At 41.4% G+C, this 57,383-nt stretch carries 58 protein-coding genes and 1 tRNA gene (2 of these 59 only partly in view); 20 read left to right on the plus strand and 39 right to left on the minus strand.

Going from position 1 to position 57,383, the window contains the following annotated elements:
- The 3 genes in view from PWQ49_RS02505 to PWQ49_RS02515 are tightly spaced (at most 46 nt apart) and all read right to left on the minus strand, a layout consistent with a single transcriptional unit that may run on beyond the window.
- Positions 1 to 300: the 5' portion of a Zn-ribbon domain-containing protein gene (locus PWQ49_RS02505; RefSeq protein ID WP_300607345.1), read on the minus strand. 126 nt of this gene lie to the left of the window's left edge; only the first 300 of its 426 coding nucleotides appear in the window; it begins with the start codon at positions 298 to 300; the stop codon falls past the left edge of the window.
- A gap of 46 nt (positions 301 to 346) precedes the next feature.
- A complete protein-coding gene (mtnP, locus tag PWQ49_RS02510; RefSeq protein WP_300607348.1) occupies positions 347 to 1,204 on the minus strand; it encodes an S-methyl-5'-thioadenosine phosphorylase in 858 nt (285 codons plus the stop codon).
- 10 nt (positions 1,205 to 1,214) lie between these two features.
- A complete protein-coding gene (locus tag PWQ49_RS02515) occupies positions 1,215 to 1,913 on the minus strand; it encodes a phosphoribosyltransferase (protein ID WP_300607351.1) in 699 nt (232 codons plus the stop codon).
- Positions 1,914 to 2,045: 132 nt separating this feature from the next.
- Here PWQ49_RS02515 and PWQ49_RS02520 point away from each other — a divergent pair.
- From PWQ49_RS02520 to PWQ49_RS02530, 3 genes are all read left to right on the plus strand, one after another.
- Positions 2,046 to 2,120: transfer RNA gene (locus PWQ49_RS02520), tRNA-Met, on the plus strand.
- 536 nt (positions 2,121 to 2,656) lie between these two features.
- The gene (locus PWQ49_RS02525) at positions 2,657 to 3,004 is read left to right on the plus strand and encodes a metalloregulator ArsR/SmtB family transcription factor (protein ID WP_300607353.1); all 348 of its coding nucleotides are present in this window, start codon (positions 2,657 to 2,659) and stop codon (positions 3,002 to 3,004) included.
- The gene (locus PWQ49_RS02530; RefSeq protein WP_300607356.1) at positions 3,001 to 4,113 is read left to right on the plus strand and encodes an SO_0444 family Cu/Zn efflux transporter; all 1,113 of its coding nucleotides are present in this window, start codon (positions 3,001 to 3,003) and stop codon (positions 4,111 to 4,113) included. Before PWQ49_RS02525 ends, PWQ49_RS02530 begins: the two co-directional genes overlap by 4 nt.
- Positions 4,114 to 4,156: 43 nt before the next feature.
- Here the strand turns inward: PWQ49_RS02530 and purF are convergent, their stop codons facing one another.
- The 3 genes from purF to PWQ49_RS02545 form a co-directional block, all read right to left on the minus strand.
- Positions 4,157 to 5,566 (minus strand): amidophosphoribosyltransferase, encoded by a 1,410-nt coding sequence (gene purF / locus PWQ49_RS02535; protein WP_300607358.1) that lies wholly within the window; start codon positions 5,564 to 5,566, stop codon positions 4,157 to 4,159.
- Positions 5,567 to 5,589: 23 nt separating this feature from the next.
- The gene (locus tag PWQ49_RS02540; protein WP_300607361.1) at positions 5,590 to 5,760 is read right to left on the minus strand and encodes a 50S ribosomal protein L37e; all 171 of its coding nucleotides are present in this window, start codon (positions 5,758 to 5,760) and stop codon (positions 5,590 to 5,592) included.
- Positions 5,761 to 5,840: 80 nt separating this feature from the next.
- Positions 5,841 to 6,059, minus strand: a complete 219-nt coding sequence (locus tag PWQ49_RS02545; protein ID WP_300607363.1) for an LSm family protein — start codon at positions 6,057 to 6,059, stop codon at positions 5,841 to 5,843.
- Between the two features lie 155 nt (positions 6,060 to 6,214).
- Here PWQ49_RS02545 and thiD point away from each other — a divergent pair, with 155 nt between their 5' ends.
- The 3 genes from thiD to PWQ49_RS02560 all read left to right on the plus strand — a co-directional run bounded on the left by thiD (position 6,215) and on the right by PWQ49_RS02560 (position 9,559).
- On the plus strand, positions 6,215 to 7,546 hold the full coding sequence (gene thiD, locus PWQ49_RS02550) for a bifunctional hydroxymethylpyrimidine kinase/phosphomethylpyrimidine kinase (RefSeq protein WP_300607366.1): 1,332 nt from the start codon (positions 6,215 to 6,217) through the stop codon (positions 7,544 to 7,546).
- A 92-nt stretch (positions 7,547 to 7,638) separates the two neighbouring features.
- A complete protein-coding gene (locus tag PWQ49_RS02555) occupies positions 7,639 to 8,871 on the plus strand; it encodes a mechanosensitive ion channel domain-containing protein (RefSeq protein ID WP_300607369.1) in 1,233 nt (410 codons plus the stop codon).
- A gap of 52 nt (positions 8,872 to 8,923) precedes the next feature.
- Entirely contained in the window at positions 8,924 to 9,559 is a 636-nt protein-coding gene (locus tag PWQ49_RS02560; protein WP_300607372.1) for a MarC family protein, read from the plus strand.
- A gap of 11 nt (positions 9,560 to 9,570) precedes the next feature.
- Here the strand turns inward: PWQ49_RS02560 and PWQ49_RS02565 are convergent, their stop codons facing one another.
- Positions 9,571 to 12,162 (minus strand): valine--tRNA ligase, encoded by a 2,592-nt coding sequence (locus PWQ49_RS02565; RefSeq protein ID WP_300607375.1) that lies wholly within the window; start codon positions 12,160 to 12,162, stop codon positions 9,571 to 9,573.
- A 518-nt stretch (positions 12,163 to 12,680) separates the two neighbouring features.
- Here PWQ49_RS02565 and iorA point away from each other — a divergent pair.
- Genes iorA through PWQ49_RS02580 form a run of 3 tightly spaced genes read left to right on the plus strand, consistent with a single transcriptional unit; the run spans position 12,681 to position 15,941 of the window.
- The gene (iorA, locus tag PWQ49_RS02570; protein WP_300607378.1) at positions 12,681 to 14,486 is read left to right on the plus strand and encodes an indolepyruvate ferredoxin oxidoreductase subunit alpha; all 1,806 of its coding nucleotides are present in this window, start codon (positions 12,681 to 12,683) and stop codon (positions 14,484 to 14,486) included.
- Positions 14,483 to 15,076 carry an indolepyruvate oxidoreductase subunit beta gene (locus PWQ49_RS02575; RefSeq protein ID WP_300607381.1) on the plus strand — a complete coding sequence of 198 codons (594 nt, stop codon included), beginning with the start codon at positions 14,483 to 14,485 and terminating at the stop codon, positions 15,074 to 15,076. The genes iorA and PWQ49_RS02575 overlap by 4 nt, the downstream gene beginning before the upstream one ends.
- 19 nt (positions 15,077 to 15,095) lie before the next feature.
- Positions 15,096 to 15,941 carry a DNA glycosylase gene (locus PWQ49_RS02580; RefSeq protein WP_300607384.1) on the plus strand — a complete coding sequence of 282 codons (846 nt, stop codon included), beginning with the start codon at positions 15,096 to 15,098 and terminating at the stop codon, positions 15,939 to 15,941.
- Positions 15,942 to 16,029: 88 nt separating this feature from the next.
- Here the strand turns inward: PWQ49_RS02580 and cca are convergent, their stop codons facing one another.
- On the minus strand, positions 16,030 to 17,292 hold the full coding sequence (gene cca, locus PWQ49_RS02585; RefSeq protein WP_300607387.1) for a CCA tRNA nucleotidyltransferase: 1,263 nt from the start codon (positions 17,290 to 17,292) through the stop codon (positions 16,030 to 16,032).
- Between the two features lie 247 nt (positions 17,293 to 17,539).
- Between cca and PWQ49_RS02590 the strand changes: the two genes are divergently transcribed.
- The 5 genes from PWQ49_RS02590 to PWQ49_RS02610 are packed head-to-tail and all read left to right on the plus strand — an operon-like array spanning position 17,540 to position 19,745.
- Positions 17,540 to 18,055: a ferritin gene (locus PWQ49_RS02590; RefSeq protein WP_300607390.1), complete on the plus strand. Its 516-nt coding sequence runs from the start codon at positions 17,540 to 17,542 to the stop codon at positions 18,053 to 18,055.
- A 16-nt stretch (positions 18,056 to 18,071) separates the two neighbouring features.
- Complete coding sequence (locus PWQ49_RS02595) at positions 18,072 to 18,419, plus strand: desulfoferrodoxin family protein (RefSeq protein ID WP_300607393.1); 348 nt, start codon at positions 18,072 to 18,074, stop codon at positions 18,417 to 18,419.
- Between the two features lie 15 nt (positions 18,420 to 18,434).
- On the plus strand, positions 18,435 to 18,794 hold the full coding sequence (locus PWQ49_RS02600) for a carboxymuconolactone decarboxylase family protein (RefSeq protein ID WP_300607396.1): 360 nt from the start codon (positions 18,435 to 18,437) through the stop codon (positions 18,792 to 18,794).
- 35 nt (positions 18,795 to 18,829) lie between these two features.
- Entirely contained in the window at positions 18,830 to 19,486 is a 657-nt protein-coding gene (locus tag PWQ49_RS02605; RefSeq protein WP_300607557.1) for a peroxiredoxin, read from the plus strand.
- Positions 19,449 to 19,745, plus strand: a complete 297-nt coding sequence (locus PWQ49_RS02610) for a DUF2892 domain-containing protein (protein WP_300607398.1) — start codon at positions 19,449 to 19,451, stop codon at positions 19,743 to 19,745. Before PWQ49_RS02605 ends, PWQ49_RS02610 begins: the two co-directional genes overlap by 38 nt.
- 331 nt (positions 19,746 to 20,076) lie before the next feature.
- Here the strand turns inward: PWQ49_RS02610 and ahbC are convergent, their stop codons facing one another.
- From ahbC to PWQ49_RS02640, 6 genes are all read right to left on the minus strand, one after another.
- Positions 20,077 to 21,270 carry a 12,18-didecarboxysiroheme deacetylase gene (gene ahbC / locus PWQ49_RS02615; RefSeq protein WP_300607401.1) on the minus strand — a complete coding sequence of 398 codons (1,194 nt, stop codon included), beginning with the start codon at positions 21,268 to 21,270 and terminating at the stop codon, positions 20,077 to 20,079.
- Between the two features lie 21 nt (positions 21,271 to 21,291).
- Positions 21,292 to 22,083: a uroporphyrinogen-III synthase gene (locus PWQ49_RS02620; protein WP_300607404.1), complete on the minus strand. Its 792-nt coding sequence runs from the start codon at positions 22,081 to 22,083 to the stop codon at positions 21,292 to 21,294.
- Between the two features lie 10 nt (positions 22,084 to 22,093).
- Positions 22,094 to 22,849, minus strand: coding sequence for a uroporphyrinogen-III C-methyltransferase (gene cobA / locus PWQ49_RS02625; protein WP_300607406.1), 756 nt, complete (start codon positions 22,847 to 22,849; stop codon positions 22,094 to 22,096).
- 105 nt (positions 22,850 to 22,954) lie between these two features.
- On the minus strand, positions 22,955 to 23,353 hold the full coding sequence (locus PWQ49_RS02630; RefSeq protein WP_300607409.1) for a DUF1699 family protein: 399 nt from the start codon (positions 23,351 to 23,353) through the stop codon (positions 22,955 to 22,957).
- 100 nt (positions 23,354 to 23,453) lie between these two features.
- Entirely contained in the window at positions 23,454 to 24,737 is a 1,284-nt protein-coding gene (gene hisD / locus PWQ49_RS02635) for a histidinol dehydrogenase (protein ID WP_300607411.1), read from the minus strand.
- Positions 24,738 to 24,762: 25 nt separating this feature from the next.
- Complete coding sequence (locus tag PWQ49_RS02640) at positions 24,763 to 26,955, minus strand: ATP-dependent DNA helicase (RefSeq protein WP_300607413.1); 2,193 nt, start codon at positions 26,953 to 26,955, stop codon at positions 24,763 to 24,765.
- A gap of 718 nt (positions 26,956 to 27,673) precedes the next feature.
- Here PWQ49_RS02640 and PWQ49_RS02645 point away from each other — a divergent pair.
- Complete coding sequence (locus PWQ49_RS02645) at positions 27,674 to 28,612, plus strand: mechanosensitive ion channel family protein (protein ID WP_300607416.1); 939 nt, start codon at positions 27,674 to 27,676, stop codon at positions 28,610 to 28,612.
- An 11-nt stretch (positions 28,613 to 28,623) separates the two neighbouring features.
- Here PWQ49_RS02645 and PWQ49_RS02650 read toward each other — a convergent pair whose 3' ends face one another.
- Positions 28,624 to 29,928: a TrpB-like pyridoxal phosphate-dependent enzyme gene (locus tag PWQ49_RS02650; protein ID WP_300607419.1), complete on the minus strand. Its 1,305-nt coding sequence runs from the start codon at positions 29,926 to 29,928 to the stop codon at positions 28,624 to 28,626.
- Positions 29,929 to 30,470: 542 nt separating this feature from the next.
- Between PWQ49_RS02650 and hmgA the strand changes: the two genes are divergently transcribed.
- Positions 30,471 to 31,715: a hydroxymethylglutaryl-CoA reductase (NADPH) gene (gene hmgA / locus PWQ49_RS02655; RefSeq protein WP_300607559.1), complete on the plus strand. Its 1,245-nt coding sequence runs from the start codon at positions 30,471 to 30,473 to the stop codon at positions 31,713 to 31,715.
- A gap of 7 nt (positions 31,716 to 31,722) precedes the next feature.
- On the opposite strand, the gene PWQ49_RS02660 is transcribed toward hmgA, so the two are convergent.
- From PWQ49_RS02660 to PWQ49_RS02675, 4 genes are all read right to left on the minus strand, one after another.
- On the minus strand, positions 31,723 to 33,408 hold the full coding sequence (locus PWQ49_RS02660; RefSeq protein WP_300607422.1) for an ATP-dependent DNA ligase: 1,686 nt from the start codon (positions 33,406 to 33,408) through the stop codon (positions 31,723 to 31,725).
- A gap of 19 nt (positions 33,409 to 33,427) precedes the next feature.
- Positions 33,428 to 34,426 carry a homoserine dehydrogenase gene (locus PWQ49_RS02665; RefSeq protein ID WP_300607425.1) on the minus strand — a complete coding sequence of 333 codons (999 nt, stop codon included), beginning with the start codon at positions 34,424 to 34,426 and terminating at the stop codon, positions 33,428 to 33,430.
- Positions 34,427 to 34,434: 8 nt separating this feature from the next.
- Positions 34,435 to 34,836: an amino acid-binding protein gene (locus tag PWQ49_RS02670; protein WP_363321795.1), complete on the minus strand. Its 402-nt coding sequence runs from the start codon at positions 34,834 to 34,836 to the stop codon at positions 34,435 to 34,437.
- A gap of 181 nt (positions 34,837 to 35,017) precedes the next feature.
- Positions 35,018 to 35,812, minus strand: coding sequence for a winged helix-turn-helix transcriptional regulator (locus PWQ49_RS02675; RefSeq protein WP_300607428.1), 795 nt, complete (start codon positions 35,810 to 35,812; stop codon positions 35,018 to 35,020).
- 196 nt (positions 35,813 to 36,008) lie between these two features.
- Between PWQ49_RS02675 and PWQ49_RS08275 the strand changes: the two genes are divergently transcribed.
- The 3 genes from PWQ49_RS08275 (at position 36,009) to PWQ49_RS02685 (ending at position 37,343) form a co-directional block, all read left to right on the plus strand.
- Positions 36,009 to 36,281: a transposase gene (locus PWQ49_RS08275; RefSeq protein WP_363321796.1), complete on the plus strand. Its 273-nt coding sequence runs from the start codon at positions 36,009 to 36,011 to the stop codon at positions 36,279 to 36,281.
- Between the two features lie 137 nt (positions 36,282 to 36,418).
- The gene (locus tag PWQ49_RS02680) at positions 36,419 to 37,159 is read left to right on the plus strand and encodes a Nif3-like dinuclear metal center hexameric protein (protein ID WP_300607431.1); all 741 of its coding nucleotides are present in this window, start codon (positions 36,419 to 36,421) and stop codon (positions 37,157 to 37,159) included.
- Between the two features lie 10 nt (positions 37,160 to 37,169).
- Positions 37,170 to 37,343 (plus strand): hypothetical protein, encoded by a 174-nt coding sequence (locus PWQ49_RS02685; protein ID WP_300607434.1) that lies wholly within the window; start codon positions 37,170 to 37,172, stop codon positions 37,341 to 37,343.
- On the opposite strand, the gene PWQ49_RS02690 is transcribed toward PWQ49_RS02685, so the two are convergent.
- The 16 genes from PWQ49_RS02690 to PWQ49_RS02765 form a co-directional block, all read right to left on the minus strand.
- Complete coding sequence (locus tag PWQ49_RS02690; RefSeq protein ID WP_300607436.1) at positions 37,340 to 37,891, minus strand: tRNA (cytidine(56)-2'-O)-methyltransferase; 552 nt, start codon at positions 37,889 to 37,891, stop codon at positions 37,340 to 37,342. The genes PWQ49_RS02685 and PWQ49_RS02690 overlap by 4 nt on opposite strands.
- Positions 37,892 to 37,901: 10 nt before the next feature.
- Entirely contained in the window at positions 37,902 to 39,422 is a 1,521-nt protein-coding gene (locus PWQ49_RS02695; RefSeq protein ID WP_300607439.1) for an AMP phosphorylase, read from the minus strand.
- 604 nt (positions 39,423 to 40,026) lie between these two features.
- Entirely contained in the window at positions 40,027 to 40,398 is a 372-nt protein-coding gene (locus PWQ49_RS02700) for a F420H2 dehydrogenase subunit FpoO (protein ID WP_300607442.1), read from the minus strand.
- 14 nt (positions 40,399 to 40,412) lie between these two features.
- Positions 40,413 to 41,861 carry a F(420)H(2) dehydrogenase subunit N gene (gene fpoN, locus PWQ49_RS02705; protein WP_300607445.1) on the minus strand — a complete coding sequence of 483 codons (1,449 nt, stop codon included), beginning with the start codon at positions 41,859 to 41,861 and terminating at the stop codon, positions 40,413 to 40,415.
- Positions 41,862 to 41,864: 3 nt separating this feature from the next.
- On the minus strand, positions 41,865 to 43,352 hold the full coding sequence (fpoM, locus tag PWQ49_RS02710) for a F(420)H(2) dehydrogenase subunit M (protein ID WP_300607448.1): 1,488 nt from the start codon (positions 43,350 to 43,352) through the stop codon (positions 41,865 to 41,867).
- Entirely contained in the window at positions 43,352 to 45,364 is a 2,013-nt protein-coding gene (fpoL, locus tag PWQ49_RS02715; RefSeq protein ID WP_300607452.1) for a F420H2 dehydrogenase subunit FpoL, read from the minus strand. Before fpoL ends, fpoM begins: the two co-directional genes overlap by 1 nt.
- A gap of 2 nt (positions 45,365 to 45,366) precedes the next feature.
- Positions 45,367 to 45,669: a F420H2 dehydrogenase subunit FpoK gene (gene fpoK, locus PWQ49_RS02720; RefSeq protein ID WP_300607455.1), complete on the minus strand. Its 303-nt coding sequence runs from the start codon at positions 45,667 to 45,669 to the stop codon at positions 45,367 to 45,369.
- The gene (gene fpoJ / locus PWQ49_RS02725) at positions 45,666 to 46,022 is read right to left on the minus strand and encodes a F420H2 dehydrogenase subunit FpoJ (protein WP_300607457.1); all 357 of its coding nucleotides are present in this window, start codon (positions 46,020 to 46,022) and stop codon (positions 45,666 to 45,668) included. Before fpoJ ends, fpoK begins: the two co-directional genes overlap by 4 nt.
- Positions 46,019 to 46,282 carry an NADH-quinone oxidoreductase subunit J gene (locus PWQ49_RS02730; RefSeq protein WP_300607459.1) on the minus strand — a complete coding sequence of 88 codons (264 nt, stop codon included), beginning with the start codon at positions 46,280 to 46,282 and terminating at the stop codon, positions 46,019 to 46,021. The genes fpoJ and PWQ49_RS02730 overlap by 4 nt, the downstream gene beginning before the upstream one ends.
- On the minus strand, positions 46,282 to 46,689 hold the full coding sequence (gene fpoI, locus PWQ49_RS02735) for a F420H2 dehydrogenase subunit FpoI (RefSeq protein WP_300607461.1): 408 nt from the start codon (positions 46,687 to 46,689) through the stop codon (positions 46,282 to 46,284). Before fpoI ends, PWQ49_RS02730 begins: the two co-directional genes overlap by 1 nt.
- A 4-nt stretch (positions 46,690 to 46,693) precedes the next feature.
- Entirely contained in the window at positions 46,694 to 47,716 is a 1,023-nt protein-coding gene (fpoH, locus tag PWQ49_RS02740) for a F420H2 dehydrogenase subunit FpoH (RefSeq protein WP_300607464.1), read from the minus strand.
- Between the two features lie 4 nt (positions 47,717 to 47,720).
- Positions 47,721 to 48,845, minus strand: a complete 1,125-nt coding sequence (gene fpoD, locus PWQ49_RS02745; RefSeq protein WP_300607467.1) for a F420H2 dehydrogenase subunit FpoD — start codon at positions 48,843 to 48,845, stop codon at positions 47,721 to 47,723.
- Between the two features lie 9 nt (positions 48,846 to 48,854).
- A complete protein-coding gene (gene fpoC, locus PWQ49_RS02750) occupies positions 48,855 to 49,331 on the minus strand; it encodes a F420H2 dehydrogenase subunit FpoC (protein WP_300607470.1) in 477 nt (158 codons plus the stop codon).
- Between the two features lie 5 nt (positions 49,332 to 49,336).
- Complete coding sequence (fpoB, locus tag PWQ49_RS02755) at positions 49,337 to 49,870, minus strand: F(420)H(2) dehydrogenase subunit B (RefSeq protein ID WP_300607565.1); 534 nt, start codon at positions 49,868 to 49,870, stop codon at positions 49,337 to 49,339.
- 53 nt (positions 49,871 to 49,923) lie between these two features.
- Complete coding sequence (fpoA, locus tag PWQ49_RS02760; protein WP_300607473.1) at positions 49,924 to 50,322, minus strand: F420H2 dehydrogenase subunit FpoA; 399 nt, start codon at positions 50,320 to 50,322, stop codon at positions 49,924 to 49,926.
- 812 nt (positions 50,323 to 51,134) lie between these two features.
- Positions 51,135 to 51,413: a hypothetical protein gene (locus tag PWQ49_RS02765; protein ID WP_300607475.1), complete on the minus strand. Its 279-nt coding sequence runs from the start codon at positions 51,411 to 51,413 to the stop codon at positions 51,135 to 51,137.
- Between the two features lie 338 nt (positions 51,414 to 51,751).
- Between PWQ49_RS02765 and PWQ49_RS02770 the strand changes: the two genes are divergently transcribed.
- A complete protein-coding gene (locus PWQ49_RS02770; protein WP_300607478.1) occupies positions 51,752 to 52,444 on the plus strand; it encodes a DUF1614 domain-containing protein in 693 nt (230 codons plus the stop codon).
- On the opposite strand, the gene PWQ49_RS02775 is transcribed toward PWQ49_RS02770, so the two are convergent.
- The 4 genes from PWQ49_RS02775 to PWQ49_RS02790 form a co-directional block, all read right to left on the minus strand.
- Entirely contained in the window at positions 52,424 to 53,338 is a 915-nt protein-coding gene (locus PWQ49_RS02775) for an ATPase domain-containing protein (RefSeq protein ID WP_300607480.1), read from the minus strand. The genes PWQ49_RS02770 and PWQ49_RS02775 overlap by 21 nt on opposite strands.
- Positions 53,339 to 53,394: 56 nt before the next feature.
- Positions 53,395 to 54,759 carry a dihydroorotase gene (locus PWQ49_RS02780; RefSeq protein ID WP_300607483.1) on the minus strand — a complete coding sequence of 455 codons (1,365 nt, stop codon included), beginning with the start codon at positions 54,757 to 54,759 and terminating at the stop codon, positions 53,395 to 53,397.
- A 217-nt stretch (positions 54,760 to 54,976) separates the two neighbouring features.
- Positions 54,977 to 56,881 carry a Glu-tRNA(Gln) amidotransferase subunit GatE gene (gatE, locus tag PWQ49_RS02785; protein WP_300607486.1) on the minus strand — a complete coding sequence of 635 codons (1,905 nt, stop codon included), beginning with the start codon at positions 56,879 to 56,881 and terminating at the stop codon, positions 54,977 to 54,979.
- Positions 56,882 to 57,193: 312 nt separating this feature from the next.
- Positions 57,194 to 57,383: the final stretch of a 4Fe-4S binding protein gene (locus tag PWQ49_RS02790; protein WP_300607489.1), read on the minus strand. Its footprint extends 1,127 nt past the window's final position; 190 of the gene's 1,317 nt are visible here — the last part of the coding sequence; its start codon lies off the right edge, out of view — the gene reads right to left on this strand; the stop codon is at positions 57,194 to 57,196.

Raw genomic sequence — 57,383 nt, forward strand, 5'->3', positions numbered from 1 at the left:
ACCGGGAGCAAGTATCCGAACAGATTCAACTCTATTCCCGTTTTCTTCTGTGACACTTCTTTCCTGACGTTCGATGCCGATTAAATCATCAATTTCTTTGATGAAATCTTCCGATGGTGCATTTTCCTTTTTTTCTTCGGAAACCTCTGGCTTCACCTGCTCTTCTGCAACTTCTTGTTTTTTCTCGTTCTCAGGCATTACATAGAGGAATTTGTTCCAGCCGCAGTTAGGGCAGCCGTTAAGAATAATTGAGGCGCCGTCTTCAAAGATAGATCCGCATCGGGTACATTTATGTGGCATCTGTTCACCGTTTCAATATGAAATTAATTTATATATCTCAGTATTTTCACCCTTTAAGATACTTTCCGATAAGAGGTTTTAACTCTTGTTTTGCATCATCCGGGATATGTTCTTCTGCTGTGGTAATCGCACCGGCAAGAGCAGTCTTGCATATACAATCGTCATTCGGTTGTAACTTTTCAAGTGTTTCCTTAATGATTTCACGTACGGTCTTTTCGTTTTTCATTACATTTTCGATAATGGACTCTATTGTGACATCTTCCTCATGCCATACGTCATAATCAGTCACAGTGGCAATGGTGGCATAACATATTTCAGCTTCCCTTGCAAGCTTGGCTTCAGGAATGGCAGTCATTCCTATGATATCAAATCCGAGATTTTGGTAGACTTTTGATTCCGCCCTTGTGGAAAATTGTGGTCCCTCAATGCAAACATAGGTGCCACCATTGTGTGTACGGTACCCTCGTGATGAAGAGATGTCATAGAGCATTCTGGACATGCTCGGGCAGAACGGATCAGCAAATCCCATATGGACCACAAAATCATCAAAAAATGTTGCAGGACGAAATTTGGTGCGATCATATATCTGATCAGGGATTACAATGTCAAGTGGCTTAAGTTCCTTTTTGAGGCTGCCAACCGCGGAAGCAGCAATAATCTGCTTCACTCCCAGTTTCTTAAGTGCGAAAATATTTGCCCGGTAATTGAGGTTGGACGGGGATATGCGATGGCCGCTTCCATGTCTTGGCAGGAAACAGACTTTTCTGTCGCCAAAATCACCAACCGTGATTAAATCGGATGGCCTTCCAAAGGGTGTATCAACATCCACCTGCTTTACATTATCAAACAGGCTCACGTCATATACTCCACTGCCTCCGATTATTGCAATATCCACATTTTCCATTATTCATCCCTCAGAGTTTTTTCCATAAGCCTTCTCCTGCATTTACTTGTTCAACTATGCCCCGCCTCTCCATCTCTTTAAGGATTTCTGCAATCCTTCCTGGCTGGATCATTTCCAAAGATATTGGCTCAATTGAATGATTCTTGTAAAGAGAATGTTTAATTGTGGGAATATCCCATACATCATGTTCAGTATCCCTCATAATCAGCCCGCTTATGATGTCCGTCATATCTTCGATGAAGTTCCATGGATAGACTATCCACGCCCATTCATATACTTTATCTCCGCAGTAGTCAGGCTCAAATATGGAATTATAGAGATATTGCAGTGTTGCCGTACGAACCTCTTTCGGGTCCTGCTGCAGGACATATTCCTTAGCGTGTTTCATGCTCTGCCCTGTGTCCGTAATATCGTCAACAAGAAGGACTTTTTTTCCGGCTGCAACCTTGTCGGCAAGTGGATACTTGATATGGGGTTCTTCACCATGTTCTGCAGCACCAATGTAGTGTTCAATTTTGAGACTGCTGAGATCATCAAGGTTCAGAAAATCACAAAGAACTCTGCCTGCAAACCATCCGCCTCTTGCAAGGGCAATTATGATATCCGGTTCATATCCGTCATCTTTAATTTGTTCAGAAACGTTCCTGCACAGGTTGTAAATGTAATCCCAGTTAGTTACAACACATTTAAAATTGTCTGGCAATGCCATTCTTTTGCCCTCCGATTCAGGATAAATTAGGATTCGGGTGTTTATATTATTTCGCATGCTGTGTACGAATCCATGCGCAAACTTTATCTGTAATGACCATGTTATTTGGGTTCCACAGCATACTACCATCCTAGCGGGGTGGGGTAGCCAGGAGATCCCGACGGGCTCATAACCCGTAGACCGATGGTTCGAATCCATCCCCCGCTATTTTTCTAAAAACTTTACTAATTTAAGTTAGAATCATTCTCCTTTTACATTAGATCAGACATCGTCTTGGAATAATGTAACCCTTAATAAATTAGCAAAGATCGATGTGAATTGGTTTATTAAATTTGATTTGATATATAGATAATAATTTAATAAAATTTTAACGGTTTTTAAATTAAATTTGGTTAAAACTAATTTCAGAATAGTCTAATAAAAAATTGACATGGTAATTTATAAAATCAATTAAAAATTCCATTCTAATTTTGGACAATTTGATATTTTATTCCATTAACTTAGCGACAGTGTCATTAAATCACCTCAATTCAGATTACTGCAATCTTTCCTGCATCAGTTATGGAGTAAACATCTTAGTCTGTTATAACCCTCCTCCATTTAAGCCCACTCAAATGCTATATGTCATCCTTTTTGTTCTTATCAAGGGTTTAAGAGACAATTGAGGAAGGATTTAAAATATAAAGATTCAACCAAACTCATACATAAAATAAATATATGAACATATGATCATACATTCATGAATGAAAAAATGTGAACGTCTTGATGAAACTCTCATAAAACAAATGATGGAGATACTCCCAGGCAATAATACAATCATCCGGATGGCTGATATTTTCCAGGCCCTTCAGTCTGAAACGCGTCTTAAACTTCTATTTTTGCTAACAAACAAGGATATGTGCGTATGTGAACTCACTTATGCACTGGATGTGACACAATCTGCCATCTCCCACAGCCTGCGAACTCTGAGGCAACTTGATCTTGTGAGGGTGAAAAAGGAAGGCAGATATACAGTGTACTATATTGCAGACGAACATGTAAGGCTGCTAATAGAAATGTGCAAACAACATGTAATTGAGGAAGGCAAATGACATTTACGATGACAGTGATTGCAGCGATTTTCGGAATTGCAACCGAAACGTGGCATCTATTTGAGGAAGCAGCACCTTACCTTTTCCTCGGTTTCGGAGTGGCTGCACTGCTGGACATGGTGGTGCCGGAAGATAAAATAGTAACTCATCTGGGAGCAAGTGCAGGAAAATTCAAGTCCGTGCTGAAAGCATCACTTGTCGGAGTGCCTATTCCCCTCTGCTCATGCGGAGTTATTCCTGCCGCCATATCCCTGAAAAAAAAGGGAGCTTCCAATGGAGCTATCCTCTCATTCCTTATTTCCACTCCTGAAACCGGAACAGATTCCATTGCAATCACGTATGCTCTACTTGACCCCATAATGACAGTATTCCGACCACTGGCAGCTTTTGTCACAGCGCTGGGAGCAGGGATTGCGAATAACCTACTGATTCGAGACGAAAAAACTTCAGCTTTAACGAATCTTATAACTCCTTCAACTTTACCCAACACTCTGACCTGCGATACATCCTGTAATTGCTGCATTGAAGAACATGATTCTGAATCTGGGAATATACAGAAAATCACCGGTGCAATCAGATACGCTTACGTGGAATTACTCGGTGATATCGTCAGATGGTTGATTGTTGGCTTTGTACTTGCAGGTATTATTTCATATATGATTCCCGAAGAGCTTATTCGCACATACCTTGGAGGAGGGGCATTCTCAATGTTCCTCATGCTTTTGATAGGATTTCCGTTATACATCTGTGCAACCGCATCAACACCTCTTGCAGCAGCGCTTCTCGCAAAGGGGATGAGTCCGGGAACCGCATTTGTATTCCTGCTTGCGGGACCTGCAACCAATACCGCCACAATCACTGTTGTGACAAGATTTCTCGGGAAAAAGGTGGCTGCTGTATACCTGATAATGATCGCAGTATTTGCTCTCCTGTTTGGTCACCTGCTGGATTTCATCTATTTCAAACTTGGAATTGATGCAAGATTTATTGTAGGTAACGCAAGTGACATCCTGCCCGATTATGTGAAAACTTTCTTTGCAATAGTCCTTACCCTCCTGATTACATATTCCTTATATAAGAGAAGAAAAGGAAATAGCTGTGGAAACTAATAGCCAGTAGCACTTTCATTAGCGATGCTAAAGAGAACACGTTTTAAAAATCGTTTATCTTAAGCTGCCTGCAGTGGCATTCTTCCCCGGGCACTTCGATTGGGTAAATACCTGTAAGGCAGGCAAGACACAGCTCTTCGCGAACAATACCTATTGATTTAACGAGACCATCAATACTCAAGTAACCAAGAGAATCTGCATTGATTGCATTTTTGACAGTTTCTATTTTTTGATATGATGCTATGAGTTCCTCGCGGGTAGCCATGTCAATACCCATATAACACGGTGCAATTATTGGAGGACTTCCAATTCTTGCATGTATCTCGGAAGCACCAGCCTTTCTGACCATGTTTATGATTTTACGTGAAGTTGTCCCCCTTACAATACTGTCGTCAATGAGGATTACTTTTTTACCTTTTATGTTATCAGCAATCGTGTTCATTTTGAGACGCACAGCGGTTTCACGCATCGCCTGTCCCGGTAGAATAAAAGTTCTCCCTATGTACCTGTTTTTCATAAGACCTTCTTCATAACGAATTCCGGATTCATATGAATACCCTATTGCTGAAGTAATGCCTGAATCCGGTACTGGTGAAACAATATCAGCATTTACCGGGTGCTCCTTTGAAAGCTCTCTACCAATTTTTTCCCTAACTTTATAGACTAGCTGGCCGTCAATAATGGAATCAGGCCTTGCAAAGTAAATATACTCAAAAACGCAATGAGATGAACGTGAATTTTTGTAAATCTGGTGGCTTTCAAAGCCATCATCCTTGAAAATTATGACTTCTCCGGGTTTTACATCACGGATAAGTTCACCGTTAAGGGTATCAATAGCCACACTTTCAGAAGCAACTGCAAGCCCTCCATCAATTTTTCCAATGCAAAGAGGCTTAAATCCAAGGGGATCTCTTACAGCTATCAGCTGATCATCAATCATAATTACCAGTGAATATGATCCAACAAGCTCCCCCATAACGATTCTTATGGCTTCAATCGGTTCATGGTGCAACAGCTCTTTTACAAGCAGGTGAGCAATAACTTCAGTATCGGAGCCTGTAATAAATATTCTTCCTTCTGCTTCGAACTTATTTCGGAGTTCAGTTCCATTCACAAGATTGCCATTATGTGCAATTGCCACAGTTCCTCTTTTGTAGTTGACAATCAGAGGCTGGCAGTTCTCGATTCTTGAATCGCCGGTTGTAGAATAGCGAACATGTCCGATGCCTACTTTTCCTTTAAGGTTGATAATGTCTTCCCGGGAATAAACTTCAGGGACAAGACCCATGCCCTTGATAGAGCGGACGCTTTCCCCATCATGAACTGTTATACCAGTAGATTCCTGCCCCCTGTGCTGCAAAGCGTAGAGGGCATAATATATCTGAAGTGCAACCGTGTCGCTCTGGGCTTCCTCGTTCATCAGAACGCCCGCGACACCGCATTCTTCTTTCATTTGCACCTCAGCAAAAAAAGATTTTAGTATTTAGACTTTAATTGCCATTTGTAGCTTCTCATTCTGGGAGTCCTTCCGAATCCACAGGATGTGCACTGTTTTGTGTGAATGTTGAGTGATACGCTTCCGCAGCGCCTGCATTTAACGTGTGTGCGCTTTTGTCTTTTTCCTCTTGATGGAGTACCTTTTGACATCTCTTAGTCACCTTTTGTATCTCAATAATTGTGATTTAGTCGTGAGGGATCAGCCTTGATGTTCCTATTATTCATATAGGTTACGGAGACACATAGACAACATTATCTCCTCTTATGACCACACTACCGATCTTACGAACGATCTCTCCTTCTTTGAGTTCCTCGGCATCATCAAGCACCAAGTTCATGTGTACGTCGTAACCCTGAAGTGTTCCGCGAAATTCCCGGGCTCCTTTGAGCCTGACGATGACGGATGCGTTCAATGCATTATTCAATATGTCCAAAGGCCTGTTTCCCATAGTATATTACTCCGAAATTATAATAGGCATAATTATTAATCATCCATAGTTCATAAAACCCATTGATGTGAATCTCTTTTGTTGCAAATACTATATATAAAACTATCGAAGATAAAGTGAATTATTCTGATTAATTTCCTTAGAGGTGAATTGTTATGAGTGGATCACAGGTTTTACTGACTATCGCAGGCTCAGATTCGGGTGGAGGTGCGGGCATTGAAGCGGATATTCGAACATTTGCAGCTTTGGGATATCACCCTTCATGCGCAATTACTTCAGTAACTTCCCAGAATACCACCGGCGTACTGGATACTTTCGATATACCGGTTTCCCACATTGTTTCACAAATAGATGCAGTATGCACTGATATGCGTGTCAGGTGGGCAAAAACGGGAATGCTTTCTAAAAACGAAATCGTAGAATCCGTTGCAGATTGCATCAGGAAACAGGGTTTGAAAGTTGTCGCTGACCCAGTAATGGTTGCTGAATCAGGAGGGCAGCTACTCGAAGAAGACGCTGTTGATATAATACGAGACGTATTGCTACCTGTATGTCTGGTTACAACTCCCAATATTATGGAAGCTGAAAAACTTTCCGGAGTTTCCATAAAATCATGGAAAGATGGTAAAAAAGCTGCCCGCAGAATTGCTGATTGTGGAATAAACAATGTAATCATAACCGGAGGACATCTTGACGCTTCTGATCTGGTCTATGAAGCCGAAAACGACCGCTTTACCACCATTCCAGGAAAGTTTGTCAGTGGAGGAACTCATGGTTCAGGTTGTACATACTCTTCAGCACTGCTTGCATACCTTGCCAAAGGTCTTGATATGGCGGAAGCTGCAAGATGTGCAAAACGTTTTGTAGAGAATGCAATCTCCGGAAGTCCGCAGGTTGGCAGCGGCCAATCTCCGGTAGATCCGCTGGCATCACTACGGACGTCTGCACATCGCTACAATGTAATAAGAGATGTTATGAAGGCTTCAGACATGCTGGTTTCAGAACCCATATTTACAAAACTGATTCCTGAGGTGGGTACAAACATAGGCATGGCTATCCCAGGAGCATCTACCATTTACGATATTGCAGGAATTACAGGACGGATAGTGCGTGCCGGTACCAGACCGGAAATGGCCGGGCATATTGATTTTGGAGCAAGCAGCCATGTGGCACGCATTATTCTTGCTGCAATGGAGCAGGATCCTCGTTTCAGGGCGGCTATGAATATCAAATATTGTAGGGAAGTTCTGACTGTATGCAGCCAGATGGGACTTGGCATATCTTCTTTTGATCGCGAAGATGAACCTGAAGATACACATACTATAGATTGGGGTGTCACCTATTCTATTGAAAGATATGGTCGTGTTCCCGATATAATATATGATGAAGGAGGTATCGGAAAAGAACCCATGATCCGTATCTTAGGCAGGGATGCAACTGCTGTGGCTTCAGTTGCGCTAGAGATTGCAGGCAGGCTTAAGGTTTAAATCCCGTTACATCTAAACTTAAATACTGTAGAAAACAACACTTTTATGGGAGAGGTATTTGCCTCTCTCAATACAAGGGGGCTTTTGCAATCGTGCAGATTGAATTATTCTATTCAAGCATTACTATTTTTCTGATTACCATCGTACTGATACTTTTACTCCAGTATTTCTTCAGGAAAATCCCAATTTTTAAGATAGACCCCCTCATAAGGAATACCTTGCTTGTGATTGTCAGTTTCATTGGTTTAATGTTGCTGATCTTTACATTACCAATATCCGGAGAATCAAAACAGGTAATTGTTAGTGCAATTGGTATTGTGGTTGGTGCCACAGTCGCCCTTTCATCCACAACGTTTGTATCCAACGGCATGTCAGGGATTATGCTCAGGATTGCTCAACCGTTCAGTATAGGTGATTACATTCGCAGTGGTGATGTGTTTGGAAGAGTCTCAAGGAAAAATCTCCTTTATACAGAAGTTCAATCAATCGATCGTGATATAATCACAATACCCAACTTGAAACTGATGTCAAATCCTCTCACAACCATATTATCCTCTGGGACGATTATTTCGACAACTGTTTCACTGGGTTATGAAAATTCTCATGATATTATAGAAAAAGCACTTCTCGATGCGGCTAAAAAGGCTGGACTTGAGAACCCATTTGTTCATATCCTCGAACTTGGTGATTTTTCTGTTACCTACAAAGTTGGGGGATTGCTGAAAGATGTGTCATCCCTTCTTACTGACAAATCAAATTTTAACAAAGCTGTCATAGACAGTCTCCATGAATCAAAAATTGAAATAGTGTCTCCTGCATTCATGAATCAAAGAGTTTTCCCGGACAATCATCTTTTTATACCTAGGGTTGTGAAGAAAGCTGATATCCACACAGCCGAAGAAGATTATATGATTAAGAAAAGTCCCGAAGATGTGATTTTTGATCTTGCAAATGAAGCCGAAGTTATAGAGAAAGCACAAGATGCAATTTCTGATTTTGAAGATCAGATTAAGGAACTTGAAAAGAATATGTCAACTCTACCGGCAGACGTTGCCTCCGAAAAAAAGCAAGTTCTTGAATCCATAAAAAACAAAGAAGTTGATCTTCAAAGGGTACTTGATGCAATTCAAAAAACTTCTGCACCGGAACATCTTAATAAACCTGAAGGCATTATTCGGTTGAAAGTTCTTGAGCACCTGAATTCACTTGTAGATACAATCAACTCTGATTTTGCTGCACTGTCTGAGGATGTAGAAAAACTCTCCTGCAACAGAGAGGAAGATGAGTTTTCTGAAAAATCCCGGAATGAAAGCAAATCTCTTTAAGATTAAACTGAAAAGTTAACTAAAATAAGCTATATTGAGTAAAGGGACAGACATGGACGTTATATCTTATTTCATATACTCTTTTATATCTCTCTTTGTTATTGTAAGTCCCATAGGAGTACTCATAACGTTCATTTCGTTAACCAGTACTATGACAGTGCAGGAAAAAAACCAGATTGCAAAAAAATCAGTTTTTTTGGCCTGTTTAATGTGTCTCTTTTTTGCCATAACTGGTGACGGAATTTTGGATTTTTTTGGAATAAATGTGGATTCTCTCCGGGTTGCCGGCGGCATCCTTCTTTTCAAAATTGCTTTTGACATGATGCTTGCGCATGTTTCCCGTGAAAGTATAACCGAGGGGGAAATCAATGAATCCATGAATCGCGAAGATATATGGATCTTTCCAATTGCAATGCCAATGATGACAGGGCCGGGTACCATTACCACTGTCATACTTCTTTCCGGGAGCTCAGAATCAGTTTTTCAGCAGCTAGCAGTGATTTTTGCAATCCTGCTGACCTTTTTAGCCTGTTTTTTAATACTGTTTTTTTCCAGAAGAGTCTATAAGTTAATTGGATATTCAGGAACACTTGTTATCAGCAGATTGCTTGGATTATTCTTGGCAGCCTTAGCTGTTGATTTCATTACAAAAGGGATCTGGAATATTTATACAGGGTTTATGAATTAAAACCCTGTGATTTACCTTACAATTACAACAAGTACTTTCCCGAATTCAAGAACATCAACCGCCCTTCCGGCAGAAGTTACTTCCCTTTCTATTTCCACGGCATCTGGTTCGATCTCGAATGTCTCTTCTCCCACTGTTACAGTAACTTTGCCGGTTTCAATCATTTTGGCAACTTCAGCAGGATCAAGTGCTTTGAGTGCTCCGATAATTGAACCTGCCTGCTTCCTGTATTTTGGCCCGATAATTCCCATGTTTGGCTTGATTTCCTTTGCCACATGTTCAAATTCAGGTTTTCCTTCCATTACTTCAACAGGTGAGTTAGTAACGCCTGCAAGATCTGCGGTATCTCCAAAACCTCCATATATCTCAATTTTTGAAAGGGGTGCATTAAGCGCAATTCCATGATCGGATTTGTAACGACGGATGCTGCTTGCAATCTCTTTAATGAGCTCTCCCTGTTTCTCCGCTTCATTGCTGATCATGGTTTCATCTACCATTGGCCAGTCCTGAACATGCACACTTCCATTTCCGATGTGTGAATAAACTTCCTCTGCAAAGAAGGGTGCAAAGGGTGCAAGCATTCTTGTGATGGCATTAAGGGTCACATATAGAGAGTATTTTGCAGCCATCTTTGCGGCTTCGTCATCCCCGTACAATCGCGGCTTTGCCAGCTCGATATAGTTGTCAGCGAGGGTTTCCCATGCAAACCCGCGTATTGCCTTATAGGCTTCATCAAACTGGTGCCTGTCCATGCTGTCTGTAACATCTGCGATCAGGCGATTCAGTTTGCTTAGTAACCATAGGTCCACGGCTCTAAGCTCAGCAGGCTTAGTAATGTTGCCAATAGAACCTTCCAGATGGTTCATTGAGAAACGGAAAATACTCCACATTTTATTAAAGAATCGTGAGCCTGATACAACGTCCTTCCACCTGAACATGACATCTGATCCAGGTGTGCCTCCAATTGCAGCCCATTGCCTGAAGGCATCGGCACTGTATTCCTTTATTACTTCTTCAGGTGAGATGATGTTTCCTCTGGATTTACTCATCTTGTGCCCGTCTTCTCCCAGGACCATTCCATTGATGAGAATTGATTCCCATGGTTTGCTGTTCTGCAGTGCCTTTGTTCTGAGGATAGTGTAGAATGACCATGTGCGGATTATATCATGCCCCTGCGGGCGAAGCTGTGTTGGAAGCCTCATTTCATGATCGCTGAGCCATCCAGAGACGTGAAGAGCTGTCAGCGAAGAGTCCATCCATGTATCAAGCACGTCTTCCTCTGCTTCAAATTTAGTAGAACCACATTTGCAGGCTTCAGGCGGCTGGGTTTGTGTGGGATCAAGGGGCAGCCATTCTTCTTTTGCAACCATTGTTTCTCCGCACTTCTTGCAGTACCAGACCGGAATAGGGGTTGCGAAAATCCTCTGTCTTGAAATACACCAATCCCATTCCATGGTGTTTGTCCAGTTCTGAAGGCGAATTTTCATATATTCAGGAATCCATTCGATTTCATCGGCAGTTTCTAGTATTTCATCATTTATGATTTTCACAAACCATTGTCGCTCGGAAAGGATCTCGATTGGTGTTTTGCAGCGCCAGCACATACCTACATTCTGCTCAAGGGGCTTCTGATCGTACAGGTAGCCTTCTGCGCGAAGGTCTTCGATAATAGCTTTCTTACATTCAAAAGCGGACATTCCCTCGTATTTTCCGGCAATGGCAGTCATCCTTCCATTACGGTCAAGGGCTTTTCTTAGTGGCAGATCATGTTCAACCCACCATCTGACATCCTGCTTGTCACCGAAAGTACAGATCATGACAACGCCTGTACCAAATTCAGGGTCCACTTCCTTGTCAGCAATAATTGGCACTTCGTGACCAAAGATAGGTACTTTTAGTTTTTCACCTATTTTCTTATTATATCTCTCATCATCGGGGTGAATTGCAACTGCCACACAGGCAGCAATGAGTTCGGGCCTTGTGGTGGCGATATCAACTTTGTCAAAATGAAGGAAATTAAGAGTAGATTCTCTTTTCTCGTATTCCACCTCTGCAAAAGCGATTGCGGTTTCGCAGCGCGGACACCAGTTTACGGGATGGTCTGCCTGATAGATCCTCCCCATGTTTTTCATTTTCACAAAAGAACGCTGGGTCTTGACGTAATATTCCGGCTTCATTGTGATGAATTCGTTACTCCAGTCATTTGAAAAACCAAGACGAAGCATGGTTTTTTTCATTTTGTCAATGTTGCCGGCAGTAAGTTCTTCACAGAGCTTCCTGAATTCCATCCTTGGAATCTGGTTCTTTGTAATTCCGTGTATCTCTTCTACTTTTACTTCGGTAGGGAGGCCATGGCAATCCCAACCCTGTGGGAACATGACATTGTATCCCCTCATACGTTTGTAACGTGCTTCGAAATCAATGTAACACCAGTTAAGTGCATTTCCAATGTGGAAATTACCTGTAGGATAGGGGGGAGGAGTGTCTATTATGTACTGTGGGCGTGTGTTATCTTCCCAGTCAAAATGGTACATGGATAAATCCCATGTATTTTGCCATTTTTCTTCAACTTCGCTGGCGTTATATTCTTTTGGAATTGTCATCAGGATACTCCAATTATAATGATGTGTATAATATTTGCCGGGAATTGGCTTTCCGGCATTGTGTAATAAGGATGCTGCATTGTATTTGCAGTTAAATTTGAACAACATTTTATTTAATCATATATAAGTTGAATGGAATGTTTAACCCATATTTCACTTTTTATACAGTTGTGATGATTTAGAGTTTACTTTCGCCATTGTGATGTCATGAAGTCTTTGTACTCTCCTTATTGGCATGTCTCTCCATCTACACCTGTAATTACACCCTGTGATTAAAACAAAAAAGACCATTTATGATCTGACATCATCAGCTCTTCTCCTACCAGTTATTGTAGTGAAAGAAAAACATTTCTGATTTTGTCATATATATTGTTGGTTAACTGTTGGGATATAGTAGTTATAAGAATTGCATTTTTATGAGCAATTTACTTAATGATAAAAAGATTGTTAGCTGATTTCAACATTTGTCACGAATTATTTATCAATAATGGGCCGTATGAAATTAGCAGGAGATTATTATGAACAAACGCGAATACATGTTAGGGAACGTTGCAATAGCCCGCGGAATTGTGGAAGGTGCTGTGGACGTTGTATCCGGCTATCCTGGTACTCCATCATCCGAAATTATCGGAACCCTGTCTTCAATGAAGGAAAGGGATTTTTACGTAGAATGGTCAGTCAACGAAAAAGTTGCCCTTGAGGTTGCAGCAGGTGCATCGATGGCAGGTGCTCGTTCTGTTGTTACCATGAAACACGTTGGACTCAATGTTGCTGCTGATCCCCTTATGACTCTTGCATACATGGGTGTAAAAGGTGGAATGATCATCATAGTAGCTGACGACCCTGCATGCCATTCTTCGCAGAATGAACAGGATTCAAGACGCTACTCCGTATTTTCCATGATACCATGTCTTGACCCTGCGACCCCTCAGCAGGCAAAGGACATGATCCCTTATGCATTTGAATTGTCTGAAAAATTCGAAATACCTGTAATATTCAGATCCACTACCCGTGTATCTCACGGTAAATCGGACATTGAACTTGGAGAAATTCAGGAAAAGAACAGGGAGATCCACTTTGAGAAGAATCCTGATCGCTGGGTAATGGTTCCAAAAAATGCCCGTGTTCGCCATCCGCACCTCCTGGCAATTCAGCCGGAAATCCAGAAAGAACTTGAGAGTTCTCCATGGAATGAGTTGTGTCTCAAAGAAGGGGCAAAGATCGGAGTCATAGCTTCAGGTGTTGCAAGTATCTATGCCGAAGAAGCTCTTGAAAAACTAGGGGTAGAAGCATCCCTGCTCAAAATAGGCACGTACCCGATACCTGAAACAATGGTTAAGGAAATACTTTCCAGTACGGAAAAAGTGCTTGTTATTGAGGAACTTGAACCGATTGTGGAAGACATGTGCAAAGTGATTGCATATGATGCCGATATTCCTGCAAAGATTCTCGGCAAAGCAGACGGGCTGGTTACAAGGCTGGGAGAGCTTAACGTGCACCTTTGTGAGAAAGCCATTGCTGATGCATTTGGAATAGATGCGGATCTGGAATGTCCAGAACCTACAAGCCTTGAGTTGCCGATTCGTCCTCCTGCAATGTGTCCGGGATGCTCCCACAGGGGTGTATTCCATGCCATGAAGAAAGTATTCGGAAAAGATGCTATTTTTCCGAGTGACATCGGATGTTACACACTCGGTATTCAGCATGGGACGGTTGACACAACCCTCTGTATGGGTGCAAGTATCACCGTGGCATCAGGAATCTATAATGCCGGAGAAAAACGGCCAATATGCTGTACTATTGGAGACTCCACTTTTTTTCATACAGGAATTAACGGCCTTTTGAATGCTGTTTATAATAAATCAAATATCACAGTTCTTATTCTTGACAACCGCATCACTGCCATGACAGGTCATCAGGAAAACCCTGGCATGGGCAAGACTGCCACAGGTGACCCAACGGTGGAAATTGATTTTGAATTGCTGTGCCGTGGATTGGGAGCAGAATTTGTAGAAACGGTTGATGCTTATGACATGAGAGCCGTAGAAGATGTTTTGCAGAGAGCAAAAGATTACGAAGGTGTTTCCGTAGTTATTCCAAAGCGTGAATGTGTGATTTCCGCCAGAAGGGCAGGAACCCGCTTTAAGCCTTATACTGTTGTTGAGGAGAACTGCATTGGTTGTCGCAAATGCCTTAGTTTTGGCTGTCCAGCAATTGAATTTGATCTGGAGTCCGGGAAAGCAAAGATCAATGCTACATGCAGTGGATGCGGGTTGTGTGTAGAAATATGTCCTGTCGGTGCAATCGTGGAGGTGCAAAAATGAGCCCAAAAAATTCTGTTTTTGATCTGGTTATTACCGGAGTCGGAGGACAGGGTGCAGTTCTTGTGTCCGATATTATTGGTAAATCTGCGGTAAAAGAGGGAATCAGTGTAATGGCCGCGGAAACCCACGGAATGGCACAACGTGGTGGTTCTGTAATTAACCATGTTCGCCTTGGTTGCAAACTGGGTTCACTAATTCCATGTGGTTCAGCTCATGGAATACTGTCCCTTGAACCTGCCGAAACCCTGCGCTACATAACAGACGTTGCAGAGGGAGCTGTTGTAGTGATGAATACATCTCCGATTTACCCTGTAACTGTAGCCTCAGGGTTGTGCGAATATCCAGATGTAAATTTGATCATAGCCGAACTTAAGAAAAAATACAAGGTAATTGCATTTGATGGTGAGGCGCTTGCCCTTCAGGCCGGCACTGTCAAGGCATTGAATGTGGTCATGCTGGGTGCAATTTCTAGATACCTTCCTCTTTCCGAAGAGGTAATTGTGGAATGTATCAAGACTATGGTTCCATCGAAGACCATTGACGTTAACCTTGAAGCATTCAGGCTTGGCAGGGAAGCCACAGAAGAGTGAACTAAACCGGAAGAATTTTATGTACAACATACCTGCTCCATACTTTAATCTTGACTATACACTTGATTGTGGGCAGGTATTTCGCTGGAATCTGGAAGATGAGTGGTGGCACGGTGTTGTTAAGGGTGAAATTGTTCATGCCTTCCATGACAGGGAAAACGAAACTCTGATTCTGGATTCCAAACTTCCGAAGGATTATCTTCACACCTATTTCAGATTGGATGATGATTTGCCTTTCATTTTTTCAGATATTGACAAAGACCCTTACATCCATGAAGCAATATCCAAATACAGTGGGATGCGACTTATCTTACAGGAACCATGGGAATGTTTGATTTCGTACATGCTGGCTACGGCTTCCAATATTCCGCGTATCAAAAAAAGTATCGAGAGAATGTCACGATTGCTCGGCGATGATCTTGGAGATGGCTTCTATTCGTTTCCCAAACCGAAATCCCTTGCAAGCTGCTACAATGAAGAGTTATGTGAATGCAAAATGGGTTTCCGTGCAAGAAGAATTGTCCAGGCTGCACAAATGGTTGTGGACAAAGAATTTGATCTCACTGCACCTTATGAAATGGATTACGCAGATGCAAAACAATATCTTATGACCATAGAGGGAATAGGAGATAAAGTCGCTGATTGTGTACTTCTGTTTGCATACGATAAAATGGAAGCATTTCCTGTGGATACCCATGTCGAGAAAATAGTTAGGCAGTATTATTCAGATAGTTTCAAAGGGCCTTACGCAAAAGCAAAGATGTCGAAATGGGGACATTCATATTTTGGGAAATACTGCGGTTATGCGCAACAATATCTTTTCTACCAGCTCCGTCTTGAAGGTGCACTGGGCACAGGTATTTGAAAGCTTACAGCAAATCCCTAAGATGAGCACGGTATCCAGCATCCTTGATCTGGAGAATATCTTCGCCTGCAAGGACTTCATATCCTTCCTAAATACTACGATTAACGTGTTTACCAAGAGCGCAGTTATAAATCTCAGATTCCAGCAAATCCTTTGCATGAGAGAATTTGCGAGGTAATTCCGCAACGTATTTTCCATCTTCAATGTAAAATTTAAATGTATCGGGATTGTTGATGTATTTATCTCTGAACTTCTCTGAATGCTCTTTTACCCACACAGGTGGCCCGAAATGTTTCCTTACATTTGACAGGCTCATATTCTCAAGTTCAATCGTCAACATAGACTTCTCATCTGCCCAAACCTTACTCTTGATTACATGAAAATCATGTTTTTCCAATAGTGCTTCCACGGATTTCTGCATCTTGAAAAGCTGGGGATAAAGTATGTCTTCCACGGTATCAGGTGTTTTGAAGCATATTGCAACCAACCCGGTTTTCCTTTTTTTGAAGGAATCAAGGATTTCCTCATCCGACATGGGTATTGGATTTGCTTTCAGGAAAAATGTCTCTGATGGATTCCTGAGATAATCCCTTGAAATGGAGATAAATTGAGTAAACCTTTCAAGTGTAAGGGCTGCTGCTACATTGCGGTTGGAGTCGATTGGGTCAACAACCACAAGTGGTTCTTCAAAACTATGTTTTGACTTGATCATTTCAATTGTCTCGCCCGGTTTCCATGAAGTAGCAGCCCTAAGCACTTTTTCAAAAGATCCATAGTGTATAACAAGTAGTTCACTCAGATACCCTGAAAAGCCACCAGTTCGGAGTTCTGACCCATATACTTCACCGGCTTTCATAAATTGCTTCAGGAGGAGAACATCATCCTCCAATCCTACAATATGTTCCCTGACAAACAGATTATGGAAAGGGGTCCTATCGACGGCTGATATGATCTTCTCTGCACTTTCCACTCTGTAGCATGGAACGATATCAACATCAAATCCTGAAAATTTAAGTTTGGTATACGGATGTTCGGCATATCTTTCTTCCCAGCTTTCAGATTCCCTGGCAAGTTCCCGCCCTATCAAAAGACCATATTCCTCAAGTTTATCTCTTGGAAGTGAAGGATCAAAGGAGATAAAAATATCCAGATCATGTGTGCCAGAAATCCAGGTCCCTCTCGCGGCAGAGCCTACCAACTGGACTTCTACCCCCGGGATTTCATTTTCAGCTGCAATTTCCTCTGCCCTCTTCATAAGGTAAGAAGCAGTATTTTCAAGCCTTGTTTTTTCTTCATCTGAAGGCTTAATTTTTTCGAGAACCTGCTTTTCAATCGCATTCATGTAGATCATTGCCGTAAACACTTAGTAATTTATAGGTTAATTTGGAATGTAAATGTTCCTTATCCTTCTCAACACTCTTTTCTGGAAATGGGATGTTCACTTATGTCAGAAAATAACAACTTTTTAGCAGCACAGCGATACTAATTTATAGTAATCTCCACCTAACTATATTGGGTTTATGGAGTATGAGATTGGAGATATAATATCGCTGGCTTTCTTTTGCCTTTATGATATTTAATTCCTATAGGAGGATATTATGCTAAGCGAGAAAATTACCAAGGCATTGAATGAACAGATCAATAAAGAAATGTATTCTGCATACCTTTACATGGCAATGTCAGCCCATAGCACATATGTAGGGCTTGACGGGTTTGCCAACTGGTTTATGGTACAGTATCAGGAAGAAATGACCCACGCAATGCGTATTTACAATTACCTGAAAGAACAGGGTGCAAGAATTGAACTTCAGGCTATTGATCAGCCACCAGTGGATTTTGGGACTCCCCTTGATATGTTTGAGAAAACTCTTGCGCATGAGCAGTTTATTACAAAATCAATCAATGATCTTCTAACTCTTGCAAACGAAGAAAAGGACTATGCTACGGCTATTTTCCTCCAATGGTTTGTAACTGAGCAGATCGAGGAAGAAAGTAATGATAACGAAATAATTGCTAAATTAAAACTTGCCGGAGAAGATGGTAACGGTCTTTTCATGATAGACAAAGAACTTGGTGCACGTGTATTCGTGCCACCTGCAGCTGAAGGAAAATAAATTAAGGAGTGCTTAAATGAATATTGGAGACTTATTGAAAGGGAAAACTTCCGAAGGCAAAGAGAAACATGTACCGGAAATCGAAATCGGCAAATCACATGGTTCCGATGTTGAAGACCTTGTGTCTGTTATTGTAGGCAAGGAAATACCCCATCCAAACACAATAGAGCACCACATTGCATGGCTTGAACTCTATGGTGTAAAGCAGGACGGTCAGGTTGTAGAACTTGGTCGTGCAGAGTTTGGCCCATCCTTCACTGCTCCCCTTGCACGCTTCAAGGTTAATGTTGCAGACTTTAAGGCATTCTTTGCACTTTCATACTGTAACATCCACGGCCTCTGGCAAAATGTGGTTGAACTGTAAGAACGGGTGGATTATATGGACTCAATCGCAGATGAAGTAAAACAGATAAAAGGATTCCTGCCTCGCTCGATCCGCTATGCAAAAAGCATGGATGATGATTTTGGGGAAGCACTTGCCGGATTTTATAAGGCGGTGTGGGCAGAGAGGGAAGGTGGTCTTTCACTCAAAGAAAAACACCTTCTTGTTTTCACCGTTGCCTGTGCGAACAATAACTCTGAAAGTGCAGTTAAGATTCTGGAGAGGCTTAAGAAATTTGATGCCACACGGGCTGAGATTCTTGATGCAATGATGATTGCTGCCTGGACTGGTGGAATCCAGAATTTCACCGATTTCAGCAGAGTTGTACTTAAACATATGGACAAATTGGAAATTTAAAGAGGTGAAATTGTATGACAGAAGAATGTACGACTATGCCACTAATAGGCGATGATGCTCCTGCTTTTACAGCTAAAACCACACAGGGTGAAATAAAATTCCCTGATGATTACAAAGGGAAATGGGTAGTTTTTTTTAGTCATCCGGCTGATTTCACTCCTGTCTGTACAACTGAATTCATGACCTTTGCAAGCATGCAGGAAGAATTCAGGGAATTGAACACAGAATTGATTGGCCTGTCAATTGACAGTATATATGCCCATATTGCATGGCTTCGTACTATCAAGGAAAAAATCGAGTACAAAGGCCTGAAAGATATTGAGGTAAATTTTCCCGTCATTGAAGATCTTACGATGGAAGTGGCAAAGAAGTACGGAATGCTACAACCAAATGCTTCCAATACACAGGCAGTACGTGCTGTTTTCATAATCGATCCGAAGGCAAAGGTACGCTGTATTCTTTATTACCCGTTGAGCAACGGTCGTAATATGGATGAAATCAAACGTATTCTGCTTGCCATGCAGAAATCCGATGCAGAACAGATTGCAACTCCTGCAAACTGGCAGCCCGGCGATGATGTTATAATCCCACCACCTGGTTCATGTGGAACTGCCAAGGAAAGAGTTGAAACAGCCGAGGAAGGCAAATACTGCCTTGACTGGTTTATTTGTTTCAAGAAAGAATCTGAATAAGCAGGCTTTGCCTGCTTTACTTTTTGGTATACACATGAAACTAAGCGAAGTTCTTCTGGAAGAAAATGTGGGTGGGTATGATCTGTTCCTGCGAGCACTTATCGGATCAGCCTTGCTAATTGCCTTGGTCATGGATCTAATTGAAACATATCCCTGGGACTGGATTGCAGCGATTGTGGCATTTGGAAGTATTTTTTCTGCAATAATCCGGCACTGCACTCCATACTACTTTTTGGGAATAAATACCGCGAAGAAATAAGTACTTGCACCTGTCCTCGTCAACGTTTATTCGGAAGCTATCATCCCAATATGTAGAAATGGCATCACATAAGGTAATATGGTTGTGCACATGCGCTTCACACCATGGGCAATTTGCTATATTTTCACAGAACAGTAAAGGGAAACACCTTGTTTGAATTATGGGATAATAAGCAAGGTTTCTTGGCACTTCCATTCGCTTCATTTTCTGAAGGTCTGGTTCACCAACTCTTTCTTCTTTATCCAGCACATTTCCTACTCATGGATGTGTTCAAGCCAAAGCTATAAGGATCATCCTCCTGACAATTCAAATCAGAAAAATAAAAAACATGTCAATCGTTAAAAATTTCTTCATCTGTCAGGTAACACGCTGGATCGTTGGCCCATACGTTGCCATATACAGCTTCTGCCCTTACCCTGAAGTTGCCGTTACATATATCCAGCCATTTGCATTTCCCGCACCTGTCCGCATGTTCCTTGAGCAAAGGTTTGCGATCTTTAAGGCCGGCAAGCAATTCATCAGTTAAATCCGTCCAGATTTCACTGAATTTGCGTTCCCTAACATTGCCGATTGTATAATGCCTCCAGAACTGGTCAGGATGGACCGATCCGTCCCATGACACGCACCCGATGCCGATTCCCGTGGAGTTCCCGCCGTTCATCTTCAAAAGTTCAAGTACATCAGCAGCTCTTTCCGGGTTTTCTTCCAGTAGTTTCATATAAATGTATGGCCCATCACAGTGATTGTCTACGGTAAGTACTTCGGCTGCCATTCCTTTCTCATGAAGCCGGCGTGTTCTTTGCATAATGAGATCAAGTGTTTCACGGCTCTCCTCATGGGTCAGGTCTTCCTTAACAAGTTCGGTACCTCTCCCTGCATAAACCAGATGGTAGAAACAAATTCTGGGTATTTTTTCTTTTTCAAGAAGATCAAATATTGCAGGAATTTCTCTGAAATTGCTTTTGTTGATAGTAAACCGCAAGCCGACTTTAATCCCTGCTTCCATACAATTGTGGACGCCTTCCATAGCTTTTTTGAATGCACCATCCACACCACGGAATTCATCATTTGTTTTTTCGGTGCCATCAATTGAAATACCAACATAGGATAGACCGATTTCCTTGAGTTTTTTCGCCATTCTGACATTTATCAAAGTACCATTGGTTGAAATTACTGCTCTCAATCCCTTTGAAATGGCATACTCCGCAAGTTCAGGAAGGTCTTTGCGTACCAGTGGTTCTCCACCTGAAAACAGAATAACCGGACTTCCGAAATCTGCAAGGTCATCGATGAGTTTTTTTCCTTCTTCGGTAGTAAGTTCGTCGGGAAAATCCCTGTCATCTGCCTGTGCATAGCAATGCAAGCATTTAAGATTGCATCTGCGTGTTATGTTCCAGACAACTACCGGTTTTTTGTCCTTTGAGAATTGCAACAGGTGAGATGGCAGTTTTTTAGATACCCTTCCGTATCTTAGGGCATCGGATGGCTCAACGGTTGCACAATAGAGTTTCGATATGCCGATCATCAGCAGACCTCCAGATTGGTTTTAAAAACATTCCTTTTTGATGGTGGAAAGCATTTCTTCAAAAGTATACTTTCCTGGCTGAATGGCTGTTTTGATCCCGTATTCTCCCAGAGTTGATGCAGTAGGTCCGCCAATGGCAGAAACAATGGAAGTGTTTAGAATATCTGTTACCGCTTCAAGTTTACCCATGGATTGCGCAAGTTCAAAGAAATTGCGTACCATCATGGAACTGGTAAATGCAAAAACAGAGATTTTACCATCAAGCGCTTTTTCCATGAGATTTTTCTGTTTTTCTCCTTCAGGTCGTACCAGTGTATAAACCTGAGTCTCATAGATAATAGCATCGCATTTTTTAAGTCCTGATATAAGATAGGTAGATCCATATGCACTTCGTGCCACATCCACAGTTTTTCCTTTAACCATTGGGCATAGATATTTCACAAGACCTTCTGAGCTGTAAACCCCGGGCATTCCCATTACTTCAACACCAATGTCCAAGAGCCGTTTTTTGGTTGTGGGGCCAATTGCAACTACATTGGTCTGGTTTAGTTTATTCACAAGTTTTTTCTGATTTTGCGTATCGAGTTTACCAAGGGTATGTTCAATCCCATTTGCGCTGGTGAAAATCACATAATCAGATTTACCTGATAAAATATGCTCAATTACAATATCGAACATTTCATCGCGTATAGCTTTCAATTCGATCATTGGAGCTTCAATAACATTAAATCCCATAGATTCTGCCAGTTCTCTTGATGCTGGCAGATATCCTTCAGGTCTCATTATAGCTATGGTTGGTGCTTCTGGTTCCATAATTACAAACTCATACTTTTTGTGTACCCAATATCCGATGTACGTTAACCACATCGCCAACTACAGTTATGGCAGGTGCTTTAACTCCTGCTTTTTCTGCAATGTCAGCAATATTAGCCACATTTCCTACAGTCACTCTTTGGTCAGGACGCGTGCCCCGTTCAATAAGTGCAACTGGCGTTTCCGGGTTTTTTCCGTTTTTGAGCAGTTCTTCCATATTTCTGCGAAGCATTTTGACTCCCATGAAAATCACAAGCGTGCCGGGGGAACTTGCAAGGTATCCCCAATCAAGAGCACTTTCTTCCTTGGTTGGATCTTCATGTCCTGTCAAAAAAGTTACCATTGATGCATGGTCACGGTGTGTAACCGGGATTCCGGCATATGCAGGTACAGCAATCGCTGCAGATATTCCAGGTACTACTTCAAATTCAATACCTTCTTTTACGAGGACTTCAGCTTCTTCTCCACCACGTCCAAAAAGATATGGATCGCCTCCTTTCAGCCGCACCACATCTTTACCTTCTTTGGCTTTAGCAACCAACAGATCGTTTATTTCGCTCTGGGTTAGCCTATGGTCGCCTGCAAATTTTCCGGCGTCAATCTTTTCAGCTTTTTCCGGCATGCTGTCCAGAATAGCTTTTCCGGGAAGTTGATCGTAGACTATTACTTCGGCATTATCGATAAGCTTCCGGGCTTTCAGGGTAAGTAACTCTGGGTCACCGGGTCCTGATCCAACAAGATATACCTTTCCGTAAACACTGCTCATAATAATCCTCTGTGGTTGCTGGAGAATGTAATGAACTGATAGTTTAAAAGGTTATATGAAAGGTTACATGCAGTCAACTAAAAGAAAAAAGAAGAGAATGTGGGTTTAGTTCCCGCCGAGAATATAGAGTAACATTTCCTTATTGAGCTTACTTTCTTTTGCAAGCTTGTTTGCAATTTCTTCATTATCCATTCCGGAAACTCTGAGATCTTTTATTTTTTCAGTGAATGAAGGTGATATTGTATAATATTCATTTATGTCCTTTCGATGTCCCCACACATCGCCTTCAATTAGTTGCACCCCCTGCATTTCAAGAAACATTTCAGTGGATTTTGAAACGGTCTTTCGATACGATGTAGGTATCTGGATAACTTCAACATCTTTACACCGCCTTACAAGACTAAAAATGTCTTTGTTTGAAGGTCTGAATGCAAGGTGAATAACTTTCTCCCCGGGATCGAGATCTTCGATTTCATCTCGCTTGCTAACGACTCTTATTTTCATGGTACACCCTCTTAAGTTGCAATATTGCCGCAACTTAATAAATAATTATAGGATGAAGCCTTAAATAATTATCGATTTGAACTGTCTGTTGTGTTTAAATTTATTTTTCTCTAAAACGGATTTTTACCGCTTCAGCATGAGCCGCCAACCCTTCTTTCTCTGCAATTGTCACTATTGTATCCTTTAACCCATTAAGTCCTTCTTCACTGAGTTTTTGTATCGTTGAGTATTTGATGAAGTGCTGGACATTGAGACCCGAATAGATTCGAGTATATCCTGAAGTCGGAAGAACGTGATTTGTTCCGGATGCATAGTCGCCAGTTGAGACTGGTGAATACTTGCCAATAAAAATTGAACCTGCGCTGGTGATTTTTTCCAGTATTTTGTCATCATCCGAAGTCATGATTTCAAGGTGCTCGGGTCCGAAGGCATTTGAAAATGCAACACAATCATCCATATTGTTGGCGATGAGGATTGCAGCATTGTTGAGAGATTGCTTTGCAATTTCAGTACGTGGTGTGGTTTCAACCTGTTGTTTAACTTCCTGCTTTACATTTTCAGCAAGGGAGTTTGACGTTGTAACCAAAACAGATATGGCATTTGGATCATGTTCCGCCTGTGCAATCATATCTGCTGCTATAAATGAAGCTTCAGAAGTTTCATCGGCAATTATCAAAACTTCACTTGGTCCGGCAGGGAAATCTATCTCTACATTGTTTCTCACAAGCATTTTTGCCACTGTGACATAAACATTGCCTGGACCAACTATTTTGTCTACTGCTTCCACGCTTTCAGTACCATATGCAAGAGCACCGATAGCTTGAACTCCACCGATCTTATAGATGTGATCTGCACCTGCTATGCTTGCAGCTGCAAGGGTAATAGGTAGAACTTTCCCATCAGGTCCTGGAGGAGTACAAACTGATACATTTTTTACACCGGCTATTTTTGCGGGAATCACTGTCATAAGAGCAGTGGAAGGATATGCTGCCCTTCCTCCCGGGACGTATGCTCCTACCGCATTAAGTGGTATTACTTTCTGGCCTGCCATTACACCGGGTGCAATTTCCATGAACCATTGCTTATCCGGCATTTGAGCTTTATGAAACTTTCTGATATTATCAGCAGCTTTACGAAGGTGATCAATGAAATCCTCATCCACCAACTTCATTGCATCTTTGATCTCATCCTCGCTGACTTCGATGGTTTCAATTTCAGCTTTATCAAACTGCTTTGTTAATTTCCGAAGCGCAGCATCACCATCTGATTTAATTTCATCAAGTATTGAAGCCACAGTCTCTTGTACATCCATAAGGTCGGAAGTTCGGGTAAGAAGTTGTTCTTTCTCTTGGGGGGTCAGATCACTGATGTGTTTGTAAAGCATTGTATTGTTCCACCCTGATAGATTATCAGTTAAAATCACCAAATGTCTTTTGTTTACTTAGATTGTTTGATGTTACATTATCTAAATAATCGTTGCTATTCTTTTCAAGATTGACCCCAAGAGCTTTAAGTATATTCCGGGCGGTTTTTGCCCCCACAAGTTTTTCAAGGGATTTAAGATCTGCTTTTCTGAGTTGATCGGTTGTCTTGAATCCGCTTTTGTATAATTTCCGTGCCCTGACCCTTCCGACTCCGGGTATCTTTACAAGTTCCATGAGTTCTGCTCCTGCACCGTAGTGGATACGTTTTTCCATTATGGCCGGAGCATTTGTTTCAATTTTTAGATGTCTGGAAAGTCTTGAAGTGGAATGCATAAGCCACTCAGCAAGTTCAACTATTGCATGAACATCGCCTTCTCCGATCTGGAATCGTTTTGTAATATCATCCAGACTCATTTCCTCTACCCACTTTAAAAGCATCATTGCAGTTTTCACTTCTGAAAGGAACCACTCGTAATCCGTTGTCTTGAAAGGATCAGGAACGTCAATGAAACTTTCGTGGTGTGAAATAACATAATCATTAATCATTTCATAATCCCTGCTGCGCATATATAAAAGTCGCATATCAGGAGTACTGCAAATGAGTTGCAGTAAACCTATATCTGTCAGATGATCCGCTTTTTTCATTCCGTCAATAATCCTTGCTGCGGAAAGGGGATCAATGTAAAGCGTTGAAACAAGTTTTCCTAAACTGCTGGCAACAATGTGATTATCCTGCTTGATAATCATGTCCTTTGATTCAAGAAAATCCAGGCATTCCATCACCACGCTTTCAAGGCCGAAATCCCTTTGCTGGTAAGCAAAGAAAGTCGAGCTGAGAAACTCAAGGAGTCCGCTAAAACTATTGGCAAAACCACTTGCGAGGGTTGAGAGTATATGTGTTCTTAATGCATTTTCAGTTCCCAGCTTAGACCATATATCCTCAGGACTGGCGTAAATATAATTTTCAAAAAGTTCCTCCATCTCATCTAAACTTTTGGCAATCAGTATTGATTCACCATAAGGGTCAAGATGTGGTCTCCCTGCACGACCTGCCATCTGCTTGTACTCAAGTACCGGAATCGGCTGCATTCCCATGTTGGTGTCATAACGTTTGTAGCTTCGTATTATCACACGCCTTGCTGGCAGATTCAGGCCGGCTGCAAGGGTAGGAGTACTTACAATCATAAGAATCTGATTTGCCCTGAATGCATCTTCCACTATTTTCCTGTGGGCGGAATTCAAACCTGCATGGTGGAAAGCAATCCCACCTTCTATGCACTTTGCAAGCAGTTCAGCGTTTTCTGTTTCTCCGTTTTCCCTGACGTTTTGTGCAATATCTTTCAAGTTCTCTTTTTGTTGCTTGTTTAGCAGCTTTGCAACCGCAAAGCTGGCTTTTTTTGCAAAAGAAGAGCAATTTCGCCGGCTGCTTTCAAATACAAGGGACTGGCTGCCTTCCCTGATTGTATCAAGCACAATAGTTACAGCGTCATCACTATGAAGTCTTTTAATCTCTTTCTGACCATCAGGAAAATAGATAGCATCCCCCCAGAAGACACCTTCGTTTAGTTTTGTTGGTCTCCACTCACTTAGGATCAGATTGGCGGAAAGCCACCTTGCAATTTCATGGGCATTCCCTACCGTTGCAGACAGAGCGATAATCTGCGCTTGATTGTTGAGTTTTCGCAATTTTGTTATAACAATTTCAAGTGTAGGTCCCCTATGTGTCGAATTCAGTAAATGGACTTCATCTACAACTATACAGGTAATATCTTCCAGCCATAGAACACCGTTTCGAAGAAGTGAATCCACTTTTTCGGAAGTTGCTACAATAATATCATTTAAACCAAGCTTCTCATCTCTTGATTCAAAATCCCCAGTTGAAATCCCGGTTTTAACACCCATTGATGCCATTTTCAAAAACTGTACATATTTTTCGGATGCAAGAGCTCGGAGTGGTACGATGTATAATGCCTTTCCACCTTTTTTAATGGTTTTAAGCATTGCAAGCTCAGCAAGCAATGTTTTACCGGAAGCGGTTGGAATTGCAGCGACAATGTTATTTCCATTAAGTAGGCCGGCTTTCACTGCATCTGCCTGTGGGGGATAAAGTTCCCTGATCCCCATTCCCTCGTAAAATTCGATGACTTTTTTATCTATGTCCAGTTCTTCGATTTTCATTTCAGACACAAAATGTTGCTATTTTTGGTTGAGCCATGTAAATAAAGAATGGCACTTATGATTAGACGTATACATGAAGATTACATCATTATAATCCTTTTTAGTGCACTATAAGATGAAAATCTTTCAGATTTTGATGCCGTCACATAACATGAATTGCTGAATCAATTAACTTTTATGGCATTAGTGTTTCCATATCAGTTGAAATTATGGGTATTTACACTATACGAATCATTTTCAATTATACCCCCTGTGATAAACTTAGGACTTTGCAATTGCTATCCAAGTACCTTTGATGCAATGGCTTAATTAGAAAAATTAATGTATCTCCTAAAAACATAAGAAAATGATGAAAAACCAAATTTTCCAAGATTTGGTGGATTCGTGGTATCGGAAGTTGTATTGTTTAAATAATCAGGTCACAATCTCAGGACATAGTTAAGTTTGCCGATCTTCTGGGATGTAATGAAACATCAGCCATATCTTATTTGAAAGATATAATGTTAGTGGGAAAACAACATTGCCTCTTGTGAATGAAGTTACAATATCCGCAAAGGGCCTGTATGTTGTTATGTAGTCGATGTACTCGAATAAGAAATCGGAATTAGCCACCAAATATAAAAAGTTTTGAATACCTATCAAAAACCAAATAACCTATAGTTTAATTATCTTTATATATGGGTTAATAATCTTTATAAAATCTTATGGAATTGTAGTTATGGCAGAAGAGAATTTATCAAATGCGCCTCTTTTAGATGATATATATGGTAGCATCGTAGATTCTATACATATTTCTGATTTAATATTTATTCTGATAGTAATCATCTTGACAATTTTTGTTTCAAAGATTGTGGATAAGCTGCTTAAAAACCAATTCAAAATAATAAGCCAGAAACTCAATGTTGATGAAACCATTTACAGGATATTTCGCCATGTAACTGTCGCATTTGTCTATCTTTTTGGCATCATTGTAATAGTTGCAAAGATCCCAACACTCCAGAATATATCCATTGCATTGTTTGCAGGTGCCGGATTTGCGGGTATCGTCGTAGGTCTTGCTGCACAGACTACTCTTGCAAACATTATTTCAGGACTCTCTTTAGCTCTGTTCAGACCATTTCGGGTAGGGGATCGGGTCAACATTCAAGGTGAATATGGCACGATTTCAGACATTACCCTGCGTCATACGGTTATAAAAACATGGGACAACAGACGGCTTATATTGCCTAATCACATAATAAGTGATGAGGTAATAATTAACTGGTCCATTGAAGATCCAACAGTCTCATGGCCGGTTGATATTGGTATAAGTTATGATTCAAATATTGATCATGCTCGTAAGATTATGATCGAGGAAGCAAAGAAGCATTATAATGTAATGACTTATTCGCAGATCCGCAGATATGATCCTTCTATTCAGGAAGGAGAAGAGGTCACAGTTCGCTTAACTGAGCTGGGTGATTTTGCGGTGAACTTGCGTTTGCTTTTCTGGGTGGAAGATCGTTCAGTTGCATATACTACCGGTTGTGACATACGGGAGGCAATAAAGAAACGTTTTGATGCCGAAGGAATTGAGATTCCATTCCCGTACAGGACTATTGTCTACAAGAATTATCCTGAAAAAGAAGAAAAAAGATTTGATGAAAAGGCCGATTGAAGCCTTTTCATTTATTCGTTTGAAAGTTCACCATTGAAGTACTTGTCATAGGAAGTCATATCAAAGTGACCGTGTCCACTGAGGTTAAACAGGATAGTCTTCTCCTCTCCGGTTACCTTACACTTAAGGGCTTCATCAATGGCACATTTAATTGCATGTGTGGACTCAGGAGCGGGTGCAATTCCTTCTGTCCTTGCAAACAACACGCCTGCTTCGAAGACTTCCTGTTGGTGATAGGTAGTTGCCTCCATAAGGCCCTCAGCAACCAGAGCACTGACGGTTGGTGCACAGCCATGATACCTTAGACCACCCGCATGAATAGCAGGAGGTACGAAATCATAACCAAGGGAGTACATTTTGAGAAGTGGTGTCATCTTCCCGGTGTCTCCGTAGTCATATTCATATTTTCCTTTATTAAGGGTTGGACATGCGGAAGGTTCCACGGCAATAATTCTCGGATCCTGTGTACCATCAATTTTCTCCTTCATGAAGGGGAAACTAATGCCTGCAAGATTACTTCCTCCCCCACAGCACCCAATAACTATGTCAGGATACTCCTCCGCCATCTTCATCTGTTCCTGACATTCAAGACCTATGATTGTCTGGTGGAGCATGACATGGTTAAGCACGCTTCCAAGTGCATATTTAGTATTTTCATTGAGGGCAGCATCTTCAACTGCTTCTCCAATTGCAATTCCCAGGCTTCCGGTGGTGTCAGGTAATTCTTCGAGTACTTTCCTTCCAAACTGGGTATCCGGGCTTGGGGATGGCACAACTTTACCTCCCCAGAGGTTGATCAGGGATTTCCTGTACGGTTTCTGATAGAAACTTGAAGTCACCATGTAAACTTTACACTCTATATCAAAATAGTTACATGCAAAAGAGAGTGCACTTCCCCACTGTCCTGCTCCTGTTTCAGTGGTAATTCTTTCGGTCCCTTCTTTCATATTGTAATAAGTCTGTGCCACTGAAGTGTTAGGTTTATGGCTTCCCGGGGGACTTACTCCTTCATTTTTGTAATATATGTGAGCAGGAGTCTTCAGTTTTTCTTCCAACCTTTTTGCTCTATAAAGAGGTGCCGGTCTCCATATTTTATATATTTCGCGAATTTCCTCTGGAATCTTAATATATCGTTGAGTGGTTAATTCCTGTTTTATCAGTTCTTTTGGAAATATCGGTTCAAGATCTTTGGGATCTATAGGTTCCTTTGTCAAAGGATTTAATGGGGGTGCAAGTGGGGTTGGAAGATCTGCAAGTATGTTGTACCACTTGTCGGGCATTTCATTTTCATCAATAATATATTTTATACGATCCAAAATAAGTCACATCCTAAATGTACAATTAAGTACTTTGGTGTATGCAAATGATTGATATACAGTTTACGCCATCTTTAACATTGTGAATACTTCATATTTTTTAAAAGCACTTGTCAGGAGCAACCTGTTTAATATTTTATACCTGAAAAAGCTTTGTGTAATTTCAAAATTTGTAGATTATTGTAATTATTTTTACTTAAAGTATTCAATAAGTAGCCATGCTTTTTGATTGTATCACTTATTCATGGGTTGATGTGATATCAACTCTTCAGCTTCTTTACACCTATTCATATTTTTTCAGACTCTCTGTAATTGAAACGATACTCTCACGATCATGACGAATTAACTGCTTATGAATGAAATCGGTATCCATCTATAGTTGATCAATAGTCTGCCAGCCTTTTTCGTGATTCCTTAGCTCTTTTGGTAGTAATGCTCATAAGAATAATTTATAATACTAAGTAAGCGAGAACTATTTGTGTCTTCAGGCAACTATAAATTAAAATGATCTTATTATTTCATAATATTGTGGTGTGATAATGATGGATAATAAATACTTTTTTTCTTCAGATGAACAAAAACTTCTGGATGCTCTGGTAAGAGGGGATATATCTTTTCACAAAGTTGGAAAACAAACGAACCTCCAGACAGCTATCAAAATAAGAAGGGCAGCACTGGAAAAACTGACCGGAACAGATCTGGATACACTCGGGCAATTTACAATTGACTCGGAAGATGCTTCCCAACGCAATATTGAAAATATGATAGGAGCTATTCAGATACCAGTTGGTGTTGCAGGACCCGTTTGCATTAAAGGGGAATTTGCCAAAGGGAATTACTATCTCCCTCTTGCCACAACTGAAGGAGCTCTCGTGGCCAGCGTTAACCGGGGATGTTCTGCAATTACTTCATCTGGTGGCAGTACTGTAAGAATTTTTAAGGATCAGATGACCAGAGCTCCCGTTTATTGTCTGGATGGTGTTAAACAATCAAGGGAATTTGTGGATTGGATTAAGCTGCCTGAAGTTTTTGTGAAACTTAAGAAGAAAGCATCTGAAACTACACGTTTTGGTGAATTGACGGCTGTTGAACCTTATGTGACAGGAAATAATGTTTACCTGCGTTTCTGTTTTGATACAAAGGATGCAATGGGAATGAATATGGTAACCATTGCAACCCAGGCTATTGTGGATCTCATAGGAGATGAGATTGGTATTTATCCAATATCGCTTTCTGGAAACATGTGTGCCGACAAAAAACCCGCTGCAATAAATAGTATTCTAGGAAGGGGCAAGACGGTTATAGCAGAAGTAGAACTTACTCCTGAAATAGTCAAAAACAAACTGAAAACAACTCCTGAAGCCATTGCAGAAGTAAATTATCGTAAGAATCTTCTCGGTTCAGCAAGGGCTGTTTCGCTTGGATTCAATGCACATGCAGCAAATATCATCGCTGCAATGTTCATTGCCTGTGGGCAGGATCCTGCACATGTTGTTGAAGGCAGCAATACAATTACGACAATGGAAGTCACAAAATACGGTTCACTCTATTGCTCGGTGACATTACCTTCCCTGCAGATTGGGACAGTGGGTGGAGGCACAAAAATCGCCACCCAGAATGAATGTCTCAGGATTCTGGACGCTGCCGGTGCAGGGGAAATCCCCGGTTATAATTCAAAAAAGTTGGCTGAAATAATTGCTTCGGCAGTTCTCGCAGGTGAAATATCCTTAGTTGGAGCGCAGGCAGCAGGTCATCTTGCACGTGCTCATGCGGAGCTAGGTCGTTAATCCGGTTTCATTTCCATTGTGATTTATAGATCTGTGAAATACGTTCAAGTGTTTCGGCTTCTTCCGGGGATTTGTCTTCCCGGACTCCCACAAATCTGGGAAATCTGAGAGCATAACCGGATTCATAGTTGGAACTTTTCTGGATTTCTTCAAATGCAATTTCAAAGACAATTTCAGGACGGATTTCGATTTGTGTTCCAGATTCCATTACAATGAGATCTTTAAACATCTCGGTAAGTTCAGCAAGTTTCTCATCTGTAAAACCAGTGGCTACTTTTCCAATGGGTAAAAATCTCCCACTTTTAGGTTCATAGGCAGCCAATGAATATGAACCTATCAGGTTTGCACGTCGTCCGTATCCCCATTCGCCACCGATTACTACAAGGTCGAGCGTTTCCATTATCGGTTTCTTCTTGAGCCAGTTCTTTCCGCGTTTGCCTGGTGTGTATGGAGCATCTGGGTTTTTCAGCATGATGCCTTCATGACCGGCATTAAGGGCTTCCTCATAAATACGCTGGATTTCTTCTTCATCATCTGTAATTTTCTGGATGTCAACGTGAATACGTTCATCGTTGTCAACGCACTGGATTAGTTTTTCTCGCCTGTCCCGAAGAGACATGTCCAGTAAGCTTTCCCCATTGAGATACAATATATCAAAAAGATTGAGAGTCAGTGGAATTGACTTGATCGCCTTTTCCACATCGTACTTACGTCTGAAACGTTTCAGGATTTCCTGGAATGCACGGGGTCGACCGTTTTCGTCGACTGCCACAGCTTCACCATCGAGGATCGCAGACTCTGCTTTTACTCTTTTCTTTACAGACTCCACAATATCCGGGAGCGAAGCGGTAACATCTTCGAGCCTGCGGGAAAAAATCCTTATTTTATCCCCGTTTTTATGGATTTGTACCCTTGCTCCATCAAACTTCCATTCAACAGCAACTTTACCGATATCATTTATGGCACTCTTAATACTTGGCGTTACCTGTGCCAGCATCATTTTAATTGGCCTGTTTAGCTGGATATCAAGTTTTGCAACTTCCTCTGCCCCACCACGTTTCGCAGCTACTGCAACAGTGCCAAGATCATTGGTTAGCATGAATGCACGCTCAACAATTTCTACAGGTACTTCAAAAGCTTTGGATATTGCATCCCTTACAATTCCCTCCCCTACTCCAATTCGCATTTCTTCGACTACAAGCCGTGAAAGGTATCTTGCCTCAACTGCACTTGTTGCATTAAAGAGGTATTGCAAAATCTTAACTTTTGTTGCCTGTGAATTCTTTCCGGAAGCATTTGCTATCTGGTTTAATCTATCGTACACTTCAAGAATCGTAAGTTCTTTTTTCTCTTCAATATAGGAATCAAAAGTAAGTTGTGTTGAAGAATCCCTTTTCAGGGCTTCTACCGCAGTCTCGCCGATGTCTCCGGTTTTCCGGATTATGTTCTCAATTTCCTTTTCCGAAGTTCCTGCAGATTTTGCAAGTGCTGTATAAAGTGTGCGAATTCCGATTCCAAGCAACTTTGTGCTCCATGGAGGAAACACGATTCCCATTATAAAATTGGTAATAACCGGCAGTTCATCTTCCTCAACTTCTCTTAACATAGTGGCAACAACATCTGTCGTTTCAAGAGAGCCGGAGATATTCTCAATTTTTGCACACATCTCTGCAAAATAGCGGAAAAGAGTCATCAAATCAACCCGGTTTAGTTTATCTCTCCCTGTATAGTGACATGATGTCACTCAGGATAGCGCTTGCAGTCTCAATGGATCCTGCACCAAGCCCACTTACGGTAATATCTCCTGCCAGATCAGTTTGTATGTAGGCTACATTCAACGTACCTCCTACTGCAAGAGGATGATCAAGTGGGACCAATCTTGGTGATGCTTTTAGTGTACCGTCTTTCACTTCTCCGATAAGTCTCACAGCATACCCTTCATCATGGGCGAGCATAAGTGCTTCTGGAGTGATTTTTGTAATTCCCGTAACATCTACGTCGTGATAATTTACATCCATACCAAACACACTGTTTGCAATAATTACAAGTTTTGAGGCCGTATCAATTCCTTCAACGTCATAGGTGGGATCCGTTTCTGCTATTCCAAGCTCCTGTGCCTCGGCAAGCATTTGTTCATAGGGAGCTTTTTCTTCCATCATCCTGCTTATAATGTAATTGCAGGTGCCGTTGAGTATTCCCTGAATACTCTTTATTTCATTTCCTGCAAGAGTTTCCCTGACCAGATTCAAGATCGGCATTGCTCCTCCAACAGTTGCTTCGTAGAGGAATTTCGAGCCATTTGCTTTAGCATAATTGATGAGTTCACTGAATCTAAGTGCCAGAGGTCCCTTGTTTGAAGTAATTACATCTCTTCCCTTGCTAAAAGCCATGCGCATATTTTCCAGTCCGACGCCGCCTGTTTGAATATCAGAGGGAGTGGTTTCAATTACCAGTTCATGCTCAATGTTTTCTATAATTTCAATACCGGAAAGCCTTTCTTCGGAAACCCTGCCAGTGCTGTCCTTGTGCTTTAGAATCTCTTCAAGATCCAATCCATCTGGGTCAACAATGCCACTACTGGAATCAGCAATTCCAACAACCTTGACCTCAAAACCTGCTTTTTTTATCTCATCCTCTTTCTGGATCAGGGTCCGGGCAACACCCCTTCCAACAGAACCAAATCCTATTATTGATGCACGTATTGTTTTCATATTTGACCTCAGGTTAGCTGTATTGGTTCTATAACAAGCAAGTCCTTCTTATTGGCTATATTTTTCAGGAGTTCGATTGCATTGTATAATTCTTGCCTTCCAACTGCATCAATCTTTAGGGAGGCGGATGATGATGACTCTATATGCGGCATTGAAAGAGAGATATCAACAACTTCAGCATAGCCTGTTTTATCAATACTTTCAATTGTGTCTTGTATATCGGTATGAACAATGTGGCCTATTAACAAGACTGCTCCGTGTTCTATCATTCGCTCCTCATCAACACGAATAATGCCAATTCCATTTTCTTCCAGTCTTTTAATAATACTATCGACGTTGCTGGGTTCAGCTTCAAAAACAAGCTGTACAGGTATGGTTCCTCTTGGCGTGTGTTTTTCGTGATGATGCACTATAGATTTCAGATTACCTTTTAACTCTGATATCGGCTAAAGAACATTAAGGAGTTGTCCGGGCGTGTCCTTAAGCTCAATGTCCATTGATACTCTCATACCTTTCCTCACATAATTCATCTAAAATACTAATTTCGTATCACTAAAGCACAAATGCAGTTATACATTTTGGTATTTGTCTTTAGGAAAGAATTATAATGTTTCCTCTCCCCTTTTTGAATTTCCGGATAATGCCCCTGTTCTCAAGATCTGCGATCATTAGACTGACTTTGGCTTCGGAATAATCGACTTTCTGCCGCAGTTCTTTCTGCGTAATTCTTCCACCATTTGATTTGATTATTTCAACTATTTTTTCAAGATCTTCTGGAAGTTCTTTGTCCTCATTTTTCTCATTTGAAGTGACTTCTTTCACAAATTCTTCTTTGGGAAATGATTCTTCATCCGTGAACACTGTTTTCAATCTGCCTGTTTCAGAAATCAACTTGTTTTCTTTCTTGCGGATCGCGTATATAACAATAATCAATAGAATCAAAATAATTGGTAAGTAATAGAGGTAAACAGGGAATTCGTCACCTTCTTCTATTATTCCTGTTCCTTCTTCTATGGAACTTGTTATGTCGTCCTCAATATACTCTTCAAACGGACTTTCATAAGTCGGATACAGTAATAGATCTACAATATAATCTCCGTCATCACTTATCGTTATTATTTCTTCGGTAGAGTATTCCAGGGTATTTCCACTGTAATAATACGCGTTTACTTTGTAGGTCCCTTCTGCGAGATCAAATGAATATATGCCGTATTTTGCAACGATTCTCTGAGCAGGTGTCGAATTAACTTCAACAATTGCGTCATCCAGCAATTCAAGGCTATTCCATTCATACACAGCACCATGTACAGTTGCTGTGCCGCTGGCAAAAGTTGGCGTAAGTGAGAGAATTAGCAAAAAAACAACAATGACCTTCAGGGGATTCATTTAGACCTCTTTTAAATTATTCGCAAAGTACATATTATCGGTTTTTTAACAATGATTGCGAATTAACTTTTTTGTTTCTCATAACATTGTGTGGGGTAAATTCAGTTATTCTACTGAGCCTGTTTCTAAAATATAAAAAGTATTTATCCTAATTATAGTTTGAGGGGATATTGAATAAAATTTAGAAAACGTTCTGATGATCAATGGGAATTTATCAAAGCTTTTCTACCACCACTGCCAAACTGGCAGAAGAAGAGCTTATGACCACACGATCATCAATGGTATTATCTTTGTTTTAATTACAGGGTATAGGTGGAAAGATATTCCTAAAATATATGGATCACTGGTAACTGCCATGAGAAGATTAAGACATTGGTCAAGTAAAAAGCATGTCAGCAATTTGAGGATACTGATTAATCATACCACTACCGCGTCTGTAGATGCTCTTGAGACATATAAATTGTCATAATTTTATAGTTTATAGAGAGGATAATATCTGCACACATCATTAGATTTTATGGTATGATTTATGACATCATAGATTTACTGAATGAAATACCTTCAAAAAACGATACATTCATAAGAATAAATCACCATTCATTACATATGCATCTTTACGAAGTGCTAAGCACACTTAAAGAAATTGCGCCTCCCGATTTGGCAGAAGATTTCGACAAAGTAAAGATTGGTCTTAATCTTGATCTCGATAATGAGATCAATAAAATAGCCGTTGCACTCGATGCCACAGAATATGTTATCGAAAGGGCTGCGGACATTGATGCCGACCTTCTTGTGGTACATCATCCCTTCATATTCCACTCCATAAACAGCATTTCCAGTAGCTTCGCAGCATTGCTAGAAAAAGCCCTTGCAAACCGGATATCCATTTACTCAATGCATACCAACTTCGATAAGGCATCCGGAGGAATCAATGATGTCCTTGCACATCGGCTTGGGCTGAAAGATGTGGAAGAGTTAGATGTGGGTAGGATTGGATTTGTTGATGAATGTGCTGCTGATGTTTTTGTAAAGCATATTTCCAAATCCCTGAATACAACGGTTCAGTATGTCGGTAAAAAGAAAACAGTCCGCAAGGTAATGGTTTTTGGAGGTAGTGGATTTAAGTCGGAATATCTGCAACTTGCCCGAAAAATGAGGGTTGATGCATATGTTTCTGCCGAGCTTAAGCACAACATTATTCGTGAATTTCAGGATATGTTGCTTGTGGACGCTACTCATTATGCAACAGAAAATCCTGGCATGGAAGAACTGACAACTATACTTCAAGACAAAACCGGTATTGATACTGAATTTATAGATCATGACCCGCTCATAAAAATGCTTTGAGGGAGATCCTGTGGATGTGGGCAAAGAAAAATCAAAAAACGAAGAAGATCTAACCGAGGATAAACTGGAAGAAATGCTTGCAACCCAGTTCAGCAAGCAGATAAATAAAAAGCACCGCGGGTATGGTGGATATGAAAGAAAAGCTTTGCATAGAAGACCAAAAGCAGAGAAAAAAGAAAATTAATCCGATTTTTCAATTACCTTTTTCCCGCATTCCATGGGAACTACTTCCAGTTTTGCCCCTTCAAACTTTGTCTTAAGTGGATCGTTGCCCTCTGAAAGCCTGTCAAGTGTTACAGCAACTGCTGCAACTTCCGAATGTGGCTGGCTTCCAACTGCAACATTCCAGTCTGCGAGTTCATATATTTCAAACGGGACTTTTTCTGCACCTACAACAATCATAAGTTTTTCAGGCTGGCACATGGAATCAATTGCATCAGGTAGGTTAATCCCGTACATAGAAAGATGGCAGATTTTCCCACCTTCTTGCCTCCATTCCCTGATTGCAGATCGCCAGTTAACGTTATGTTTGATGTAAAAATCGCCTCCCCATCGTTCGACCACATCCTTTACCGATCGGACAATTCCTTTATCCTCTGAAGCGAGAAGCATCCCTTCCGCACCAAAAGCCCTTGCAGTAAGTGCTACATGTGTGGTAATCCGTTTATCACGCTCGGGACGATGACCAAGGCGAAGTATAACGATCCTTTGTTCAGTCGAGGAATCAGACATAAGATTAACCTCAAATTTCCCTTATAGAAGGAACTTTCTCAAGCAACATGCCTTCGACAACTATTGGAAGATCTCGCTGGGCATTTTTTAATGCATCCTCCAGCTTTTTCTCTTTGTCAGCATAAATGGTCAAAATCGGCTCACCTTTCTTAACAACTTCACCATGTTTTTTGTGAATCAGGACACCTGCACCCTTGTCATTGGGAGCGCCAGCTACTCTTGCAATCTGGACTATACGTTTATTCCTGAACTCAATAACATATCCTGTAGCTGGAGATACAAGATCCGCAGTAAATTCTCCCGGCTGGATGTCCTTGTAGGAAACATTAGGATCACCACCTTGAACTTCAATGATCTCTTTCATCTTGGCCAAAGCTTTGCCATTTCTCAAAGTTTCAAGGGCAAGCTCCTGACCCTGACCCGGAGATGCTGCGCCACCCATCTCAAGCAGCATTCCTGCCAGAACAGTGCTTTTTTCAATCAGACTGTTTGGTCCTTCCATTGTTTCAAGAACCTTCAATGCTTCTCGAACTTCAAGAGCCGGACCTACGGTCCTTCCCACAGGAGACGCACCGTATGTAAGAGCACAATCTACATTCATGCCCAGCCTTTCTCCCAGATTAATCAGATCCCGGGAAAGTTTCCTGCCTTCATGAATATTCTTAATCTTGGTTCCGGGACCGGTCGGAATATCCATTACAACATGAGTTGCACCTACAGCACCTTTTTTTGCCATGATGGAAGCCAGCATCTGGCAATGTGGATCAATGGAAAGTGGGTATTCGACTTTAATGAGCTTATCATCTGCCGGAGCAATATTCGTGGCACCACCCCATACAAGAACTCCACCTACTTTCTCGGTCATTTCCTTGACTTCAGCCGAAGAAAACTCCACAGGAGCAAGGACCTCCATTAAATCTGCTGTCCCAGCGGCACCGGTAATGGCACGAGAGCTGGTCTTTGGGATCAGTAGACCATTGGCAGCTACAATCGGAACAATAAGCAGTGATATTTTGTTACCTGGAACTCCGCCGATTGAATGTTTATCCATTATGGGACTGCTGTTGAACTCCAGTTTTTCACCTGTATCAATCATTGCCCTTGTGAGCCATTCAGTTTCATCATCCGTCATATCGTTGATATAGGAGGATGCAAGAAATGCGGCAATTTCAATTTCACTGAGATTCTCTTCAACAATATCCTTCACAAGCTCATGTATTTCGTCCTGCTCCAGCTTATTCCTATCCATTATTTTGCGGATTATACGTGCAGAGCGTGGTTTTTCAGCCGGCTCTACCTTAACAATTTCAGTCCATTCACGCTTCAGATCTTCTTTAATTTCATGATAAAGACCGATCATTCCGGGAGGAATCAGATCATCTGTAAAATCCACTATTGCTGTTACTGTGATATGACCTGTAACGCGTACCCTGTCACCCTCATACACACCGAGTTCTTTTGCATCAATGGAATTGAGAATTACCTTATATTTACCTACATGAATGTCTATTGGTTGAACCTTAAGCTCCATTTATTTTCACCTTGAATTAAATATCGTTAACTTCAGTAGTTTACCAATTTTAACATAATACTATATAATCAGCACTTATCGGTAATCAGCACTTATCGGCACACTTATATACATAAAAAGTGCCACTCACATCTTAACTACAATTCGAATTACACCTACTAATTGCATTAAAGCTGTTTTACTACCTCTTCTTGAGAATATACACATTTCGATCGTATGCTCACCAACAAGGGTCTTTTTACCAATGTTCCTAAGATGCCAGCGGGAAATGTTCAATCCATTCTGTTAGTAAACAGTATCCATAACACCATATAAAATATAATGATACATCTACATAAGATAAAGTCCTTGAATGTAATTTTAAATATTTTAATCTTCACTTAAAACCCTTGATCAAAACAAAAAATATGACATGGCTGTTGACTACACAAATGACCATATTATGGAGAGATAAATGTTACTAACAAAAGCTATGTATTAGAGAGAAGCAAAAAAAATGAGTTATTTATTCCATATTGAATTGGAGAGAACAAACATAAATACCCAACTCAATGTTGAGAAAATTTAAAAAAGAAACGCGGGGGGAAACCCCCCTAAAACCAAATTAATGGTGTTCTCCAAAACACTCTCCCTTTCTGGAATATGCTTCATTGCAACCTTCAAGGCATTTCCTGCAGAGATGCTTTGTTTCGTTTTCATAGACCTTTGTAAAGGATGGAATCTTAACCTCCACATCATATAACTGAGTAGCGTTTCCACAAAAGTCACAGGTTCCGAATGAATCACCTGGCATCATGCAAACATTTCCCTCGGATTCCTGAGCATGTTTATCATACACTTCTTTTGCTGAATCCAGACAGCGTTCACAAAGCCCTTTCCATTTGCCTGCAGGGTAGGAGTGTTCGAATTTGGGTTCGAACACTTTTACAGGGCATACAGTTGGAATGGACACTCCACATAGATCACAATCTGCCATATCTTATTACCTCCTTAGAGTGGCAGCAGGACCTCCGCTGCCTGCATAGCCATGTTTATGAACGGTTCTGGCCAGATGCCGATTGCGAGCACTCCTGCAAGAGCAATGAGAAGAGCTACCAAATAAGGAGCAGGTTCCGAGAACCTTTCCCCTTCAGCCGGCATGAAGTACATGTACTTGACAACTCTGGCATAGTAGTACAATGAAATTGCACTGTTTAATATTGCAATTACCGCAAGCCAAACAAGCCCTGCTTCAATTGTGGAAGAGAAGAGGACAAACTTGCTCATAAAACCTGCTGTTGGCGGAATGCCCGCAAGTGCAAACAAGAATATCATCAGGCAGAATGCAGTAATCGGCATTTTTTTGCCAAGGCCTTTAAAGCTGTCAAGATGATCCGGAACTTCGGAATCCTTGTTCTTTGCCATTACCATGTACACAACTGCACCCACTGCAATGAATGCACCACCTTTCATGAAACCATGTGCAAGGGTGTAAAGGATACCACCGGTAAGGGCCATTGGAGTCAAAACCACAAATGCCATGGTAATGTATCCTGCCTGTGCAAGAGAAGAGTATGCAAGCATTCTTTTGACACTTGTTTGTGACAAGGCTACCACATTACCATAGGTCATGGTGACTACCGCAAGGGCTGCAAAAGCTATTTTCCAGTCAGCCTGAAGAGCTATCAGAGCCACAATAAATACCTTGAAAGCTGCTATGATTCCCATTTTCTTGGAACCTGCTGCCAGAAGTGCTGATACAACCGATGGTGCACCCTGATATGTGTCAGGAGCCCACATGTGGAATGGAACAAGAGCTATCTTGAAACCAAATCCTGCAATCAGCAACACAATGGCAAGAATTCCAACGGTATTGTTGAGTAATACATCAATGTTTTCAGCAATTCCGGGTATTGATGTTGTGGATGTTGCTCCGTAAACAAAAGATATACCAAGTAACAATAAAGCAGATGAAAGAGCCCCGATAAGGATGTATTTCATTGCTGCTTCCACGGATCTTGCATTCTTCTTTTCAAATCCTGCCAGTGCATAGGTGGACAGACTGGCAAGTTCGAATGAAACATAGAGTGTGATGAGATCGTTTGCAGATGCTACGAACATCATACCAAGCGTACCGAAGAGCACGAGGCCAAAGAAGACCTCTGCATTATCATTGCCCTCTGTGTACTTGATAGATGCGATACAGACAATCAAAGCAACTGCAAGGAACACCAGTTTGAAGAACTGAGACAGTGCATCTATTACCAATGCCTCTGCAAGCAAAGAACCTGTCGTTGCGAAGCTGCTAATGGTCAGAGCAATGGCTGAAAGACAACCCAGCACTGCTAGGTAACCAAGGGCATTCTTGGAAGATCTTCCCATAAAGAGACCGGCTAGAACTATAATCAAACCGGTTATTCCTATGATCAGTTCAGGTGCAATTAACATCAAATCTGACATTTGTTACACCCCCAAAACAGCCATTAGGCTGGCAATTTGATTCGAGCTCGTTAACATCATCTCAAACACCGGATTGGGATTCAATCCGAAGTAAAGGATAAGGAGGGCAATGATTGCCATAGGTACCAGCTGATACATAGACACATCACTAACATCTCCAAGTTTTTCGTTATACACACCGAACATAGCTCTTTGCATTGCCCACAGGTGATAGGCTGCAGTGATTACTATAGCAAGAAGTGCAACAATAACGTATGTTGGGACATTAGCATAACTGAACGCCAGTACGTTGACTTCAGCAACAAAACCTGTGAGACCCGGCAGACCCAGAGATGCCATAAATGTAAGCATCATGATTACCGCCAGTTTGGGCATTTTGCTTGCAAGCCCTCCAAGTTCGTTGATAATCCTTGTACCAGTGGTAGCCTGGATTACTCCGACTGACATGAACATGATTGCCATGATCAGACCGTGGGAGAACTGCTGGAACATTGCACCTGAAATTGAATAGGCAACAAATCCTGCACAACCCAAGGAAACAAATCCCATATGGCTGATACTGGAGTAAGCGATCATCCTCTTTAGATCCTGCTGTGAAAGTGCTACCAGTGCACCATATAGGATGCTGACTGCACCGAGGAGACCAAGGATGGAAATCATCAAAGACGGGTTGGATGTGTCCGGGAGAATCGGAAGGATTACACGGAACATTCCATAACCTGCTATCTTCAGTAAGATGAAGAGCACACTTCCCGCAACCGGCGCCTCAACATAAGCATCCGGTAGCCAAGAATGGAATGGAACTGAGGGCATCTTTACAAGGAAACCAAAGAGCAGAGCAAGGAAAATTCCGTCTCTTAGCATTCCGTCCTCAATTAGCGGGAACTGGCTGAGCAGATATGGAATATCCATACTCGGGAAACCGCTCTGGAACCATGAAGCAAAGTAAATGCCAAAGATCCCGAGGAGCATTACAAGGGAGGCAACATGAGTATAGATGAAAAATTTCATCGAAGCATGTGCCTTGTTGGGACCTCCCCATATATTCACCATGAAGAAGAGAGGTATGAGTGTAAGTTCCCAGAATATGTAAAAGAGGAAGAAATCCAGGGATACGAACACACCAATGACAGCAGCCTGCATTGCAAGGATAAGAGCGTAGAACCTGTTAGGTGCAGACCTTACATCATCCCATGTAAAGATCAGCATTAATGGGATTACTATTGTGTTTAGCAGTATGAGAGGCATAGCTATACCATCTACACCTAGGTGGTAACTGATACCCAGAGATGGAATCCAAGATCTCATCTCCTCAAATTGCATTGAGGCACTGCTGCTGTCAAATGTGAAGTACATGTAAAGAGACAGGGCCAAGGTCGCTAGTGCACCCACAAAGGCCACTACACGAGCCTGTTCCCGACTCTTTGTGAATAATGTGATTCCTGAGAATATCAGGGGAATCAAGATCAATAGTGAAAGAAACGGCAACATTAGATTACCTCCATGACAAGCTTAACAAGTACAACCAGAAGACTCATTCCCAGCACTACAGCTGTAGCATAGTGACGTACATTCCCTGTCTGCACCTTCCTGAACGAGTCACCTGCTTCGAAGACTATGTAACTGAGGACGCTGACTATCCAGTCAAATCCGCGGTCCAGATAGTAGGTTGCCATTGAAATGCTCTCATATACTATCTTTACTGCAAAGAACTCAGTGAGGATTTCGTTCTGGTAGTATCTGTTGTAAAGCAGCCTGTACAGCGGATTATCACGTGTAACAAACCTGCTTACATCTACTGCTTTCTGGTAGTAGATAACATAAGCAAGTAACAGACCCAACGTTGCGACGATAATAGGCATCCATACAATCAGGAGAGGCTCATGACCGTGCCCTGCAGCAAGTTCATAGTGACCCAATTCCGCTAGGGCATGAATATCCATATGTACGAAATTGTTGACAAAAGTCTCACTTACAAAGTGCTTGAAGGTTTCTGAGGATATAGCTCCAAAGAAAAGAGCAAAGATACTCAGAATTGCCAGAGGCACTGTCATTGTTGCTGGTGATTCATGACCTCCGTAATCAGTACGAGGTTCGCCTGTAAAGGTCATGAAGATCAACCTGAAAATATAGAAGGATGTTAGCAAGGCAGCTACAATTGCAAATATGTATGGCAACCAGCTTCCGCTTTCTGCTCCAAAAAGGTAAGCAGATTCAATTATTGGATCCTTACTGAAGAAACCGGAAGTCCCGATAATCGTCTTTGGTATACCAAACCCTGCCAGTGCAAGGGACGCTGCGACCATTGTTGCGGCTGTAATCGGCATTACCTTTGCAACTCCACCGAGTTCCCTCATATCATGGGTACCCACTGCGTGGATTACACTGCCTGCACAAAGGAACAAAAGCGCTTTGAAGAAAGCGTGGCTTACTAGGTGGAATATAGAAATACCAACTGCTTCCGCGCCTATAACCGCACCCATTCCAAGACCAAGCATCATATAACCGAGCTGGCTGATTGTGGAATAAGCAAGCACACGTTTGATGTCATTCATCACAATCCCCATTGTAGCTGCAAAGATAGCTGTGAAAGCACCAAGATAAGCAACTATTATAAGGGAACCTGGAGCCGCGATGAACATCGGGAAAGTACGTGCTACAAGATACACACCCGCAGTAACCATGGTAGCTGCATGGATGAGTGCCGAAACAGTTGTTGGACCTTCCATTGCATCCGGAAGCCACACATGAAGTGGGAACTGACCTGATTTACCTACAGCACCTCCGAAAAACAACAGTGTAATGAGTGTCAGGTGAGTTACCTCAAACCCAAGAACTGTTGTGTTCATGGCAGAAAGCTGTGGAATGTATGAAAATATTACGTCAAAGCGCAACAGATAGAGCTGCTCAGGAATGGTGCCGTTAACCATCCTGAAAAGATCGGTAGTGAGCAGGACAATGCCTGCGAGGAACATTACGTCACCAATTCTGGTGGTCAGGAACGCTTTCTTTGCTGCTGATGCTGCGCTTGGCTTCTGGTACCAGAAACCGATAAGCAGGTATGAACACAGACCTACAAGTTCCCAGCTTATGAACAGCTGGAGAATGTTATCAGATAGTACAAGACTCAACATTGAGGCTGTGAACAGTGCAGTTTCCGCAAAGTATCTTGGTTTTGCAGGATCATGAGACATATAACCCACTGAATAGATGTGAATCAGCAAGCTGACTAAAGTCACCATTGTAAGCATAACCGCTGCAAGCGGATCTATCAAAATACCCACATTAAAAGCAGAGAACCACTGGTAGGATTGTGTTATTACCTCTTCAGGGTTCTGGAGCAGATTTATTGTTATAATCAGGGAGATTATAAACGAAACTGCAATTGCTGTGATGGGGATAATAGCACCGCCCTGTGGCAATTTCTTCCCGAAGAAGAAAGTCAATACAAAAGCAAGTGCCGGTAATACGGGGATCATAAATGCAAAATCTCCAATAGGCATCGTTACCACCTCAACAGGTTAAGTTCATCAATATTGATTGAATCCCGCATCCTGTAAATGGACATCATTACTGCAAATCCTATTGCAGCTTCTGCTGCCGCCAGTGCAATCGCAAAGAGAGCAAAAACCTGACCAGTCATATCATCGTTGTAACTTGAAAATGCTACAAGGTTGATATTCGCAGAGTTAAGCATGAGTTCCACGCACATAAGAATGCGGATACCGTTTTTCTGCGTAATGAAACCATAGAGACCTATGGTGAATACAATAGCAGACAATGCAAGATAAAAGTTTAGAGGAATCATTGGCTATCCTCTCCTTTTGCCATGTAAATTGCACCCATCAGTGAAGCCAGCAGCACAAAGGACAGAATCTCAAAGGGTGCTACGAAATCAGTGAATAGAAGAGTACCAATAGCTTTGATATTACTTTGATCTTCCAGATTCTGGGGCAGCTGATCAACTGTAACCCACGAAGTTTCATAAAGTGATACTAAAACTACTGCAAGGAACAGTAAAACAATACTTGCTCTTGCAAATGCTCTTACAATAACACGCCACGATGGAACTTCCATGTGAGCGAGTTGTATTATATATCTTCTGGGGCTGAACTGGTGCTTGAATGATTCCCAGATAGTAACTTTGTCATCTGCCATCATTCATCACCTCGTAGTGTATTCTTTGTGAGCATCACGGCAAAGAGTATAAGAACTCCGACTGCACCCACATATACCAGAACCTGTATTACACCTAGGAACTGTGCATTGAGGGTCACAAATATGCCAGCTACTGTAAACATTGCAAATACCATTCCAAGTGCAGCTCTGACAATATCCCTTGACAGCACAGTTGCAAGGGAGAAAAATATGAGTACGACTGACATTATAGCAAAGACCAGTCCTTCACCTATTCCAATCATTATTCATCCTCCTCTCCGATGGGTACTTCCCTGGCCAGCATATCCGGAGTAAAAAGAAGTTCTTCGTGAGTCCAACGTATTACACCTGTTGTGAAAACACCTGTGCTTGAAAGAGCATTCTGTGGACACTGATCAATACACAGACCACAGAATAAGCAATGACCTATGTCGATTTCAGGGAACCATCGTGTCTTCTCACTGATCAAGCTTACCCTTGCCCTCACAATTTTGATTGCGTTATTGGGACAGTTATTAGCGCAGATCCCACATCCAATGCACTTGCTTTTATCCAGTTTCTGCAATCCTCTAAATCTTTCAGGTAGTTTGGGGCGCACTTCAGGATACATTCTGGTTACACGAGGCTTCCAGATGTTCTTTATTGCTTGTATAATATTTTGCAGAACCATCTTTTCAGACCCCCAAGTATATTCCAAGTGCCATAGCCCATCCAAGGTTTATCAGGGACAATGGCAGGAGTCTCTTCCAGCTCAGATCGACAACCTGATCAATCCTAAATCTTGGCAGAGCCCATCTTAGCATGATGATAAACATCATTACGATTGTTGCCTTGGCCACAAGGAACGCTGTTGGAAGGATTAATCCAAGTATAAAGTTGTTGGTTATGAATCCCGGCAAGTTCCAGCCCCCAAGGAAAAGCAATGAAATCAGGAAGGAACCAAGAATCATGTGGAAATATTCAGAGAAGAAAGCCAAACCGAATCTCATTCCGCTGTATTCTGTAAATACACCTGCCTGAAGTTCTTCTTCTGCCTCATTCTGATCAAAAGGAAGACGTCCCATATCAGCCACCATTGCAATGAAGAAGATTACAAAACCAAGAGGCTGGAGTATAGCAAACCAGAGGGGATTTTGTGAATTTACAATTTCCACAATATCAAGGGAATTAGCCATTATGGCAACACTTACAATTGTGATTCCAAGAGGAAGTTCATATCCGATCATTCTTGCAATGTTACGGAAAGTACCCATCATAGCGTACTTATTATTCTGTCCGTAACCCAACACGAAGATACCAATAACGGAAATCGCGGATATAGCTTCTATGTAGAGGACACTGATATCCATCTCGGTTACTACAAGAGGATACTCGACACCGTTGATGTAGACAGCACCTATAGGAATTGCCACAAGCATCAGGAAAATTGAACCCATGATAATAATCGGAGCAGATACGTAAAGCAGCTTGTCTACGTTTTTGGGAATAATATCTTCTTTGGTAAACAGCTTGATAGCATCTGCAACCAGCTGGAAAATACCCATGGGTCCAACCCTGTTTGGGCCATACCTTTCCTGAATATCACCGGCGAGTTTACGCTCGATCCAGATCGCGGCCATTCCGGCTCCAAAAAGACCACCAATCAAAACCAGACCAACTATCCCTCTAAGCCATGGAATAAGACTTGCATCTACCATGATCTCACCTGTCAGCCTCGCTTGTACATGCGTCCATGCTTCCTGCAATTCCCACGACATCGGCAAGCTGCACACCCTCAATAAGTGGTGGTAAGGCTTGCATTGTCGGGTAGACAGGACCTCTGATCTTCACACGGTAAGGTTTGTCCGAACCATCGGAAACCATGTAGAAGCCCATTTCTCCTCTCGGATCTTCAACCCTATAAAATACCTCACCTGGCGGAATCCGCATAATTGGAGTCCTCTTGCCATACGGCGTCTCTTCATTGAAAAGTGGACCTGGAGGCATCTGGTCAAGGGCTTGTTCTATGATATACATACTTTCGCGGATTTCTGCAAACCGTACCTTTATACGTGCGAATATGTCACCTGCTGTTTCAGTGCACACCTTGAAATCAAGATCGTTGTATACAAGGTATGGTTCATCCTTCCTTATATCAAAAGGAACACCTGTTGCACGGAGAGGTGGTCCGGCTACGCCAAGATCTTTCGCAACGTCTGCGGTCAGTACTCCCACACCTACAGTACGTTTCTTGTAAATAAGATCGGTTTCCATCATGTTCTCCCATTCCTGAAGAGCTTTTTCAACGTTTGCAAATACTTCTTTTGCTTTTTCTCTGAAACCTTCCGGAAGGTCGTCACGTACACCACCAAATCTCAGGAATGAGTGTGTAATACGGGCACCTGTAGTCATTTCAAGCAAATCAAGTATTTGTTCCCTTACAGCTATGGGGTACATGAACATTGAAACAAAACCAACGAAAGAAGCATATTCTCCATATCCGAGAAGATGGCTTTGTATCCTTGAAAGCTCTTCAACAATAACCCGGATATACTGCGACCTTTCGGTTGGTTCAATTCCTGCAAGCCTTTCAACGCTGCCTACGAATGCTTCTTCGTTGGTAAGCGCAGCAAGATAACATATCCTGTCAACTATTGGGATGCCCTGAAGATATGTTTTGCTTTCCAGTATTTTTTCAATTCCTTTGTGGATGAAACCCAACTCGACCTCTGAATCTACCACAGTTTCACCTTTAAGCTTTACATTAAGCCTGAAAGGTCCAGGCTGTGCGACATGCTGAGGTCCCATGTGGATAATCATCTCATCTGGACCGACATTAGTATCCATAATTATCACTCACACCAGGTTTTTAGCAGTCCTGTTAGGGAATCCTTTGTAATCCTTGCGAAGTGGCCAGTCTCCAAGCAATTCGTCCGGAAGAACAAGGTTTCTCAGATCGGGGTGGTTTTTGAATTGCACACCGAACAACTCATACGTTTCTCTTTCATACCAGTTGGCATTCCAGTAAACAGGTACAATTGACTCTATTTCCGGATTGTCTCTTGGAAGTCTTGCCTTGAGTTTCAATACAACCGGATGATCATAGGAAGCAATGAGATATACAACATCAATTTCATTCTTCTGGATCTGGTCAATGGCAGTTACTGCAGAAAGGTGGCCAAACTGGAGTTCTTCCTTGAGGTATTTGCAGACTTCTACAATCTTCTCTGCCTCAGAATATGCAGATATGCGAATATCAGAATCAACTTTTGCGTCTGATATGACATCCGGGAATTTTGTAGTCAGTGATTTGATTATCTGTTCAGCATCCATTGAAATCACCTCATGTACGCCGTACCCTTGTCTTTCTTAGCTGCAATTTTTTTCTGGAGCTCAAGGAATCCTTGAATCAATGCTTCGGGTCTTGGGGGACACCCTGGAATGTATACATCGACTGGAAAAATCTTGTCAATATTCTGTACAGTACTGTAAGATTCATAGAATGGACCGCCGCTTATTGAGCAATCACCCATGCAGATAATCCATTTAGGGGCAGGCATCTGATCCCACAGTCTCTTGAGAGCAGGTAGATATTTTTTGGTAACATAACCGCTGATGATCATAACATCTGCATGCCGTGGAGAGTTCCTCGGGATGATTCCAAAACGGTCAGTATCCATTGGAGACATACCTGTTACGATAATTTCCACACCACAACATCCCATAGCTTGAGCCATAAACCAAAGGGAGTTCTTACGTCCCCAGTTGATAAGATCCTGGATTTTAGTAGTCTTAAGAAACTCTGTGATTCCCTGAGAAGTTGTGGTTATAACTCCTGGAATTTCGTTATGAATAATGTTTTCCATATCCATATCTTCCCCAGCTAATTGCTGATCTTCGTTGATATTTTCCTGTGGTTTTTCATTTAGCGGATCCATTCAAGGGCCCCCTTTTTCCACAGAAATACATAGCCGAATAGCAGAACAAAGATGAAAATTAATATCTCAATAACTGCCAATGTTGTGCTTACTCCAGTATCACCCTGATAAACCATTGCCCACGGATAGAGGAAAAGAATCTCAATATCAAAAAGGACAAAGGCAATAGCATACAGATAATATTCCACATTGAACTGGATCCGGGCAGGCCCTGTAGGGATTGAACCGGATTCATAGGTAGAATACTTCTCAGCCCCTCTGCTTCTAGGACTAAGCAACTTGACGATTAACATCGTCATCGGGGGCATTAGAAGTGATACAATGAGGAATACAGCAACCGGAATGTAACTGTTGATAATATTAGTGGTCTCAATAATTCCTGACATGCCATTCACCTGATAATAACCTATGAAATTGCATAGATATTGATGACTTTTCAGATTTATTCAGGTAATTTATATGATTGCGACTAAATCTGAATCAGAACCAACTATTAAATCATTACATAAAAACATATTGTTTTCCGACTCTGTAGAAAAACCCTTTCTCGAATTCTAACTTCCACATGCTACTAAACCGATACTGAACCGGTTTCAAAAATATAACTGATAATTCTCCCAATTATATAGTTTGAGGGGTATTGAATAAAACTTAGAACACTTTCTGCTGAATAATTAGAATTTATTAACTCGGTCCTAGCATCAAAACCAATAACTGATATGATAAGAGCTGTTGGCCGCAAGATCATCAAGTGTATTCTCTTTGTTTTAATTACAGGGTATAGATAGAAGAGAAAACTATCAAATGAACCAGTATTGAAACATTGGTTGAAGATGGGATTTAGAAGATTAGCACGCAGATATGAAAAAAGGCTCAATGTTGGTTTTCAAGGGATTGCCGGATATTGCGTGTTTCATGTTGTGCTGGAAAAAATGATAATAAGGATAATGAAACAGGTTCATTTATTACAATGATTTTGAAATACTTCTGAATTTAATCTGCAATGCGGCTATAAATAAAGCCACCAAGCCAATAACCAATCATTCCGACAAAAAAAGCTACTGGGACAAATATCAATGAGTAGTAACCAAAAGAAAAGAGCCAATCAAAAAACACAACTACAAAAGACAGCACAAATACGAAATAACCATAATACTGAGCTCTCCTTTTACTAAAGATAGACATATTTTTCATATCCTTAAACACATTTTTTCCCAAAACCACATCTCAACAACATTAGATCAATCTGCTCTTCTGAAACTATTTTTTCATATGCTTTTTCAGCGTCTTCTGCCGAAGAAAACATCTTTGCAGATACACAATCCCATTTCCTATCACCGCTTCGAATGAATGTATTGAGATTATGTTCGCTGGTTTTCATCCAGATCATCAAGTACCCGCCTTTTTCCGGATCAGTACCAGCTTCAACATGATATTTTCCCAAGTCTTTTGAAAATTGAGATGTTTGAGATTCCATAGAGCCTCCTTATGTACCGATCCAATTTTAAGTTGTTGATATCTCTGTCCGATCAAACCTTTTTGTGCCAAACACACTATCAAAAAATCGACAGTTACTTAAGCAATATCGCAAAAAGATTATGGGTATAGATCAATTCAACTATGCCTTGGAAGAAACAAAATAGTTCATATTAAAACCAAGTAGTTGTTTTCCTTTGGATGGCAGAGGAAGAAACGGGATAATAAGGGATAAAATTGATATCGACTTTATATCAGGGAATAATAGAAGAAGTACAATCTTGAACAGAAAATTTGAATAAGGTTAAATATGATCCACTTCAATACCGGATGAGAGACATGAGAGGTTTCCTCAACAATACCGACTACAGGCATTTTGCAATATATGCCTTCATTTTATTGCCCATTGCAGTATTATGTTATCATGATAAACTATCACTTGGACCAATTCCATCAGCAATTTTATTTGGGGTATTGCTTTTAATTCCAATTGCAAGCAATGTCGAGATACCTGTCATAAAAATCCGGACACGCAAACAGGAGCATCTTAAGCGCGATGCCCTCTTGCTGGAAAAAATATTCTCAGTTCCTGTTGTGAAGGAGTTATCCACCGGAACCAGAATGATATTTGAAACGATGATAACAGTCAATCTCGGAGGATTTATAATCCCGCTTTTCCTTGCAGCCTTCCTTCTTGCATTTGAGATGAATTTTGTAGCTCTGGAGATTGCACTTATCGTGATGGTTGTTGTAGCCTTAGTTGCAGAAATGATCGATGGGGTCGGTATAGTAGTTCCTGATTACATCGGCATTGTAGCGATTCCATTTGCATTGTTGCTGGATCCGGTAAACGCCGATATTATCATCTTTGTCGCCGGAACAATGGGGATACTGGCTGGAACAATTGCACACCTTTTTGCACTTAACAGGGAACAAAGGGGAAGTGCCTTTATAAATATTGGAGGAGCAGGCAGCTTTCGTGCAATTTACATAACCATAATTCTTGCAGGCTTAATATCCCAGTTTATTTGAAGATTTATCATAGCCTCTCTCCATCGATGAAGCACCAAGGCGTTTCTGCAGTCTTGATTCAAGATGAATAGAACGATTTTTTACAATGCCATGCTCTCCAAATCTGAAAGGCTGTGGAGTAATATCCACTTTGGTAGCACGCATTTTCTGTACTGCCAGAACAGGAGATAACATAGTATCCACTTCATTTATCTTCATTGAGTCAAGGAAAATAATTCCATCACCAAAGAAATCATATTCATCAAAATGTTTTGTCTCAATTCCATGGTGCTTTTCAGTAATAAGGAAAGATGTTATCTTACGCTGCTTCATAAGCCTGTGAGAAGAACGCCATGCTGTAGATTTACGGAAATCTTCCGGATTGGTAAAAGCGTTAAGAGAATCAAAAACCAAACGGTTGGGTTTATAGGTTTCAAGTATCTCAGTGATTTCTTCTAAAGTGAGCATTGACATCCCGAAAACTTCTAGGTATCCATCATCAATGTATTTTCCAAGATCCCATCCAAATCTCATGAAATGCTGGACAAGTTGTTGTAAACTTTCCTCAAAAGAGAAAAAGATGCATTTTTCACCTTTCTTGATACCATCAACCAAAAACTGCATGGACAATGTTGTTTTTCCGGTTCCTGGGGGACCGGTAACAATCACTGAAAAACCTTCGGGAACACCCCCTTCGAGCATATCATCCAGTCCCATCACGCCGGTACTGATACGCTTTATTGCAATATCAAGATTCAGTGTATCGAGTTTGGATTTAAACCTTTCTGTGTCAAGGGACAGGAGAGCCTTTTCAAGAACCAGATTCTTCGCCCCAAGTTCCTTCTCATACCTTTCAAGAACCTTTATGGCATCACCACTAAGGGTTGTGTGGACTGGATACTTGTTTCTGGCCATGACAAATAATTAAATATAGAAGGTATAAAAGGTTTCTTTGAATTAAAAAAGCGCTTTTACTTTTCATCTTCAGGGAAACCCTGTCCCTTAAGGAACTTACCACGACCTTTTTTAGCAGTTATTTCACCGTCCCAGATTATTTCCCCTCTTGAAAAAGTAAATTTGGGAAAAATGCCTTCCATATCTTCATAAGGCGTCCATCCAGCCTTGCTGTGCAATTCATCACCCTTTATTTTGTGAACATCTCGTGGGTCAATAATCACCAGGTCGGCATCAAAACCTTCAGCAAAAGACCCTTTGCCATGCCTATCCAGTCCAAATATTCTTGCAGGAGCTCCACTAGTCAGGTCGATCATGCGCCCCAACGGGAGTATATTTCGCTTCACAGCTACAAGCATCAGTGGTAAAAGAGTTTCAACTCCCGGAACCCCGGAAGGAGCGGATTTAATATCTCCTTCTTTTTCAAATTCACGATGAGGAGCATGATCTGAAGCAATCATGTCAATAGTACCATCATTGATGGCATTTACCAATGCTTTCACGTTGCGCCTGTCTCTGAGAGGAGGGTTCATTTTTCCAAAAACACCAAGGTTATTCCAATCCTTTGTAGAGAGGAACAAATGATGAGGAGCCACTTCTGCTGTCAGGGATGTGACACCGTTCTCCGAATTGATGAACTTCTGATATCGGATTTGCCCCACTGCCTCCATTGTACTGATATGACAAAAATGACCCTTTACACTGGTTTTATTGAATTCATCGATTGCTTTTTTTACAGCAACACTCTCACATAAGTTTGAACGAATCCTTGAATGTGACTCAAAGGAAAAATCCTTTTTCAAGAGGGTTTCATTTTTGAGACGTGTTTCCTCGTCTTCTGCATGAATACAGGCTATTGCACCCAATCCACTTATTGATTCCAGTGCTTCATGAAGTATTTCATCATCAATACTCAAACCACCGGTTGATTGTGCCATGAAAATTTCACCAAAAGCACTAACACCCAGTTCCCATAATTCAGGGAGCTGATCAACAGACTCAGTGACTCCACCATTAATCCCAAAATCAACAATGGATTTTCGGTTTGCAAGCTTAAGTTTTTGCTTGAATGATTTCCTGTCAATTGTCGGTGGCATTGTATTCGGATGATCAAAAACAGTCGTAATTCCTCCAGCTGCTGCCGCACAACTCCCCGTATACCAATCTTCTTTGTGCTCAGAGCCAGGTTCCCTGAAATGCACGTGAACGTCGATTCCCGAAGGAATGGTAAGTCCACCTTTAGCATCAATTACCTGATCTACATTCTCACCTTTCAGATCCTTTGCAATCCTTTTGATTTTGCCATCTTCAATCAGGACTTCACCTGGTTGCAGAAGATTGTTGTAAAAAACTCTGGTATTTGTGATCAGGATATCGCCCATACAACTCTCATCTCCATAACGAGAAATGGATTCAATAAAGATATGTATTTCTATGTCTTGCCCAAGCTACAAAGCAACCCAAAGCGGCTTGGTATAAAATAGGTTATACTTCGCTGCTAGGCTCTTTATATAATAAAGTCCCCTGTGACTGTTTGCCAACAAAAACACAAGGGTATGATTGTGTTTTTAGTATGGGCGAGATTTTCTGCAAACCCCTTTATTTGCTATTTAAAAATGTGTCAATTTTCTTTTTAAGCACTTCACTTACAAGCTTACCATCTGCTTTTCCACGGAACTGTCCCATAACAATTCCCATGAGTGGACCTACCGCACCAAGGCCTTTTTCCGAAACAAAATCAGCCCTTTCCGCGACAATTTTCTCAGAAAACTCTTCTATCTCTGAAACATCAACTCCCGTGAATCCAAGGGATTTAAGAATTGATTCAAGACTCTCTCCGGGTTTTTCCGCAAACATGCGCAGCATTTCACCGATCCCTTCCTTGGCAGCTTTGCCTTTTGCCACCGCATCAAAAACATTCATAAAATGTGAATCCGTGAGTTTATCGGTTTCAACACCGTCACGACGCAGTTCGGGTATCATTCCAGTAAGGATCCGGGACACAAGAGTAGGGGTAATCATAGCGTTCCCATTGAATTTTTCCATTAGTTCCTCAAATAGCGGGAGGTATTGTGAGTACACTATTTTTTCTGCAAGCTCTTCGTTTAAACCATATTCCTGCACAAACCGAGCACATTTTTCCGTAAGCAATTCCGGAATAGCAATTGATTCATAGTATTCTTTTGAAATGTCAATAGGAGGGACATCTGTTTCAGGATACATCCTTGAAGCACCCGGGAGTGGTCTCATGTATGCACTGTTGCCATCTGGAAGAGCACGGCGTGTTTCTTCCGGGACAAATTCAAGAGCTTGTTTTGCTCTTATTAAGACGCTTTCCATTGCCCCATATGCCCTCTCTTTCCTGTCAGCAACAAATGCTACTGCATCCCCTTCTTTAGCACCAACTGTATCTCTTAGGGCATCTACTTCTTTCTGTGTAATACCATATTTAGGCAATTCATCCGTGTGGAAAATACCACCAACACCCGATGTTTTTGCCCTGTCGGAAAACTCTGTCCCAAGTCTTCTGCCAGGCTGTACTTCTCTGCCAACCAAGCCGTCAAAACCACGTAGTAGGACAGCATAGACTTTGCCTTTCTTGAGGGATTTCTTAATGACCTTGGACTCCGTGTCCTTGAAAATATCGGTTACATCGAATATTTCATCAACAACAGATGCGTTTCTGGAAAGCAATTCACTGCGGATTTTTAGCAGGTTCACCTGACGTTCCACTTCCCTTTCCACAATGGTTTCAATCATGTCAAGAGCCTGTACACCTTTGATTTCAACCCTTGCTCCCTCTGCAATTGAAATATTAACATCCTGACGAATCGTTCCCAGACCACGCTTCACTCTTCCGGTAGAACGCAGGAGCATTCCAATTTTTTCTGCAGTTTCCCTTGCATGGGAAGGAGAAATAATATCTGGAGCTGTCCCGATTTCTACAAGCGGTATCCCTAGCCTATCAAGGGAATAAATAATTGTATCCCCGGCATCCTCCAGTTTCTGGGAAGCTTCTTCTTCAAGACAAAGGACATCCACCCCGACATCAACTTCACTTGTAGGGATTACACCTGCATTTGCAAGGAAAGCAGTCCGCTGGAAACCGGAAGTATTTGATCCATCCACAACAATTTTCCGCATTACATGAAGCTGGTCAACCGGCTGCATTCCAAGTAGTTTTGCAACTGTAAGCGCGATTTCAAGGGCTTCAGGATTCAATTCTGATGGTGGTTCTTCATCGTACTCCACCAGACAGGTTGTATCATATCCCTTGTAGATATATCGGCGATTTATCTTAAGCTGCTCCACAGCGGCCCTGTCCTTTTCACCCATCTCGCTTTCAGTAGCACGCATGTAACGGAAAAACTCAACATTGGATTCTGAAGTGTCGCGAAGAACCGTAGGACAATGGCAAAACAGTTTTTCTTTAGAATCAAGTTGCTGGTGGATTTCTAGCCCGCATTTTAAACCTAGTTTCCTGTAATCAATTTCAGCGCTCATGAGAACATCACCGATAATAAGAATCCGCTATTATGCAATTGATAAATTAATAGAAATTTGTATCTGAGTTGTAATTACAGTTCATCATTAAAGGTATAGGTTGTATTAAACTTCACCCGTTGTTTTGGTGAAGTATTCTAAGAAGTTATCTGCCCCTCATACTGAAAAAAGGATTTATTTGATCACAGAAAAGTAAATGATAGAATTAGTGTTTCTTATCAGGTACCCCTATTGTGTAGTCAGATTTCAGTTTCCGATACCAATAGAACATTTTTTACATGTTTTTCTATGTCCGGATTAATAAAATATCTTTTATGGTTTTCCATTGTGTCCAAAATTAATAATTTCCTCAATATGTCCACGTTCTTCTTTCTTTTTTTCTTCCCATTTCCTTCGGGTGGCGACATTGCGAAGCTTGGGACGTGCCTTATCCATACGTTCTTTCAAGGCTTTCATAATATATTCATCCGTCTCAGGGAACTGGATATCAAGGTGCTCTCGT

This window comes from Methanohalophilus sp., assembly GCF_030156785.1.
GTDB lineage: Archaea > Halobacteriota > Methanosarcinia > Methanosarcinales > Methanosarcinaceae > Methanohalophilus.

Excerpts from the sequence above, each read along its gene's own strand:
- mtnP (WP_300607348.1), bottom strand. The coding sequence starts at position 1,204 with ATGGAAAATGTGGATATTGCAATAATCGGAGGCAGTGGAGTATATGAC.
- PWQ49_RS02515 (WP_300607351.1), bottom strand. The coding sequence starts at position 1,913 with ATGGCATTGCCAGACAATTTTAAATGTGTTGTAACTAACTGGGATTAC.
- PWQ49_RS02525 (WP_300607353.1), top strand. The coding sequence starts at position 2,657 with ATGAAAAAATGTGAACGTCTTGATGAAACTCTCATAAAACAAATGATG.
- PWQ49_RS02530 (WP_300607356.1), top strand. The coding sequence starts at position 3,001 with ATGACATTTACGATGACAGTGATTGCAGCGATTTTCGGAATTGCAACC.
- purF (WP_300607358.1), bottom strand. The coding sequence starts at position 5,566 with ATGAAAGAAGAATGCGGTGTCGCGGGCGTTCTGATGAACGAGGAAGCC.
- PWQ49_RS02540 (WP_300607361.1), bottom strand. The coding sequence starts at position 5,760 with ATGTCAAAAGGTACTCCATCAAGAGGAAAAAGACAAAAGCGCACACAC.
- PWQ49_RS02545 (WP_300607363.1), bottom strand. The coding sequence starts at position 6,059 with ATGGGAAACAGGCCTTTGGACATATTGAATAATGCATTGAACGCATCC.
- thiD (WP_300607366.1), top strand. The coding sequence starts at position 6,215 with ATGAGTGGATCACAGGTTTTACTGACTATCGCAGGCTCAGATTCGGGT.
- PWQ49_RS02560 (WP_300607372.1), top strand. The coding sequence starts at position 8,924 with ATGGACGTTATATCTTATTTCATATACTCTTTTATATCTCTCTTTGTT.
- PWQ49_RS02565 (WP_300607375.1), bottom strand. The coding sequence starts at position 12,162 with ATGACAATTCCAAAAGAATATAACGCCAGCGAAGTTGAAGAAAAATGG.
- iorA (WP_300607378.1), top strand. The coding sequence starts at position 12,681 with ATGAACAAACGCGAATACATGTTAGGGAACGTTGCAATAGCCCGCGGA.
- PWQ49_RS02575 (WP_300607381.1), top strand. The coding sequence starts at position 14,483 with ATGAGCCCAAAAAATTCTGTTTTTGATCTGGTTATTACCGGAGTCGGA.
- PWQ49_RS02580 (WP_300607384.1), top strand. The coding sequence starts at position 15,096 with ATGTACAACATACCTGCTCCATACTTTAATCTTGACTATACACTTGAT.
- cca (WP_300607387.1), bottom strand. The coding sequence starts at position 17,292 with ATGATCTACATGAATGCGATTGAAAAGCAGGTTCTCGAAAAAATTAAG.
- PWQ49_RS02590 (WP_300607390.1), top strand. The coding sequence starts at position 17,540 with ATGCTAAGCGAGAAAATTACCAAGGCATTGAATGAACAGATCAATAAA.
- PWQ49_RS02595 (WP_300607393.1), top strand. The coding sequence starts at position 18,072 with ATGAATATTGGAGACTTATTGAAAGGGAAAACTTCCGAAGGCAAAGAG.
- PWQ49_RS02600 (WP_300607396.1), top strand. The coding sequence starts at position 18,435 with ATGGACTCAATCGCAGATGAAGTAAAACAGATAAAAGGATTCCTGCCT.
- PWQ49_RS02605 (WP_300607557.1), top strand. The coding sequence starts at position 18,830 with ATGCCACTAATAGGCGATGATGCTCCTGCTTTTACAGCTAAAACCACA.
- ahbC (WP_300607401.1), bottom strand. The coding sequence starts at position 21,270 with ATGATCGGCATATCGAAACTCTATTGTGCAACCGTTGAGCCATCCGAT.
- PWQ49_RS02620 (WP_300607404.1), bottom strand. The coding sequence starts at position 22,083 with ATGGAACCAGAAGCACCAACCATAGCTATAATGAGACCTGAAGGATAT.
- cobA (WP_300607406.1), bottom strand. The coding sequence starts at position 22,849 with ATGAGCAGTGTTTACGGAAAGGTATATCTTGTTGGATCAGGACCCGGT.
- PWQ49_RS02630 (WP_300607409.1), bottom strand. The coding sequence starts at position 23,353 with ATGAAAATAAGAGTCGTTAGCAAGCGAGATGAAATCGAAGATCTCGAT.
- hisD (WP_300607411.1), bottom strand. The coding sequence starts at position 24,737 with ATGCTTTACAAACACATCAGTGATCTGACCCCCCAAGAGAAAGAACAA.
- PWQ49_RS02640 (WP_300607413.1), bottom strand. The coding sequence starts at position 26,955 with ATGAAAATCGAAGAACTGGACATAGATAAAAAAGTCATCGAATTTTAC.
- PWQ49_RS02645 (WP_300607416.1), top strand. The coding sequence starts at position 27,674 with ATGGCAGAAGAGAATTTATCAAATGCGCCTCTTTTAGATGATATATAT.
- hmgA (WP_300607559.1), top strand. The coding sequence starts at position 30,471 with ATGGATAATAAATACTTTTTTTCTTCAGATGAACAAAAACTTCTGGAT.
- PWQ49_RS02660 (WP_300607422.1), bottom strand. The coding sequence starts at position 33,408 with ATGACTCTTTTCCGCTATTTTGCAGAGATGTGTGCAAAAATTGAGAAT.
- PWQ49_RS02665 (WP_300607425.1), bottom strand. The coding sequence starts at position 34,426 with ATGAAAACAATACGTGCATCAATAATAGGATTTGGTTCTGTTGGAAGG.
- PWQ49_RS02675 (WP_300607428.1), bottom strand. The coding sequence starts at position 35,812 with ATGAATCCCCTGAAGGTCATTGTTGTTTTTTTGCTAATTCTCTCACTT.
- PWQ49_RS08275 (WP_363321796.1), top strand. The coding sequence starts at position 36,009 with ATGATCAATGGGAATTTATCAAAGCTTTTCTACCACCACTGCCAAACT.
- PWQ49_RS02680 (WP_300607431.1), top strand. The coding sequence starts at position 36,419 with ATGCATCTTTACGAAGTGCTAAGCACACTTAAAGAAATTGCGCCTCCC.
- PWQ49_RS02690 (WP_300607436.1), bottom strand. The coding sequence starts at position 37,891 with ATGTCTGATTCCTCGACTGAACAAAGGATCGTTATACTTCGCCTTGGT.
- PWQ49_RS02695 (WP_300607439.1), bottom strand. The coding sequence starts at position 39,422 with ATGGAGCTTAAGGTTCAACCAATAGACATTCATGTAGGTAAATATAAG.
- PWQ49_RS02700 (WP_300607442.1), bottom strand. The coding sequence starts at position 40,398 with ATGGCAGATTGTGATCTATGTGGAGTGTCCATTCCAACTGTATGCCCT.
- fpoN (WP_300607445.1), bottom strand. The coding sequence starts at position 41,861 with ATGTCAGATTTGATGTTAATTGCACCTGAACTGATCATAGGAATAACC.
- fpoM (WP_300607448.1), bottom strand. The coding sequence starts at position 43,352 with ATGTTGCCGTTTCTTTCACTATTGATCTTGATTCCCCTGATATTCTCA.
- fpoL (WP_300607452.1), bottom strand. The coding sequence starts at position 45,364 with ATGCCTATTGGAGATTTTGCATTTATGATCCCCGTATTACCGGCACTT.
- fpoK (WP_300607455.1), bottom strand. The coding sequence starts at position 45,669 with ATGATTCCTCTAAACTTTTATCTTGCATTGTCTGCTATTGTATTCACC.
- fpoJ (WP_300607457.1), bottom strand. The coding sequence starts at position 46,022 with ATGATGGCAGATGACAAAGTTACTATCTGGGAATCATTCAAGCACCAG.
- PWQ49_RS02730 (WP_300607459.1), bottom strand. The coding sequence starts at position 46,282 with ATGATTGGAATAGGTGAAGGACTGGTCTTTGCTATAATGTCAGTCGTA.
- fpoI (WP_300607461.1), bottom strand. The coding sequence starts at position 46,689 with ATGGTTCTGCAAAATATTATACAAGCAATAAAGAACATCTGGAAGCCT.
- fpoH (WP_300607464.1), bottom strand. The coding sequence starts at position 47,716 with ATGGTAGATGCAAGTCTTATTCCATGGCTTAGAGGGATAGTTGGTCTG.
- fpoD (WP_300607467.1), bottom strand. The coding sequence starts at position 48,845 with ATGGATACTAATGTCGGTCCAGATGAGATGATTATCCACATGGGACCT.
- fpoC (WP_300607470.1), bottom strand. The coding sequence starts at position 49,331 with ATGGATGCTGAACAGATAATCAAATCACTGACTACAAAATTCCCGGAT.
- fpoB (WP_300607565.1), bottom strand. The coding sequence starts at position 49,870 with ATGGATATGGAAAACATTATTCATAACGAAATTCCAGGAGTTATAACC.
- fpoA (WP_300607473.1), bottom strand. The coding sequence starts at position 50,322 with ATGTCAGGAATTATTGAGACCACTAATATTATCAACAGTTACATTCCG.
- PWQ49_RS02765 (WP_300607475.1), bottom strand. The coding sequence starts at position 51,413 with ATGGAATCTCAAACATCTCAATTTTCAAAAGACTTGGGAAAATATCAT.
- PWQ49_RS02770 (WP_300607478.1), top strand. The coding sequence starts at position 51,752 with ATGAGAGGTTTCCTCAACAATACCGACTACAGGCATTTTGCAATATAT.
- PWQ49_RS02775 (WP_300607480.1), bottom strand. The coding sequence starts at position 53,338 with ATGGCCAGAAACAAGTATCCAGTCCACACAACCCTTAGTGGTGATGCC.
- PWQ49_RS02780 (WP_300607483.1), bottom strand. The coding sequence starts at position 54,759 with ATGGGCGATATCCTGATCACAAATACCAGAGTTTTTTACAACAATCTT.
- gatE (WP_300607486.1), bottom strand. The coding sequence starts at position 56,881 with ATGAGCGCTGAAATTGATTACAGGAAACTAGGTTTAAAATGCGGGCTA.